Origin of the sequence: Microbacterium aerolatum (assembly GCF_007988825.1) — a bacterium.
GTDB classification, from domain to species: domain Bacteria; phylum Actinomycetota; class Actinomycetes; order Actinomycetales; family Microbacteriaceae; genus Microbacterium; species Microbacterium aerolatum.
Genome location: NZ_BJUW01000006.1, coordinates 1 through 57,202, shown reverse-complemented (window position 1 = coordinate 57,202; position 57,202 = coordinate 1). Strand labels below are relative to the sequence as shown.

General features: G+C 66.0%; 51 protein-coding genes and 2 pseudogenes (1 of these 53 cut by a window edge). 33 read left to right on the top strand and 20 right to left on the bottom strand.

Annotation, left to right across the window (positions count from 1 at the left end; all coding sequences use genetic code 11):
• On the top strand, nt 1-527 hold the 3' portion of the coding sequence (locus MAE01_RS07995; protein ID WP_147039037.1) for a MarR family winged helix-turn-helix transcriptional regulator. The gene continues 76 nt to the left of window position 1, outside the view; the window shows 527 of its 603 coding nt (coding positions 77-603); its start codon lies off the left edge, out of view; the stop codon is at nt 525-527.
• The gene (locus tag MAE01_RS07990) at nt 524-1,924 is read left to right on the top strand and encodes an MmgE/PrpD family protein (RefSeq protein ID WP_186806171.1); all 1,401 of its coding nucleotides are present in this window, start codon (nt 524-526) and stop codon (nt 1,922-1,924) included. The genes MAE01_RS07995 and MAE01_RS07990 overlap by 4 nt, the downstream gene beginning before the upstream one ends.
• A gap of 109 nt (nt 1,925-2,033) precedes the next feature.
• Here MAE01_RS07990 and MAE01_RS07985 read toward each other — a convergent pair whose 3' ends face one another.
• The 4 genes from MAE01_RS07985 to MAE01_RS07970 all read right to left on the bottom strand — a co-directional run bounded on the left by MAE01_RS07985 (nt 2,034) and on the right by MAE01_RS07970 (nt 6,622).
• Nucleotides 2,034-2,534, bottom strand: a complete 501-nt coding sequence (locus MAE01_RS07985) for a DUF3237 domain-containing protein (RefSeq protein WP_186806170.1) — start codon at nt 2,532-2,534, stop codon at nt 2,034-2,036.
• Between the two features lie 38 nt (nt 2,535-2,572).
• The gene (locus MAE01_RS07980; protein WP_147039034.1) at nt 2,573-4,054 is read right to left on the bottom strand and encodes an aldehyde dehydrogenase family protein; all 1,482 of its coding nucleotides are present in this window, start codon (nt 4,052-4,054) and stop codon (nt 2,573-2,575) included.
• Between the two features lie 42 nt (nt 4,055-4,096).
• Nucleotides 4,097-4,999, bottom strand: coding sequence for an NAD(P)-dependent oxidoreductase (locus tag MAE01_RS07975; protein WP_147039033.1), 903 nt, complete (start codon nt 4,997-4,999; stop codon nt 4,097-4,099).
• A 72-nt stretch (nt 5,000-5,071) separates the two neighbouring features.
• The gene (locus tag MAE01_RS07970; protein WP_147039032.1) at nt 5,072-6,622 is read right to left on the bottom strand and encodes an ABC transporter substrate-binding protein; all 1,551 of its coding nucleotides are present in this window, start codon (nt 6,620-6,622) and stop codon (nt 5,072-5,074) included.
• A gap of 145 nt (nt 6,623-6,767) precedes the next feature.
• On the opposite strand from MAE01_RS07970, the gene MAE01_RS07965 reads away from it, so the two are divergent.
• Entirely contained in the window at nt 6,768-8,228 is a 1,461-nt protein-coding gene (locus tag MAE01_RS07965; protein ID WP_147039031.1) for an MFS transporter, read from the top strand.
• Between the two features lie 15 nt (nt 8,229-8,243).
• On the opposite strand, the gene MAE01_RS07960 is transcribed toward MAE01_RS07965, so the two are convergent.
• Complete coding sequence (locus tag MAE01_RS07960) at nt 8,244-11,294, bottom strand: cytochrome P450 (protein WP_147039030.1); 3,051 nt, start codon at nt 11,292-11,294, stop codon at nt 8,244-8,246.
• Between the two features lie 107 nt (nt 11,295-11,401).
• Here MAE01_RS07960 and MAE01_RS07955 point away from each other — a divergent pair, with 107 nt between their 5' ends.
• Together MAE01_RS07955 and MAE01_RS07950 are read left to right on the top strand one after the other, a co-directional pair.
• Nucleotides 11,402-12,358, top strand: coding sequence for a LysR family transcriptional regulator (locus MAE01_RS07955; protein WP_147039029.1), 957 nt, complete (start codon nt 11,402-11,404; stop codon nt 12,356-12,358).
• Nucleotides 12,359-12,375: 17 nt separating this feature from the next.
• Nucleotides 12,376-12,867 (top strand): HtaA domain-containing protein, encoded by a 492-nt coding sequence (locus MAE01_RS07950; RefSeq protein WP_186806169.1) that lies wholly within the window; start codon nt 12,376-12,378, stop codon nt 12,865-12,867.
• Between the two features lie 7 nt (nt 12,868-12,874).
• Here the strand turns inward: MAE01_RS07950 and MAE01_RS07945 are convergent, their stop codons facing one another.
• The 7 genes from MAE01_RS07945 to dnaA all read right to left on the bottom strand — a co-directional run bounded on the left by MAE01_RS07945 (nt 12,875) and on the right by dnaA (nt 22,974).
• Nucleotides 12,875-13,279: a DUF3566 domain-containing protein gene (locus MAE01_RS07945; RefSeq protein ID WP_147039027.1), complete on the bottom strand. Its 405-nt coding sequence runs from the start codon at nt 13,277-13,279 to the stop codon at nt 12,875-12,877.
• On the bottom strand, nt 13,276-15,837 hold the full coding sequence (gene gyrA, locus MAE01_RS07940; protein ID WP_147039026.1) for a DNA gyrase subunit A: 2,562 nt from the start codon (nt 15,835-15,837) through the stop codon (nt 13,276-13,278). The genes MAE01_RS07945 and gyrA overlap by 4 nt, the downstream gene beginning before the upstream one ends.
• A gap of 54 nt (nt 15,838-15,891) precedes the next feature.
• Nucleotides 15,892-17,937, bottom strand: a complete 2,046-nt coding sequence (gene gyrB, locus MAE01_RS07935) for a DNA topoisomerase (ATP-hydrolyzing) subunit B (RefSeq protein ID WP_186806168.1) — start codon at nt 17,935-17,937, stop codon at nt 15,892-15,894.
• 119 nt (nt 17,938-18,056) lie between these two features.
• Nucleotides 18,057-18,542 (bottom strand): DciA family protein, encoded by a 486-nt coding sequence (locus MAE01_RS07930; protein WP_147039025.1) that lies wholly within the window; start codon nt 18,540-18,542, stop codon nt 18,057-18,059.
• A complete protein-coding gene (gene recF / locus MAE01_RS07925; protein WP_147039024.1) occupies nt 18,539-19,714 on the bottom strand; it encodes a DNA replication/repair protein RecF in 1,176 nt (391 codons plus the stop codon). The genes MAE01_RS07930 and recF overlap by 4 nt, the downstream gene beginning before the upstream one ends.
• Before the next feature lie 285 nt (nt 19,715-19,999).
• Nucleotides 20,000-21,142: a DNA polymerase III subunit beta gene (gene dnaN / locus MAE01_RS07920; RefSeq protein WP_147039023.1), complete on the bottom strand. Its 1,143-nt coding sequence runs from the start codon at nt 21,140-21,142 to the stop codon at nt 20,000-20,002.
• A gap of 440 nt (nt 21,143-21,582) precedes the next feature.
• The gene (gene dnaA, locus MAE01_RS07915; RefSeq protein ID WP_147039022.1) at nt 21,583-22,974 is read right to left on the bottom strand and encodes a chromosomal replication initiator protein DnaA; all 1,392 of its coding nucleotides are present in this window, start codon (nt 22,972-22,974) and stop codon (nt 21,583-21,585) included.
• A gap of 320 nt (nt 22,975-23,294) precedes the next feature.
• Between dnaA and rpmH the strand changes: the two genes are divergently transcribed.
• The 10 genes from rpmH (at nt 23,295) to MAE01_RS07865 (ending at nt 31,216) form a co-directional block, all read left to right on the top strand.
• Nucleotides 23,295-23,432, top strand: coding sequence for a 50S ribosomal protein L34 (gene rpmH / locus MAE01_RS07910; RefSeq protein WP_005054680.1), 138 nt, complete (start codon nt 23,295-23,297; stop codon nt 23,430-23,432).
• Between the two features lie 5 nt (nt 23,433-23,437).
• Entirely contained in the window at nt 23,438-23,788 is a 351-nt protein-coding gene (rnpA, locus tag MAE01_RS07905) for a ribonuclease P protein component (protein WP_147039021.1), read from the top strand.
• A complete protein-coding gene (gene yidD, locus MAE01_RS07900; RefSeq protein ID WP_147039020.1) occupies nt 23,785-24,135 on the top strand; it encodes a membrane protein insertion efficiency factor YidD in 351 nt (116 codons plus the stop codon). Before rnpA ends, yidD begins: the two co-directional genes overlap by 4 nt.
• A 3-nt stretch (nt 24,136-24,138) precedes the next feature.
• On the top strand, nt 24,139-25,206 hold the full coding sequence (gene yidC, locus MAE01_RS07895; RefSeq protein ID WP_147039019.1) for a membrane protein insertase YidC: 1,068 nt from the start codon (nt 24,139-24,141) through the stop codon (nt 25,204-25,206).
• Entirely contained in the window at nt 25,206-25,700 is a 495-nt protein-coding gene (locus MAE01_RS07890; RefSeq protein ID WP_147039018.1) for a Jag family protein, read from the top strand. The genes yidC and MAE01_RS07890 overlap by 1 nt, the downstream gene beginning before the upstream one ends.
• A gap of 37 nt (nt 25,701-25,737) precedes the next feature.
• The gene (rsmG, locus tag MAE01_RS07885; protein WP_147039017.1) at nt 25,738-26,355 is read left to right on the top strand and encodes a 16S rRNA (guanine(527)-N(7))-methyltransferase RsmG; all 618 of its coding nucleotides are present in this window, start codon (nt 25,738-25,740) and stop codon (nt 26,353-26,355) included.
• A gap of 1,097 nt (nt 26,356-27,452) precedes the next feature.
• On the top strand, nt 27,453-28,376 hold the full coding sequence (locus MAE01_RS07880; protein ID WP_147039016.1) for a ParA family protein: 924 nt from the start codon (nt 27,453-27,455) through the stop codon (nt 28,374-28,376).
• Nucleotides 28,376-29,359: a ParB/RepB/Spo0J family partition protein gene (locus tag MAE01_RS07875; RefSeq protein WP_147039015.1), complete on the top strand. Its 984-nt coding sequence runs from the start codon at nt 28,376-28,378 to the stop codon at nt 29,357-29,359. The genes MAE01_RS07880 and MAE01_RS07875 overlap by 1 nt, the downstream gene beginning before the upstream one ends.
• A gap of 69 nt (nt 29,360-29,428) precedes the next feature.
• Entirely contained in the window at nt 29,429-30,871 is a 1,443-nt protein-coding gene (locus MAE01_RS07870) for a sugar porter family MFS transporter (protein WP_147039014.1), read from the top strand.
• A gap of 9 nt (nt 30,872-30,880) precedes the next feature.
• A complete protein-coding gene (locus MAE01_RS07865; RefSeq protein ID WP_147039013.1) occupies nt 30,881-31,216 on the top strand; it encodes a tryptophan synthase subunit alpha in 336 nt (111 codons plus the stop codon).
• Between the two features lie 73 nt (nt 31,217-31,289).
• On the opposite strand, the pseudogene trxA reads toward MAE01_RS07865, so the two are convergent.
• The 3 genes and pseudogenes from trxA to MAE01_RS07850 form a co-directional block, all read right to left on the bottom strand.
• Nucleotides 31,290-31,616: pseudogene (gene trxA, locus MAE01_RS07860) on the bottom strand (thioredoxin); the annotation flags it as partial.
• 74 nt (nt 31,617-31,690) lie between these two features.
• Nucleotides 31,691-32,662 (bottom strand): thioredoxin-disulfide reductase, encoded by a 972-nt coding sequence (trxB, locus tag MAE01_RS07855; protein ID WP_147039011.1) that lies wholly within the window; start codon nt 32,660-32,662, stop codon nt 31,691-31,693.
• Between the two features lie 94 nt (nt 32,663-32,756).
• Nucleotides 32,757-34,853, bottom strand: a complete 2,097-nt coding sequence (locus tag MAE01_RS07850; protein ID WP_147039010.1) for a DUF6049 family protein — start codon at nt 34,851-34,853, stop codon at nt 32,757-32,759.
• A gap of 98 nt (nt 34,854-34,951) precedes the next feature.
• Here MAE01_RS07850 and MAE01_RS07845 point away from each other — a divergent pair, with 98 nt between their 5' ends.
• Together MAE01_RS07845 and MAE01_RS07840 are read left to right on the top strand one after the other, a co-directional pair.
• The gene (locus MAE01_RS07845; RefSeq protein WP_186806167.1) at nt 34,952-36,466 is read left to right on the top strand and encodes a DUF7059 domain-containing protein; all 1,515 of its coding nucleotides are present in this window, start codon (nt 34,952-34,954) and stop codon (nt 36,464-36,466) included.
• A gap of 30 nt (nt 36,467-36,496) precedes the next feature.
• Nucleotides 36,497-37,549 carry an LLM class flavin-dependent oxidoreductase gene (locus tag MAE01_RS07840; protein ID WP_147039008.1) on the top strand — a complete coding sequence of 351 codons (1,053 nt, stop codon included), beginning with the start codon at nt 36,497-36,499 and terminating at the stop codon, nt 37,547-37,549.
• Between the two features lie 5 nt (nt 37,550-37,554).
• Here the strand turns inward: MAE01_RS07840 and MAE01_RS07835 are convergent, their stop codons facing one another.
• Complete coding sequence (locus MAE01_RS07835) at nt 37,555-38,154, bottom strand: TetR family transcriptional regulator (protein WP_147039007.1); 600 nt, start codon at nt 38,152-38,154, stop codon at nt 37,555-37,557.
• Between the two features lie 67 nt (nt 38,155-38,221).
• Between MAE01_RS07835 and MAE01_RS07830 the strand changes: the two genes are divergently transcribed.
• Nucleotides 38,222-38,917 (top strand): GOLPH3/VPS74 family protein, encoded by a 696-nt coding sequence (locus MAE01_RS07830; protein ID WP_147039006.1) that lies wholly within the window; start codon nt 38,222-38,224, stop codon nt 38,915-38,917.
• Nucleotides 38,918-38,988: 71 nt separating this feature from the next.
• A complete protein-coding gene (locus MAE01_RS07825) occupies nt 38,989-39,543 on the top strand; it encodes a small multidrug efflux protein (RefSeq protein ID WP_147039005.1) in 555 nt (184 codons plus the stop codon).
• A 63-nt stretch (nt 39,544-39,606) separates the two neighbouring features.
• On the opposite strand, the gene MAE01_RS07820 is transcribed toward MAE01_RS07825, so the two are convergent.
• Complete coding sequence (locus tag MAE01_RS07820) at nt 39,607-40,821, bottom strand: FAD-dependent oxidoreductase (RefSeq protein WP_147039004.1); 1,215 nt, start codon at nt 40,819-40,821, stop codon at nt 39,607-39,609.
• 75 nt (nt 40,822-40,896) lie between these two features.
• Here MAE01_RS07820 and MAE01_RS07815 point away from each other — a divergent pair, with 75 nt between their 5' ends.
• From MAE01_RS07815 to MAE01_RS07800, 4 genes are all read left to right on the top strand, one after another.
• The gene (locus MAE01_RS07815) at nt 40,897-41,514 is read left to right on the top strand and encodes a TetR/AcrR family transcriptional regulator (RefSeq protein WP_147039003.1); all 618 of its coding nucleotides are present in this window, start codon (nt 40,897-40,899) and stop codon (nt 41,512-41,514) included.
• 177 nt (nt 41,515-41,691) lie between these two features.
• Nucleotides 41,692-43,149 (top strand): CCA tRNA nucleotidyltransferase, encoded by a 1,458-nt coding sequence (locus MAE01_RS07810; protein ID WP_147039002.1) that lies wholly within the window; start codon nt 41,692-41,694, stop codon nt 43,147-43,149.
• A gap of 183 nt (nt 43,150-43,332) precedes the next feature.
• Nucleotides 43,333-43,968, top strand: a complete 636-nt coding sequence (locus MAE01_RS07805; RefSeq protein WP_147039001.1) for an alpha/beta hydrolase — start codon at nt 43,333-43,335, stop codon at nt 43,966-43,968.
• On the top strand, nt 43,965-45,041 hold the full coding sequence (locus MAE01_RS07800) for an LLM class flavin-dependent oxidoreductase (RefSeq protein WP_147039000.1): 1,077 nt from the start codon (nt 43,965-43,967) through the stop codon (nt 45,039-45,041). Before MAE01_RS07805 ends, MAE01_RS07800 begins: the two co-directional genes overlap by 4 nt.
• Nucleotides 45,042-45,129: 88 nt before the next feature.
• Here MAE01_RS07800 and MAE01_RS07795 read toward each other — a convergent pair whose 3' ends face one another.
• Nucleotides 45,130-46,236 (bottom strand): hypothetical protein, encoded by a 1,107-nt coding sequence (locus MAE01_RS07795; protein WP_147038999.1) that lies wholly within the window; start codon nt 46,234-46,236, stop codon nt 45,130-45,132.
• A gap of 56 nt (nt 46,237-46,292) precedes the next feature.
• On the opposite strand from MAE01_RS07795, the gene MAE01_RS07790 reads away from it, so the two are divergent.
• From MAE01_RS07790 to MAE01_RS07770, 5 genes are all read left to right on the top strand, one after another.
• Nucleotides 46,293-47,273, top strand: coding sequence for a glycosyltransferase family 2 protein (locus MAE01_RS07790; RefSeq protein ID WP_147038998.1), 981 nt, complete (start codon nt 46,293-46,295; stop codon nt 47,271-47,273).
• Entirely contained in the window at nt 47,270-48,619 is a 1,350-nt protein-coding gene (locus tag MAE01_RS07785; protein WP_147038997.1) for a polysialyltransferase family glycosyltransferase, read from the top strand. The genes MAE01_RS07790 and MAE01_RS07785 overlap by 4 nt, the downstream gene beginning before the upstream one ends.
• Before the next feature lie 220 nt (nt 48,620-48,839).
• Nucleotides 48,840-50,027: an acylneuraminate cytidylyltransferase gene (locus MAE01_RS07780; RefSeq protein WP_229718113.1), complete on the top strand. Its 1,188-nt coding sequence runs from the start codon at nt 48,840-48,842 to the stop codon at nt 50,025-50,027.
• Between the two features lie 73 nt (nt 50,028-50,100).
• Nucleotides 50,101-50,973 (top strand): N-acetylneuraminate synthase family protein, encoded by an 873-nt coding sequence (locus tag MAE01_RS07775; RefSeq protein ID WP_147038995.1) that lies wholly within the window; start codon nt 50,101-50,103, stop codon nt 50,971-50,973.
• Nucleotides 50,974-50,977: 4 nt separating this feature from the next.
• The gene (locus MAE01_RS07770) at nt 50,978-52,354 is read left to right on the top strand and encodes a DUF6716 putative glycosyltransferase (protein WP_147038994.1); all 1,377 of its coding nucleotides are present in this window, start codon (nt 50,978-50,980) and stop codon (nt 52,352-52,354) included.
• A gap of 88 nt (nt 52,355-52,442) precedes the next feature.
• Here MAE01_RS07770 and MAE01_RS07765 read toward each other — a convergent pair whose 3' ends face one another.
• Complete coding sequence (locus tag MAE01_RS07765; RefSeq protein WP_147038993.1) at nt 52,443-53,411, bottom strand: hypothetical protein; 969 nt, start codon at nt 53,409-53,411, stop codon at nt 52,443-52,445.
• A gap of 146 nt (nt 53,412-53,557) precedes the next feature.
• On the opposite strand from MAE01_RS07765, the gene MAE01_RS07760 reads away from it, so the two are divergent.
• The 5 genes from MAE01_RS07760 (at nt 53,558) to rplI (ending at nt 56,264) form a co-directional block, all read left to right on the top strand.
• The gene (locus MAE01_RS07760; RefSeq protein ID WP_147038992.1) at nt 53,558-54,499 is read left to right on the top strand and encodes a cation diffusion facilitator family transporter; all 942 of its coding nucleotides are present in this window, start codon (nt 53,558-53,560) and stop codon (nt 54,497-54,499) included.
• 119 nt (nt 54,500-54,618) lie between these two features.
• Nucleotides 54,619-54,987, top strand: a complete 369-nt coding sequence (rpsF, locus tag MAE01_RS07755) for a 30S ribosomal protein S6 (protein ID WP_147038991.1) — start codon at nt 54,619-54,621, stop codon at nt 54,985-54,987.
• Nucleotides 54,988-54,992: 5 nt separating this feature from the next.
• Nucleotides 54,993-55,499, top strand: a complete 507-nt coding sequence (locus MAE01_RS07750; protein WP_147038990.1) for a single-stranded DNA-binding protein — start codon at nt 54,993-54,995, stop codon at nt 55,497-55,499.
• A 46-nt stretch (nt 55,500-55,545) separates the two neighbouring features.
• The gene (gene rpsR / locus MAE01_RS07745) at nt 55,546-55,800 is read left to right on the top strand and encodes a 30S ribosomal protein S18 (protein WP_071641238.1); all 255 of its coding nucleotides are present in this window, start codon (nt 55,546-55,548) and stop codon (nt 55,798-55,800) included.
• Nucleotides 55,801-55,811: 11 nt separating this feature from the next.
• The gene (rplI, locus tag MAE01_RS07740; RefSeq protein WP_147038989.1) at nt 55,812-56,264 is read left to right on the top strand and encodes a 50S ribosomal protein L9; all 453 of its coding nucleotides are present in this window, start codon (nt 55,812-55,814) and stop codon (nt 56,262-56,264) included.
• 111 nt (nt 56,265-56,375) lie between these two features.
• Here the strand turns inward: rplI and MAE01_RS15935 are convergent.
• Nucleotides 56,376-57,202: pseudogene (locus MAE01_RS15935) on the bottom strand (hypothetical protein); the annotation flags it as partial.

Below are 57,202 nucleotides of genomic sequence, written 5' to 3'. Positions count from 1 at the left end.
AAATGCAGCCGGATGCCGATCTTGAAGCGATGGAGTTCGGCCTCACCCTGGTGAGAGCCGGCAACCGCCTCCAACAGGATCTCGAGAATCACGTTCACCGCCCGGCCGGGATGACATGGGCGTCATTCCGCGTGCTTTTCGTGATCCGCTCCGCTGGCACGACGTCTCCTCGCCAAGTCGCTCGACTGTCGAGCATCTCTTCGGCGAGCGCATCCAGCGTGCTCAATACGCTGGAGCGCTACGGCATGATCCTTCGCACGCGCAATGAGAACGACGGCCGAGGCATCACGCTCTCGCTCACCCCAAAGGGCGAACAGGCAGTCGCCGAGCTCTTCATCCGCAACAATGAACGCGCTGCCGAATGGGCAACCCTGTTCACTCAAGAAGAAAAGAAGCATCTCGCCTCTCTCCTGCACCGCGTTCTCAACGCGGAAGCCCCGCAGGCGGAGCCGGCCCCCATCACGCCGATCATGCCCAAGGCACCGCGTGCGCGGCGAACACAACCGACGCCCGACGATGCGCAATGACAATCGGCTCCTCCGCCAGCCACACCCGGCGTCTCTCGTCACACGTCGCAGAGTTCCCCACTGCTGATACACCCGCGGCCGTCATCCATGCTGCGAAACGCAGCCTGCTCGATGGCATAGGTGTCTCACTCGCCGCCAGCAGCCTCGCACGGCAGGTGGAGCCCTTCATCGGGCTCGCTCGTGAAGGACACACGCGTGGAGGAACGCCCGTCATCGGCTGCGGATTCGATACCGCGCCGACGCTGGCCGCCACAGTGAACGGTGCGCTCGCGCACGCACTGGATTTCGAAGACACCCATGACGCGGCCATCGTACATCCCTATGCCGCAGCGATTCCTGCCGCGCTGTCCGCCATGAACCGTATTGATAAGATCGCCGGACGAGAGCTTCTCGCCAGTCTCGCCCATGGGGCCAATCTCGTGTGCCGGGTGTCTCTTGGCTTCACGAACAACTCCGAGACCGACGGATGGTTTCTGCACCCGATCCTGAACTCGCTGGCCGCAGCGGCCACCGCTTCACGCGTCTATGGCGCCACGAGCGCACAGGTCGAGCAGGCCCTGTCGTTCGCCTTCAGCCAGTCCACAAGCTCTGCCGCCGCCAAAGACCAGGCGGACAGCGACTACCGCACTATCCGAGAGGCGTTCAATGCGCACGCCGGTGTGGTCGGGGCATCCCTGGCAAGAGATGGACTCATTGGATTCTCCCGAGTCTTCGACGGCCCGTACGGCATCTATGGGCTGTACGGGGGCGGATCCGTTGATGCCGCGGCACTCACCGGTGATCTCGAGACACGCTGGGAGAACACCGCCGTCAGCTTCAAGCCGTGGCCATCATGTCGCGGAACCCATGCCTTCGTGGACTGTGCGCTGCAGATCATGCAGGACCCGCTGTTCTCTGCCGACGAGATCTCCGACATCGAGATTCGCGTCAGCCCGTTCTACCAGAGCCTGTGCGAACCGACCGCAGAGAAATCACGGCCGACAACGGCAAGCGCCGCGAAATTCTCGATCCCGTTCGTTTTGGCTGCGACGGTGCGTAGCGGCGAACTTACTCTCAAGCAGTTCGACGAGTGGGCACTGGCAGATGAGCAAACCATTCGGCTCGCCGAACGGATCCGCGTGGGTGTGGATCGCTCATTGGACATGCGCTCCGCGATGAACGGCGGCGTGAAAATCACGCTTGCGGATGGCACCGTGCTTCGCGCCGATGTCGAAGAACCTCGTGGCGGCTCGACCCGCCCTATGGATGACGCCGAGCTCATCGCCAAGTTCCGTGCCTGCGCAGAGCTTGCTCTGCATCCGCCGCGCGACATCGCCGCGTTTGTGGATCTCGTGATGAACTTCGAACAGGAACCGGATGCCCACTCTTTGCTGGTCGCACTCCGCGCCGACAGCTGACGCGTCGAAGAACGCCGACCGGTCACTGCTGGCGCGCTCGCTACCCTCCGTGATCGCCTGCGGGCCACGCGGCGCAGCGCCGCGGGGCCTCGCAGGTGAACGGGTTCTGTTACGCGTTCACCTTGAAATAGTGAATGCGGTTTCCGTTGCCATCGGGCAGCTTTCGTCCGACGCCGACGAACGTGCTGCGCGTCAGCCAGTCATGCTTGCCGGCAGGCGTATCGAACACCGGTGACGTGCGAAGATCGAACGCCTCGGTGTCGATGACCAGTGCCGGGTCGACTCCGGCCTTGACCTGGGGAGAACCGTCACGAATTCCAGGGTTGTACAGCGAGATCATCGTGCCGTCATCTTCCTGCAGGATGTAGCGCGCCCCCACCACGACAAGACCATCGGGGCGCGTCAACGATGGGTCGCCGCCTCCCGGAAGGACCTTGCCGCGAAGCAATGGCCCTTCGAAGCTGCCGCCGGTGACGCTGATCCAGCCGTGCTGGGCTCCACCCAACATCATCGGAGTCTTGAAGCGGTTGTCGAACTGGAGCGTGATCGTTAAGACGTGGTCGAGCGTGGGCGATGGCATATCTGCGGCCAATGAAGATACTTCGCTCATGATTTCCTTTGTGTTCGCGTTGACGTGAGAAAGCTCGATCAACCGAGCTTGATGTTGATCTGCTTCACCTGAGTGAACGCTTCGATAGTGCCCTCAAGCGAGTTCTCCCGGCCGATGCCGCTGTTCTTGTATCCGCCATAGGTCTGGCCGAGCATCTGGCCACCACCCTGATTGACCTGGATCCATCCCGCATCGATACGGTTGGCTGTCTGAACTGCGTCATCCAGGTTCTGCGTCCAAATGTAGGCGGCGAGTCCGTAGTGAGTTTCGTTGGCAAGTCTGATCGCATCCTCGCGGTCCTTCCACGGAATAGCCACCAGCACAGGGCCGAAGATCTCCTCCTGCGCGATGCGCCAAGAGTTGTCGACTGCGCCGAAGATCGTCGGGGAGAGGTAGAAGCCCTCCTGCCCTCCCGGCGAAACCGCCTCACCGCGCAGCGGCACTTGGATGCCCTTCTGCGCGTTGCCCTCATCCATATAGGAGAGAACGCGATCGAACTGCTTCTTATTGATGATCGCGCCCATGTCCGTCGCCTCATCGAGAGGATCGCCGACCTTCAGTGCGCTCACCCTGTCGACGAGTCCGTTCATTACATCGTCGTACACAGACTCGTGCACAAGGAGTCGCGAACCCGCAGTGCAGCTCTGGCCCTGACGGGTGAAGCGCATCGCTCCGAGGATGCCGTTGAGAGTCTCATCGTTCACGGCATCCGGGAAGACAATGTTCGGGCTCTTGCCGCCGAGCTCAAGCGAGTAGTGCGCCAGGCGACTTCCGGCCGCTTCCGCAATGTGCGTACCGACAGCCGAGGACCCTGTGAACGACACCTTCGCCACACCCGGGTGCTGCACGAGTGCCTCACCGATCTCGGCGCCGTAGCCGCTGACGACGTTGACCACTCCGGCAGGCAGGTGCTCAGCGACGATCTCACCAAGACGCAACACAGCAAGCGGTGCATCCTCGGCCGTCTTGAGCACGAGGGTGTTGCCCGCCACGATTGCCGAGACGATCTTGACGATCGCGATGATCAGCGGCGAGTTCCACGGAATGATCGCGGCCACCACACCGAGCGGCTCGCGCTGGGTGTAGCTGAGCTGACCGGCACCTGCAGGAAGGGTCAACCCCTTGAATTCACCGGCGACACCGGCGTAATAGCGGGTGATCGCCGCCAGCGCCATCGCTTCACCGCGAGACTGGGTGCGCAGTGCATTTCCGGTCTCCCACGACACGAGCACGGCCAGCTCCTCAGCCGCAGCCTGCAGTGCGTCCGCAATGGCCAGCAGCGGGCGGGAACGATCGTTGAAGTGACGACCGCTCCACTCGGGGAATGCCGCACGCGCGGCGGCAACCGCACGGTCAGCGTCAACGGCATTGCCTCGTGGAACACGCGCGAGCACAGTTCCCTTATGGCCAGGGCTGTGCACTTCGATCCACTCGTCCGAGTCACTGCCGGTACGCGAACCGCCGATCAGGAAGGGGATGTCAGGGACAGTGCCCTCAAAGGGCAAAGGTGCATGGCTCATAAGTGGATCTCCTTTTCAATAAGGGGGAAGTTGGGGAGTGGGTCACGCAGATTCGGCGTCAATGCTTCCTTCGACGACTTTGACGAGTGCAGAGCAGTCCAGATGCCCCATTCCGCGAGTGAGCAGTTCATTCAGCTGGGCAAGTGCGACTTCAGCCAATGGAACATCGAGCCCGACGGCGCTTGCCGCCGTCACACCGAGGCCGACGTCTTTCGCCATAAGGCTCGCGGCGAAACCCGGCTTGAAGTCGTTGTTCACGGCAGCGCCTTCAACGACACCGGCGATCGGATACGTCATCCGAAGTGCCCAGCTGTCGCCAGTGGAGACGGTGGCCAGATCGTGGAACGTTTTGGCGTTGATTCCCAGACGCTCGGCGAGCACCGCGCCCTCGCACATGGCGGCGAGATTCATGCCGGCGATGGTGTTGTTGACGATCTTCGCCGCCTGCCCCTGGCCCACGGGGCCGATGTGGAAGATGCGCCCTGCCAGCACTTCGATGATGGGGCGAATGCTCGCGATATCTTCCTCCGCTCCGCCGATCATGAAAGTCAGGCTTCCGGCGACCGCGCCGGGGACGCCGCCGGAGACAGGCGCGTCGACGAATCGCAAACCTCGATCCTTGCTCAGATCGCTGAGCCGGGTGGTGGTTTCGACATCGATTGTGGAGCTGTCGATGAAGATCGCATCCTTGCCAGCGTTGGCAAGCACACCCTCCGGACCATCGGCAACGTCGAGCACGAGCTTGCCGTTGGGCAGCATCGTGAAGATGATGTCGGCGTCGCGAACAGCATCCGCCACCGAAGCGGTGCGAGCCACACCTCTCTCCGCGGCAGCGCTCATCGCCGCCTCGCTGACGTCGAACCCGACGACCTCATGACCGGCGGCGGCCAAGTTGGCCGACATGGGGCTGCCCATGTTGCCGAGTCCGATCCACGCAATTCTCATTTCAATCCTCTTTCTCGTTCTGAACGGTGCAACCAGCGTGACCGCTGATTCGAATCTGTTCTCGGGCGGAGATTAATTGACCGGCCCGAGGCCGTAGATCATCGGGATGATGTGACCGACCGGAGTCTGCAATCCCTCGACCTCGTCGCCGTTGTAGAAGGTGTAGCTCGTGGCCTGGGCGATACCGACGAACCAGGCGTCATCAAGGACGATCTGAGCGATCTTGTGATATTCGCTCGCACGATCTTCCGGCGACATCGAGGCGGCTACGTCATAGAGACGCGTGATCTCGGGGTCCTCACTGCCGCGCGAGTTCTTTCCGCCATCGGGAAGCAGGAGGTTCTGGATATCGATCGACGCACTCTGCGAAACGTTCGGTGCGAGGATCGTCGGGTATGTCCCTGCGATCCCATCTGACACGAACTCAGCCACCGTTGGCTGCACGATGATCTCCAGCGTCACACCCACATCAGCCAGGTAGCCGGCAATGGCCTGCGCTACGGTTTGCATGAGCGGGTGGTTGTTCATCTTGAAGGTGAATCCATCTTCATACCCGGCCTCTTTCAACAGCCGCTTGGCCTCTTCGGGGTCATAGGGGTAATAGTCCTCCAGCGACGGATCGTACGCCTCACCCGCGGAGTGCCATACCTGCGGCGTCGCGCGTCCCGGCTGCAGGCTCTCGACGATCGCGTCGCGGTCAATCGCGTAGTTCAGGGCCTGGCGCACACGCACATCGCCGAGTGCCGGAACTTCGTCTCCGGCCATATCCACGATCTGGATGTTCACGAGCGTTCCCGGTGCCTCATCGATGCTGAGCCCGGTCCCAGTGGCCGCTTCGAGGTTCTCCGAGGTGCCGAAAGTCAGATCCACCTGACCGGACTGCAGAGCGTTGAAAGCCGCCTGACCGTCCGAGAAGATCTTGAACACCATCGTGTCGAACTCGATCGCGTCTGCATTCCAGTAGTGCGGGTTCTTGGTGAACGTGTACGTATCGTCTGTCACTGACCTTGCAGCATCGAGGATGTACGGGCCCGCTCCCACAGGTTCGGTGAGGAGCTGATCCGGAGATGCGATGGCAGCGGGACTGATCATCATCCCCATGTTCTGCGACAGAATGAGCGGCATATCCGGCTGCGGTTCAGCCAGGTGGATGGCGATCTCGTACTCGCCGACAACTTCGACGGATTCGATCGGCTGAAGCTGCGCCGCCGAACGACCCTGCGCCACCTTGTAATGCTCGAGGTTTGTCTTGACAGCCTCGGCGTCGAACACCTCGCCGTCGGTGAAGGTGGCACCCTCGCGCAGCGAAAGGGTGAACAGCTCAGGACTCTCCCATCCCCACTCGGTGGCGAGTGCGGGGTCGAAACCACCGTCGGTGTTCGCATGAAGGAGAGTTTCGTATGCGGCCTGTTCGATCGGAGCGTATGTGGTGTACGCCCAGTTACCCGGGTCGAAACCGCCGACGGGTGACTGCTGGAGACCGTAGATCAGCTCGGTGGGCGCGGTCTCGTCTCCCGGTGAACCCCCGGAACTCGGCGAGCAGCCCGAGATGACGAGGCTGACTACTGCAGCCGTGGCGACGGCGGCGACTTTTGCATACTTAGTCTTCACTGACTTCTCCATTCGCGCAGCTTCATCGCAGCTCTGCGTGATCGCTTAGACTTCTAACTAACTACGTTTCGGACCGCATGTCAAACACGAATCGAACACGTCGTCCGAACACTCGATTTGGACAACAGCTAGTTTTCTAACTATTAGAGTGTTGCACGTGCACAGCTCTCGAGATGGCCGACCAGATCGCCCGGATGATGGACGGTGGCGGATCTTCGCGGTGTGCGTCGCTGCCGCGATTCTGACAGTTCTCGATCTGTCGAAAGTGAACGTGGGGCTGCCTTCAATCGAGCATTCACTCGATGCCGATGCCGCCGCGCTGCAGCTGATCGTCGCCGCGTATGCACTCGCGTACGGTCTCGCTCTCGTACCGGCCGGGCGTCTGGGAGACATCCATTCCCGCAAGCTGATGTTCGTCATCGGACTTGCCGCGTTCACCGCAACCAGCATCTTCTGCGCCCTCGCCTCGGATGCGCAAATGCTCGTGCTCGCGCGGGTTCTACAGGGCTTCGCCGGGGGACTCCTTCCTCCACAGGTGCTCGGTATCATCCAGCACCAGTTCCAGGGCACCGAACGGGGTAAAGCGCTCGGCATTTTTGGCGCGATGACCGGTATCGCCACTGCGGCAGGCCCGGCGCTGGGCGGGCTTCTCGTCGAGGTTGGAACGCCCACCGATGGCTGGCGCCTACTGTTCTGGATGAACGTTCCTGTGGGAGCAGTTGCGATACTGCTGGCGCTGCGACTGCTGCCGCGCAGCGACCGACTGCAACGCCTTCCCGTCAGCCTCGACATCACCGGCATCACCCTGCTCGCCATCAGCACACTCGCCCTGATGCTGCCACTGGTCCAGACGACAGGTGCATCCAGCGACAATCCGTGGCGCTGGATGTGGCTCGGTCTCGCCGCTATCGCTGGCGTAGCCTTCGTGCTCTGGGAACGACATTACAAGAGCGCAGGACGATCACCCGCCGTCGATCTTGAACTGTTTCGAAGCACGGGATTTCGCAACGGCCTGCTCGTGGCGACCTCATATCTGGCCGTTCTGCCCGCCGTCTTCCTGCTGGCCATGCTCTATCTGCAGGATGGCTTGGGGCTGACGGCTCTTTGGGCAGGAATCGTGGCAGTACCTTTTGCCGCATCCGCTACCGTTACCGCCTGGGTGAGCGGGCGCCTGGTTGCCGCGTACGGCCGAGCAGTGGTGGTCTTCGGGCTCTGCGTCGTCGGCGTCGGATTCGTGTCATCGATTGTGGCTGTGAGTTTCCTTCCCACCGACACCATTCCCTGGGGATTAGGTGCCACACTCTTCATCTCGGGAATCGGCAGTGGATTGGTGATCGCGCCCAATCTCACTCTCACCCTCAGCGACGTTCCCATCAACCAGGCAGGCGTAGCTGGATCCGTAACCCAGGTCGGCCAGCGCATCGGAAACGCTGTCGGCGTCGCCCTGGCAACGTCAATCTACTTCGCAATCCTGCACGACGCGAGATCCTCGGATCGCGAACAGCGCTACGACGACGCATTCGTCGGCGCGCTCATGGTCGCCATCGCCGGATTGTGTACGGCGTTGTGCGTTGCGATCGTAGATCTGCGTCAGCGACGAGGAGACCCGCAAGAGTGAGCACGCGTGCTGCGACTAGCGGGTGAGAGCCTGGGTACGTGTGGCCAGCTCAGCCACGACCCCCTCGATCCATTCGGCAGCGGCCTCAACCGCATCGATCGCACCACCCGCATCATGACGCCCGTATTCACCGACGCGCATCGCTCCGAGATCTGACAGAGCCTCCGCCAACAACTCGCTGCCGCGCGAGTACGTCTTGGCGTAGCTGCGATCTCCCATGCCAAATACAGCGAAGGTGAGCGCATTCAGGTTCGGTCGCTCGGTGCGCAGTGCATCGAGCAGAGGCCGCACTCCGGTGGGCAACTCGCCGTCGCCATAGGTCGAGCACACAACGACCAGCATCCGCGAACTGTCGATGTCTTCAGGACCGATCTCCGCCAGATCCGCGATCTTGACATCCGCCCGCTCTCCGAAACGGCGACCCAGGTCTTCGGCGACGAGCTCGGCACCTCCCGACTCGGTGCCGTAGGCGATCGTGATGGGCACGGCCAACACCGACGACGTGAGATCGATGTCGGATACAGAATCGTTGAGCACGAGGGTGAGGTCTGCGGCTGTCACCAGAAGCTCCGAGTGCGTGCGCAACTTGGCACGCACTCGCCCCGGTGCCGCTCCCATCGTCTCGCGCAGATCAATGCGGCGCCAGCCGTCGAAATCGACAACACCGGGCACGCTCGGCAAAGCGTCGCGTCCTGGTCGGTTCATGGTCACGGCACCGCTGGTGATGTCGTCCAGCAGCAGCCGGGCAAGCTCGCGTGCGTCGTTGCGCTGATCAGGAATCGTTCCCCGTGGTCCTCTGCGCAACCAACCCGCGGCGTAAAGGCCCGGCATGATCCGACCATCGTCGTGTGCACCTGCCGCCACCGGAGTGTCATCGCCTGCCGTGAAACCCACCGCGGTGATTACGCTGTCCGCTCGAAGTGTCACGCTCTGACCTGACCGGTTGGAGAACTGCACCGACTGCACAGACCCGCCCTCCTCCCGCACGGCAGCCGGAGTCAACCCGAACCACCACCGCACCCGGACCCGCGGTTCAGGTTCCGCACGCGCTCCGAGGTCACGAATCGCGTCTACGCGGGCATCCTTGCCCGCGGGGGTCTCTAGATCTTCGAGCCCATGCACGACGTGCTCAACGCCCGAAAGGGCCGCGAGCTCTCGGACCATCACCGGGTCGAACTTCGCCGACGCGGGCGACGACCTGCCCACAATATGCACGACACGCAGATCCTTCACCATCCGCTCGCGCACAGCATCGTCGATGTCGCTGCCGTCGAACGCGTTGTGGTCGGCAACGAGGAGGCGAACCACATCGACTGCGACGTTGCCGTGGCCAACGACGACCACATCTGCACCCAACGATCGCACCTCATCAGTCTCATCCGGATGTCCGTTGAGGACACGCGTAACTCGTCCCGCTCCCATCAGCCCCGCAGCCGCCGCGCCCGGAATGCTCAACTCCGCATCTTCGCGAAGTCCCGTCGACAGGACCACCGCATCATGCGTTTCGCGAAGCACGTCCAGTTCAAGGTCTGTGCCGATAGTGACATTCCCATGGAATCGCACATTCTCACGGGTGAACAGTCGATCGAACTGCCGAGTGACCGACTTCGTGCCCTGATGGTCAGCAGCAACACCGAATCGCACAAGGCCGTAGGGCACCGGCAACCTGTCGAAGACATCGATCTGCGCATCGGGCATGAGTCGGCGCACTGCCTGAGCGGTGAAGCAACCGGCCGGCCCCGCACCGACGATCGCTACTGTCGGTGCGGGGCTCGTCGATTCCCCGGCCCCCGACAAGACGGTAGCCGCGCCTGAAACTCTCGACAAGACCTCGGATCCGTCGTGGGCTGTCTCTGCCTCCGACCAGGTGATCGGCATGCTCAGCATTCCGCGGAACACCCATCCGCCGATCTCTGCCGGTCGCTGCGGTATCAGATCAAGACCACGCAAGCGGCTGAACAGTGCGGGAAGACCCACGGTGGCGACTTCCGCCTTGGCCACCCAGGCACCCAGACACACGTGCACGCCCTTACTGAAGGAAAGATGCGGCTTCACTTCACGACGTAGGTCGAACGCTGCCGCATCCGCCCAAACATTCTCATCGCGGTTGGCCGAAAGAATACAGATCCCCAGCTTCGCGCCGGCAGGCAACTCGCGACCGGCAAGCACGGTGTCTCTGGTCACCTGTCGTGAATATAGACCGATGGGAGCGATCCAACGGATGGCCTCATCGAAGACCGTTGGCCACAACGATGGGTCCTGCTCCACGGAACGACGCTGTTCAGGGTGTTCCAGCAGGGCCCAGGCGGCAACGCCAAGCGCATCCCTGGGCTCATTCAGCCCTCCGCCGATGGTCATCTTGATGTTCGCTCGAATCTTCTCGATCGGCATCTGGTAATCCGGGATACGCAGCAGGGTTGAGATGAGCGAATGGTCAGGATGGGCGAGATGCCACTTGAGCATCTCATCGAGCGCGGTGTCGACTTCGTCGAATGATCTTTTTCCCTCTGCCCAGACATCGGGGTCGTCAGCATAATTACCCGTCGCCGAGATCATCGTCTGCGACCAGCGCTGCAGATCCTGTTGTGTGGCGTTGTGAAAACCGAGGATCTCGCGGAGGTTCTCCGCGGCGTACGGGGCGGCGAAGTCCCAGATGAGATCGGCGCCCGGTCCCTTCTCGATGAGCTCATCGAGATAGCGATTCGCGTTGCGTTGAAAAACTGAGGTCCAGGTCCGCTTGACCACGCCGGGGCGCAGAACCGGTTGCCACGCCTTTCGCTCGGCGTAGTGTTCCGGATCATCGCGGCGCAGCATCGAATGACCCATCGCCCGGATCTGCAGAGAGCCCTCTTCATTGGCAGAGAAGGTCTCCTGGTCGAACTCCGTCGTGTGCACCGCGTCGTAAGAGGTGATCAAGTAGCGCCCCACCGCGGGCACCCAGTGCACGCCGCCTTCGGCGCGTAGTCGGTCGTAGATCGGAAACGGATCCCGATAGAGATCAGCGATTGTGACCCAGTCCGCGACCGGGGCGGGAGTACCGGCGCTCTCAACGCGTGCATCGATCATGATTCGACTCCTTTGTGCGAACAGCCCCATGACGTAAGGGCCTTGCTCCACTCTGCGCCAGATCCTAAGCTGGCAAAAGTTCACAAGTTAGTGGAAGGACAACGGTTATTCCGAATTTTCACGAGGACGTCGTACCGGAGTTCACGCTGCGCCAACTGTCTTATCTGATCGCCGCTGCCGACGCGGGAACGATCGCATCGGCATCCCGACATCTGCACGTGTCCTCTTCTGCGCTCTCAGATGCGATCACCGAATTGGAACGCAGCCTTGACGTCAAGCTCGCCGTGCGGCGCAAGGCCCACGGTCTCACACTCACCTCTGCCGGGGAACGCATCGTCGCCGACGCTCGCCATCTGCTGCGCAGCGCTCGTGAACTGCGGATGGCGATAAAGGCGGAACCGGGCGAATTGGTCGGCCCGATCACGATCGGCTGCTATCCGACCCTGGTGCCGACTGTCTTGCCCCACCTGCTGCGCGGATTTGAGGAGCGCCATCCCAAGATCGACCTGGTGATTCTCGAGATCACCCACGAACGACTCGACGAGCGTCTCGCGGCAGGGGAGATCGATGCCGCCTTCATCTACGACGCGCTTGTTCCCGGGCATCCGTTTCGCGAGCATCTGTACGCGCTACCGCAACACATTCTTCTGGCTGCCGATCACCCACTTGCCCATCGTGAATCGATCCGACTGGAGGAGATGATCAATGACGATCTGATCCTGCTCGACATCCCGCCCTCAAGTGAGAACACCCTAAATCTGTTCACCTCACGCGGAATAGCGCCACGAGTACGTCACCGCACCGCAAGCTACGAAGCAGTGCGCACACTCGTCGGCCGTGGGCTCGGATACGGCATACTCATGCACCGCCCGGTGAACCCCGCAAGCTATGAAGGGCTGCCCGTAATCATGAAGAACATCTCCCCTCCCGTGGAACCGGTCGCCGTTGATGTGATCTGGTCCGTCGAGCTCGAACCGCCACAACGCGTGCGTGCGCTGATCGACTTCGCCAAGCGTGTCGCGTGGCCGACTCTTGCTGATGCTTCGACGTTGGAGAGCGAATGATGACGCACGGGTCGCGAATGCAGGCGCCCGCGTTTCACCTGCGCTGGGGGATCAAAAAATCGCTCATCGACTATGTCACTGCGTTGCGCGACGGCACACGGAAGCTCTCCGACAGCGCAGACGAATCGACCACCGGCGAGTTCCAGTTCTCACTTGCTGACATCAGCCGGTTTGACCTGGCGAGTCACACAGGCGTGGTTCAGTTTCGCGGGCGGGTCGAGTTTGGCGGACACATGGGAATGCTCTACGTCTGCATCAGCGATCCGTGGTTGCATATGAGCGCCGGTAGCGTCGAGTTGACGGTCGCCGACGGAGATTTCGGCGACCGCTTGTCACTCATAGTCCAACACGATGGCGTTGAAGTTTCTCGCAACAGCACGTATCAGCAGCTCGTGATCCGACAGCCGAAGCTGACCGAATCCGGCACCGCGGTTTTCGGCGAGGTCTATGAAACGAACGACGTCTTCGACGAGATGCGCGTCACACTCCCGCTACCGGAAACTCGCTGACAGTTCGCTAGTTCGACATGAAGCCGACGAGCAGACCGCCGGTCACCTTCACGGCGAGGTTGTAGATGCCGGCCACGACGGCGCCGAGCACGGTGACCACGATGAGGTTCAGGATCGACACCACCGCCGCGAAGGCCATCACCTGGGGCAGGCCCAGCAGGGCCTGCAGGTCCACGGCGTTGTCAGTGATCTGTCCGACGAAGTCGGCGGCGCCCGCGATCAGGCCGGTGGCCTGCAGCACGAGGTAGACCAGGAAGAACGACACCATGGTCACGATCGCGAGTGCGACGGCACCAAGGAAGGAGAGCTTCACGGCCGACCAGAAGTCGACATAGACCAGGCGCAGACGGACCTGCTTGCCGCCGGTCTTGCGCGTGGACTTCTTCGCCAGCTTGTCGGCTACTGTGCTCATGCGTCTGTTTCCTCAGCTTCAGGGTTCGAATCAGGGGCCGTGGCTGCCTCGGGGGCGCTGGATTCCGCCGCCGCCTCGTCTTCTTCGAGGCCCCGCTCTTCGTTGCGGGCGATCGCGAGGATCCGGTCCTTCTCGGACGTCCGGGCGAACACCACTCCCATGGTGTCTCGGCCCTTCGCGGGCACCTCGGCCACGGCAGAGCGTACCACTTTGCCGCTGGAGAGAACCACCAAGACCTCGTCGTCCTCGCTCACGATCAGACCGCCCGCGAGGACGCCCCGATCGTCGTTGAGCTTGGCGACCTTGATGCCGAATCCACCGCGGTTCTGCACGCGGTATTCCTCGACCGCAGTGCGCTTCGCGTACCCTCCGTCGGTGACGGTGAACACGAACTCGCCGGGTGCGGCGACGGATGCCGACAGCAGGCGGTCTTCGCCCTTGAACTTCATTCCGGTGACGCCGGCGGTTGCGCGGCCCATCGGGCGCAGTGCCTCGTCGGTGGCCTGGAAGCGCACCGACATTCCCTTGCGGGAGACGAGCAGGATGTCGTCGCTGGCGTTGACGATCATCGCGCTGACGAGCTCGTCGTCCTCGCGGAGGCGGATGGCGATGACGCCGCCCTGGCGGTTGGTGTCGTACTCGGTCAGGCGGGTCTTCTTCACCAGGCCGTCACGCGTGGCGAGCACGAGGTAGTCGGCGACGTCGTAGTCGCGCATCGCGAGGATCTGGGCGATGCCCTCGTCCGGCTGCAGTGCGAGCAGGTTCGCGACGTGCGTGCCCTTCGCGTCGCGACCGGCCTCCGGCACCTCGTACGTCTTGGTCCGGTACACCCGGCCCTTGTCGGTGAAGACGAGCAGCCAGTGGTGGGTGGTCGTGACGAAGAAGTGCTCGACGATGTCATCAGCGCGCAGCTGCGCGCCCTTGATGCCCTTCCCACCGCGGTGCTGCGACCGGTAGTTGTCGCTGCGGGTGCGCTTGATGTAACCGTCGCGGGTGACGGTGACGACCATGTCCTCCTGCGCGATGAGGTCTTCCATCGACACGTCGCCGTCGAAGCCGTGCAGGATGTGCGTGCGGCGATCGTCGCCGAAGCGCTCGACGATCTCGGTGAGCTCTTCGCGGATGAGGTCGCGCTGGCGCGACTCCTTCGCCAGGATGTCCTTGAAGTCGGCGATCTTCGCCTCGAGCTCGGTGGCCTCGTCGACGATCTTCTGACGTTCCAGCGCTGCCAGGCGGCGCAGCTGCATCTGCAGGATCGCGTCCGCCTGCACCTCGTCGATGTCGAGCAGTCGCTGCAGACCCTCGTTCGCCTCCTGAGGAGTAGGCGAGCGGCGGATCAGCGCGATGACCTCGTCCAGCGCATCCAGTGCCTTGAGGTACGCGCGCAGGATGTGCATGCGCTCCTCGGCCTTGCGCAGCCGGAAGATCGTCCGGCGCACGATCACGTCGATCTGGTGCGTGATCCAGTTGCTGATGAATCCGTCCAGGGCCAGCGTGCGCGGCACGCCGTCGACGATCGCGAGCATGTTCGCGCCGAAGTTGTCCTGCAGCTGGGTGTGCTTGTACAGGTTGTTCAGCACGACCTTGGCGACGGCATCCCGCTTGAGGACGACGACGATCCGCTGACCGGTGCGGTCGCTGGTCTCGTCGCGGATGTCGGCGATGCCGGTGATCTTGCCGTCGCGGGCCAGGTCGCCGATCTTCACCGCGAGGTTGTCGGGGTTGACCTGGTACGGCAGCTCGGTGATCACCAGGCAGTTGCGTCCCTGGATCTCCTCGACGTTGACGACCGCGCGCATCGTGATCGATCCGCGACCGGTGCGGTACGCCTCCTGGATGCCCTTGGTGCCCAGGACCTGTGCCCCGGTCGGGAAGTCGGGGCCGGGAATCCGCTTGATGAGGCCGTCGAGGAGCTGTTCACGCGGAAGCTCGGGGTTGTCGAGCGCCCAGAGCGCGGCATCCGCCACCTCACGCAGGTTGTGCGGCGGGATGTTGGTCGCCATGCCGACCGCGATGCCGACAGAACCGTTGACGAGCAGGTTCGGGAAGCGGGCGGGGAGGACCACCGGCTCCTGGGTCTGCCCGTCGTAGTTGTCCTGGAAGTCGACGGTCTCCTCTTCGATGTCGCGCACCATCTCGAGCGCGAGCGGAGCCATTTTGGTCTCGGTGTACCTCGGGGCGGCGGCACCCATGTTGCCGGGGGAGCCGAAGTTGCCCTGCCCGAGAGCGAGCGGGTAGCGCAGCGACCACGGCTGCACGAGACGGACGAGGGCGTCGTAGATCGCCGAGTCGCCGTGCGGGTGGTACTGACCCATGACCTCGCCGACGACGCGCGCGCACTTCGAGAACGACTTGTCGGGGCGGAAGCCGCCGTCGTACATGCCGTAGATGACACGGCGGTGCACGGGCTTGAGGCCGTCCCGGACGTCGGGCAGCGCACGGCCGACGATGACGGCCATGGCGTAGTCGAGATAGCTGCGCTGCATCTCCGACTGCAGGTCGACCTGGTCGATCTTGCCGTGTTCGTGAACCGGCTCGGGGCGTTCTTCGTCAGTCATGTGTTTCTTTCAGTGTCTGCGTGTCGTCTCGGCGCGCTCGTCGATGTCGAGGCGTCAGATGTCGAGGAAGCGGACATCCTTCGCGTTGCGCTGGATGAAACCGCGGCGGGACTCGACGTCCTCGCCCATCAGGACGCTGAAGATCTCGTCCGCGCTGGCGGCGTCCTCGATGGTGACCTGACGCAGGGTGCGCGTGGTGTGGTCCATCGTGGTCTCCCACAGCTCCTTGGCGTTCATCTCGCCGAGACCCTTGTAGCGCTGCACGCCGGAGTCCTTCGGGAGGCGCTTGCCGTTGGCGAGGCCGTGCGCCATCAGTGCGTCGCGCTCGGCGTCCGAGTACACGTACTCGTGGGGCTGGTTCGACCACTTCAGGCGGTACAGCGGCGGCATGGCGAGGTAGACGAATCCGGCCTCGATCAGCCCGCGCATGTAGCGGAACAGCAGCGTCAGCAGCAGCGTGGTGATGTGCTGGCCGTCGACGTCGGCATCCGCCATCAGAACGATCTTGTGGTAGCGGGCCTTCTCGATGTCGAAGTCCTCGCCGATGCCGGTGCCGAAGGCCTGGATCATCGCCTGGACCTCTTTGTTGGCCAGTGCCTTGTCGAGGCGTGCACGCTCGACGTTGAGGATCTTGCCGCGCAGCGCGAGGATCGCCTGGGTGTGCGGGTCGCGACCCTGCACCGCCGAGCCGCCGGCCGAGTCACCCTCGACGAGGAAGATCTCGCTGATCGACGGGTCCTTGCTGGTGCAGTCCTTGAGCTTGTCGGGCATCGCCGCCGACTCGAAGACGCTCTTGCGGCGGGCGGTCTCGCGGGCCTTGCGGGCTGCGAGCCGCGCGGTGGCCGCGTCGATTGCCTTGCGGATGACGTTCTTCGCCTGCGTGGGGTTGCGCTCGAACCAGTCGCCGAGCTGATCGCCGACGACCTTCTGCACGAACGCCTTCGCCTCGGTGTTGCCGAGCTTGGTCTTCGTCTGACCCTCGAACTGCGGTTCGCCCAGCTTGATGGAGATGACGGCCGTGAGTCCCTCGCGGACGTCGTCGCCGGAGAGGTTGTCGTCCTTCTCCTTGAGGAGGTTGTTCGCGCGGGCGTACTTGTTGACGAGTGTCGTCAGCGCCGCGCGGAAGCCCTCTTCGTGCGTGCCACCCTCGTGGGTGTTGATCGTGTTCGCGTAGGTGTAGACGTTCTCGGAGTAGCCGGTCGTCCACTGCATCGCGATCTCGAGCGAGATCTTGCGCTCGACGTCTTCAGCCTCGAAGTCGATGATCTCCTCGGTGACGACCTCGGCGTGACGCACCTTGTTGAGGTACTCGACGTAGTCGACGAGACCGCGCTCGTAGAGGAACACGTCGGCACGCTGCTTCGTGACGGTCGTGCCCTCTTCTTCGATCTCGTAGGTCGCGCCCTCGCGCTCGTCGCGCAGCTCGATGCGCAGACCCTTGTTGAGGAAGGCCATCTGCTGGAACCGGGTGCGGAGAACGTCGTACTCGAACTCGACGGACTCGGTGAAGATCTCGGGGTCCGGCCAGAAGGTGATGTCGGTGCCGGTCTCGTCGGTCGGCTCGCCCTTCTCGAGCTTCTGCTGCGGCGTGCCGCCGTTCGCGAAGCTGTGGTGCCAGGCGAAGCCCTTCTGCTTGACCGTGACGTCGAAGCGGGTGGACAGCGCGTTCACGACGGACGAACCCACGCCGTGCAGACCGCCGGAGACCGCATAGGCGCCGCCGCCGAACTTTCCGCCGGCGTGCAGGATCGTCAGCACGACCTCGACCGTCGACTTGTTGGGGTCGGACGAGTGCGGGTCGGTCGGGATGCCGCGGCCGTTGTCGACGACGCGCACGCCGCCGTCGGCGAGCAGCGTCACGACGATGGTGTCTGCGTGGCCCGCGAGCGCCTCGTCGACCGAGTTGTCGACGATCTCGTAGACCAGGTGGTGGAGGCCGCGGGGTCCGGTGGAACCGATGTACATACCCGGGCGCTTGCGCACTGCCTCGAGGCCTTCGAGGATCTGGATCTGGTCGGCGCCGTAGTCGCCGGACTGCTTCTTCGCGGGAGTGATCCCGGGCGTGGATTCAGGCTCGTCAGCAGGATTTTCAGGCGTCATCAGAGGGCATTCTCCACATCGATATCTCGAATACCCAGTCTACCCTCATCGAGGCCCCTTTACCTCGCTGAACGGCCGTGTGTGGCCCTGAAATCGATCCGGACCCCCTCGATGGTGTCCTACCCGTAGGTATCGCGCGGACCCCGCCCTGGGACGGCTCTGGGCCCCCATTTCCAAGAAGGGACGTCCGGGCCGATGAAGCGGAGGTTGTCCACACCCGCCTGCGGATAGCGTCTGCCGATCTCGGTGAGGATGGTCGCGCGCATGAACTGCAGGTTCTTCGCCCATGCCGTCGAATCGCATTTCACGGTCAGCATCCCGTTCTCCAGCGAGACCGGTTCGGAGTGCTTCGCGGTGTCGTGCCCGGCGAGATCCGCCCACTGCCGCACGAGATCTTCACGGGCGAGGGTGATCTCCCAGCCGGATTCGCGGCTGAGCTTGTCGAGGACGGCGCCGAGGGCCCCGGGGTCGCGCCCAGGAGTGAACGGTGCGTTGTCGTCATCGTCCTGGATGCGGCGCTTGCGCTTCCAGCTCTTGGAACTGGGCTTCAGACCGCGCAGGCGCAGGTAGGTGGCGACGGTCTCGGGGGTGTCGGCGTCTGTCATTCGGCGGCCTTCCCCTCGTCGTCGGTGTCGCGCTCGTCGCTGATCGTACCCGCGTGGATCCTGACGACGTGCCGGTGGAGGGGCTCGGGGATGTCCTCTTCGACAGCGGCCGTGACGATGACCTGCTCGTACCCGGAGGTCAGGGTTGCCAGTCGCTGACGGCGATCGGCATCGAGTTCGGCGAAAACGTCGTCGAGGATCAGTACCGGGTCGCCGGCTGGGGACTCCGCGCGCAGCAGTTCAGCGGAAGCCAGACGCAGGGCGAGTGCGACCGACCAGGATTCGCCGTGGGAGGCGTACCCCTTCACCGGGAGATCGCGCACGCGCAGCAGCAGATCGTCGCGGTGCGGACCGACGAGCGTGAGTCCGCGGTCGAGCTCCTGGGTGCGCTTGGCCTGCAGTGCGGCGCGGAACATGTCGGCAAGGCCCCCGCGACTGTCATCGGCGCCGACCTCGCCCTCTTCGGGATCTCCGCCCTTGACCGACAGCGCCCATTCGAGCTCAGGACTGTGATCGGCGCCGGCGATCGCCGTGTAGGCGGATGCCAGCGGATGCTGCAACGCGGATGCCAGGCGGAGGCGGGCGTCGATGATCTCGGAGCCGAGTGCCACGAGCTTGTCGTCCCAGACCTCGAGGGTCGTCAGCGCTTCTCCGCGGATGCCGCGGGCACGGGCCGATTTCAGCAGAGCTGTGCGCTGCTTCAGCACGCGGTCGTAGTCGCCGAGGACCGCCGCCATTCGCGGTGTGCGCTGAATCAGCAGCTGATCTGCGAATCTTCTACGCGAAGACGGGTCGCCGCGCACGATCTGGAGGTCTTCGGGGGCGAAGAGCACGACGTGCGCGTACCGGGGGAGCTCGCTCGTCTTGGACGGGGAGCCGTTGATGCGCGCCTTGTTCGAACCCTGCCGGTTGATCTGCACCTCGGTGAGCACGCGTCGCTCGCCGACCGAGAGTCTGGCGCGGATGACGGCGAACTCCTTGCCGTCGCGGACCATCGGCGCATCCGACGACACCCGGTGCGATCCGAGCGTCGCGAGGAAGACGACGGCTTCGGCGAGGTTCGTCTTTCCCTGACCGTTGCGCCCGACGAGCACGTTCGGGCCGGGAAGGAGACTGAGATCGGCGGTCGCGTAGTTGCGGAAGTCGACCAGGTTCAGGTGCTCCACAATCACGACTTCAGCCTACTTCGGGGTGGGGACAGTGACGGCGACGGTATCGCTACGCGATGGATGCCGTCGTCGGGACATGCCCTCGCTCGGCCTTCGGCCGTGCTCCCGCCAGACCCGGTGCCAGCCCGTCGACGGCATCCATCGCTTCGCTTGGAAACTCGCGCGGTGTTTGGCGTCGAGCGGGGCGTTGATAGCTCGCGGGTCGTTGAGCGAAGGCGCGCAGCGCCGAAGACGAAACGGGGTGAGCGAGCGAAGCGAGTCGAAGCCTTGTGCAGGTCGAGGTCGGTCTCAGCGGAGGAGCAGGTTCGGCTGGAGCAGGTACTTGAACGAATCCGAACCCGCCTGGTCGACCGAGGTCTGGCTCGTGATGAGCACCGGGCTCAGCTTGTTCGCGTTGTCGCTCGACGTGAACGTCACTCGGACGAACTCGCTCTTGACCGCGCTCAGTGCCTCGGTCAGATACTGCGGGTTCAGGCCGAGGGTCACATCCGCGCCACCGGTGAGGTGCGCGTCGACGGACTCCGATGCGCGAGCCTGCTCGCTGCCCGAAGCATCCATCGTCACGCTGTCCGAGGTGAACGTGAATCGCAGCGGAGCTGCGCGATCGAGGACGAGGGCGACACGGCGGACGGCCTCGATGAGGTCAGCGGTGTTGACGACCGCGTAGTGGTCGGTCTGCTCGGGGAACAGGCGGCGCACGGGCGGGAAATTGCCCTTGATCAGCAACGACGTCACGGTCTTGTTGCCGGCGGTGAAGGCGATGATCTCGCGATCGCCGCTGCCGGAGAACGCGACCTGGATGGTGCCGGCGTGCCCGAAAGTCTTGCCGACCTCGGTGAGGGTGCGGGCGGGGACCAGCGCGGTCTGCTCGGACGCTTCGCCATCCCACGGAACATCGCGCAGCGAGACGCGGTAGCGGTCGGTGGCGACGAGACTGAGATTCTGGCCGGACACCTCGAGCTGCACACCGGTCAGCACCGGGGTCACATCGTCGCGGGAAGCGGCGAAACCGACCTGCGCGATCGCGGTGCCGAAGTCATCGGCCGGGACGACGCCGGATGAGCCGGACACCTCGGGGATCGACGGGTACTCCTCGACAGGCATCGCGGCCAGGGTGAATCGCGCCGAACCACAGGTGACGGCGATGCCGCCGTCTTCCTCGACGGCGATCTCGATGGGGGCGTTCGGCAGCCGGCTGGCGATGTCCGAGAGCAGCCGACCGTGCACCAGGATCGTGCCGGCGGTCTCGACGGTTGCGTCGATGGTCGTTCGAGCAGATGCCTCGTAGTCGAACGCGGAGAGTGTCAGTCCGTCATCCCCGGCTTCGATGAGCACGCCGGCCAGGATCGGCTGGGGGTTGCGCTGCGGCAGCAGTTTGACGACGAAGGACACTGCTTCGCTGAAGACATCGCGATTGACCTGGAACCTCACTGGCGCTCCCTCGTCGTGAATTACAAGACCTGCGAGGCATGGAGCCACCTCAGGGGTTCCCATCGTATCCCCACAGCGACAATGCGCCATACGCCGGCTTCCCACACCTTCGAGGTGATCGGATGCCGTCTTCAGAGGATTAACTTCTTAACGGTGTTAACAGCTGTGGATACTGTGGATAACTCGGTGGATATCAGGCGCGAGTAGGGAACTACAGTCGTGTGAGATGTGGAATCCCTGCGGAAACCGCGTGAACATGCGGAAGTCTCAACGGCACCTCTTCGAGGAGTTATCCACAGTATGCCGCGATTCGCACACATTCGTCCCGAACCCGAGTCGCATTCATCCACAAGTTATCCACATGTGCAAAGCGGCATTCAAAGGGATGCCGAGGACACCTGTCAAGCTCGGATCCGACGCGGGCGCGTCGCGTTTCGGGGTCAGCGACGGCCGAGCTGCGTGGTGATCTCGGTGACCTGGTTGTAGATGGAGCGACGCTCCTTCATGAGGTCGCTGATCTTCTTGTACGCGTACATCACGGTGGTGTGGTCGCGATTGCCGAAGAGCTGCCCGATCTTGGGAAGCGACAGGTTGGTCCGCTCACGGCACAGGTACATGGCGATCTGACGTGCGGTCGCGATCTGCTGTGACCGACTGGACCCGTATAGGTCGTCCACCGTGAGCTTGAAGTACTGAGCTGTCGCGGTGATGATGTCGGTCGGCGAGATGATGTTGTCCTCCGCTGTGTCGACGATGTCGCGGAGCACGGTCTGTGCGAGCGAGATGTCGAGGGAGGATCGGTTCAGGCTCGCGAACGCCGACACCCGGATGAGGGCGCCTTCGAGTTCACGGATGTTCGAGGAGACGATCGTGGCGATGTATTCGAGCACCTCGTCGGGGATGTGCAGCGCCTCGCTCTGCGCCTTCTTCCGGAGGATGGCGATGCGGGTCTCGAGGTCGGGCGCCTGGACGTCGGTGATCAGACCCCACTCGAAGCGGCTGCGCATACGGTCTTCGAAACCGGTCAGATGCTTTGGGGCCACGTCGCTGGTGATCACGATCTGCTTGTTGTGATCGTGCAGCGTGTTGAAGGTGTGGAAGAACGTTTCCTGCGTCTCGGCCCGGCCCTGCAGGAACTGGATGTCGTCGATGAGGAGGATGTCGACGTCGCGGTAGCGCGCCTGGAACGCTGACCCGCGGTTGTTCGCGATCGAGTTGATGAAGTCGTTGGTGAACTCTTCGCTCGATACGTAGCGAACCTTCACGCCCGTGTAGAGCGACTGGGCGTAGTCGCCGATCGCGTGGAGCAGGTGCGTCTTGCCGAGTCCGGAGTCGCCGTAGATGAACAGCGGGTTGTATGCCTTAGCCGGAGCTTCGGCCACGGCGACCGCCGCAGCGTGTGCGAAGCGGTTGGACTGACCGATGACGAAGTTGTCGAACGTGTACTTCGGGTTCAGTCGCGACTCGTGTCGCATCGGGGTGGGCTGCTCGATGGGAAGGTCTGTGCGCGGCGACTCGGGGCGGCCGAAGTCCGCGACGGCGATCGGGGCGGTCGGCTGCTCGGCGAGCTCGTGATTGACCACGACGCGGAACGATGTGACCTCGTCGCCCAAGCGTGCGAGGCCTTCCATGAGCGGCACCCGCAGACGCTTGTTGATCTGCGCCGCGGTGAGGTCGTTCGGGACGTCGAGGTACAGAGTGGCACCCATGACACCGGCGGGAACGGCGAGGCTCAGGAAACCCTGCAGCTGCGGGGTGACGCGGTCGTCCTGATCGAGCAGGTCCAGAACCTGTGCCCAGATAGGAACGTCGGGCTGGGCAGGAGAGGACATGGTGCTCCGGGCAAGGGGTCGCGGAGGACGGGCCGTTGCCGCGTTCTCCCTGTGGATAACTTCGGATGCCACGCTAGTCATCGTTGCTGTCCGGGGCAACCTGCCTGTGGAAAACCAGGGGTGTGTCCTGCTCGCCGCGTGTGTCGTGCTTGTGGATAATTGGTGTTCGAAGCGGCGGACGAACCGAGGACAGCGCGCGAGCAATTTGCTCTCCGCGCCGCCAAGACGTACCCTTAGTCGGTTGACTTATGCCCGATTCCGGGCAGTTCCCCATGTCTCCGGTCGTACTCATCCGGTGACACCATTTCCGGAGTGATTCCATGAGCAAGCGTACGTTCCAGCCCAACAACCGTCGTCGCGCCAAGAAGCACGGCTTCCGCGCCCGCATGCGCACGCGCGCCGGCCGCAGCATCCTGTCGGCTCGCCGCGCGAAGGGCCGCACCGAGCTCTCGGCGTAAGCCTCGTGCTCGCCCGTCCGTTCCGACTGACGCGAGGCACTGACTACAGGTCGGTCGTCCGTCGCGGTGTCCGGTGCGGGGGCGCCCGAGTCGTCACCTCCATGATGACGACCGGGGAAGCGCGTGAACCGCGGTTCGGGTTCATCATCAGTAAGCAGGTGGGTACCGCTGTGATCCGCAACACCGTGCGCCGTCGGCTCAAAGCCGTGTGCGCGGAAGCGATCTCAGATGTTCCTCAGGGCACGGATGTCGTCATCCGTGCCCTTCCTGCGTCTGCCACGGCGACCTTCGCAGAGCTCAAAGCCGATGTCACGCGCTGTCTGGCAAGGCTCGACCGCACCAAGGCGCGAACATGAGTGCGCTGCCGTCCTATGCCATGGGCACCGGACACCTGCATGCCGGCGACCTGGCGCGCAGCATCCCTCTGATCCCTCGGAATCTCGCACTGGGATTCCTCACCGCGTACCGCGCCGTGATCTCTCCGGTGTACGGGGACGTGTGTGCGTACTACCCGTCCTGCTCCGCTTACGCTGTAGGTGCGGTGCAGCAGCACGGTGCGCTCAAGGGAGCAGCTCTCTCGGCCTGGCGCATCCTGCGATGCAATCCCTGGAGCAAAGGCGGCGTCGATGATGTCCGCCCTCATGACCATTTCCGACACGACCTGACCGCGCGAGGTTTCGTCGTACCTTCCCGAAAGGACTGATCAGTGGGTCTTGACCTTCTGCTCGCCTCTGCGACGCCCACCCCGGACTCCGGCGGTGGTGGATTCGATCTCCTCGGCACGATCCTGTGGCCGCTGAAGTGGGCTGTCGAGCTCATCCTCGTCGCCTGGCACTGGCTGTTCACGACCGTCGGCCTCCCCGCGGCATCCGGTATCACCTGGATCCTCTCCATCATCGGCCTCGTCATCGTGGTCCGGGCCTCGGTATTTCCCCTGTTTGTGCGGCAAATCAAGAGCCAGCGCAAGATGATGGAAATCGCTCCTCAGATGAAGAAGATCCAGGAGAAGTACCGCGGCAAGAAGGATCAGCTCTCGCGCGAAGCCATGAGTCGCGAGACCATGGCGCTGTACAAGAACCACGGCACCTCGCCGATGTCGAGCTGTCTGCCGCTCATCGTGCAGATGCCGATCTTCTTCGCGCTGTTCAGCGTGCTCAACGACGTCACCAAGCATGCGGACGCTGGCATCGGCGGCGTGGGACTGTTGAGCGCAGAGCTGACCAAGGAGTTCTACGACGCCACGATCTTCGGCACTGTCTCACTGCACGGCACCCTTGGTAGCGCAGTCGAGACGCAGAACACCGTCGCGATCGTGCTGCTCGTGATCCTCGTCGTGCTGATGATCGCATCGCAGTTCTTCACGCAGCTGCAGATCATCTCGAAGAACCTCTCGCCGGAGGCCAAGACCGGCCAGGCGTACCAGATGCAGAAGATCATGCTCTACGTGCTGCCGCTGGGATTCATCTTCTCGGGTGTGTTCTTCCCGCTCGGTGTCGTCGTTTACTGGTTCATCTCGAACCTGTGGACCATGGCTCAGCAGTTCCTCGTGATCCGCGAGATGCCTACGCCCGGTTCTGAAGCCGCGAAGGCGCGTGAAGAGCGCCTCGCCCGTAAGGGCAAAGCGATCGACTCGTCCGGCAAGGTCGTCCCGATGGCCACCTACGAGGCTGAGCAGCAGCGTCTGCTGGATGAGGCAGAAAAGGCCAAGGAGCAGGCTCCCAAGCGCCAGCAGCCGGTGAGCAAGAAGCGCGCCAAGAAGAAGGGCACGAACTGATGACGACCGAGAACATCGCAGAGCGCTCGGAGCCCACGGTGGAGCAGCTCGAGCAGGAGGGCGACGTCGCCGCGGACTTCATCGAAGGCCTGCTCGACATCGCCGACATCGACGGTGACCTGAACCTCGACGTCCGTCAGGGACGCGCGTACGTCTCGGTGGAGTCGGAGGATGAGAGCCTCTCTGTCCTCTCCGAGCCCGACACTGTGCAGGCACTCCAGGAGATCACGCGCCTGGCGGTGCAGAGCACGACCGGTTCGTTCTCGCGGCTGATCCTCGACATCGGGGGATCGCGGGACGCGCGCCGTCGTCAGCTCGAGAAGCTCGTGGATGCCGCGGTCGTCAAGCTTGACGAGGGCGCATCGCAGGCATCGCTGCCGTCCATGTCCAGCTACGAGCGCAAGCTTGTGCACGACATCGTCGCTGATCGGGAGCTTGTCTCCGAGTCGTACGGCGAGGGTGCCGATCGCCACACCGTCATTCGCCGGCGCTGATGTTTCACGTGAAACATCGCGTGGAACTCGTGCAGTCATGACTGTCGAGGTCGAGCCTGATGTCGCGCCGTCACTGTTCGGCGATCGCATCGATCTCGCACGCGCATTCACCGCGAACCTTGCCGCAGAGGGGGAGGAGCGCGGCCTGATCGGTCCGCTCGAGCTTCCGCGCCTGTGGACTCGGCACGTGCTCAACAGTGCGATCGCCGCTCCTCTCTTCCATGGCTCGACTGCTGACATCGGCTCCGGGGCCGGGCTGCCCGGAATCGTACTGGCTATCGCACGGCCTGACGTCGGCTTCACACTTGTGGAACCGATGGAGCGTCGCGTCGCATGGCTTACTGAACAGGTCGAGGAACTTGGGCTCGGCAATGTGACCGTCCTGCGTGCGCGTGCCGAGGATGTCGAGCCGAAGCAGTTCGACGTCGTCACAGCTCGAGCAGTCAGTGCTCTGCGCACGCTGCTACCGTTCACCGCGCCGCTGGTGCGCGACGGGGGCGAGCTGGCACTGCTCAAGGGCAAGAACGCCGAAGCGGAGATCGACGCCGCAGCGAAGCAGTTGAAGAAGTACCGACTCAGTGATGTTCGGGTCGAGGTGCTCGGCGAGGGATTGATCGCCGAGACGACCCGGGTGGTTCGAGCCACCGTTCGCTGACTTCCGTTCACGTGAAACATCCCCCGGGAGCCCTAGCCGACGGTCGTTGAATGGAGGGCGGAGCCTGGAGTCGAAAGGCACTGAGTGAGCGAATCGAATCGAAGTGGCCTGCACGGAAGTACGTTACGGTTCGCCTTCGGCTCACTCAACGCGTTTCGTCTCGCTGCGCTCGCTCAGCGACCCGCGGGGAGAGTGCCCTGCACTGTCCGGACGGGATGTTTCACGTGAAACATTGCCATGCAATCCCGGTGGTGGGTCGTTGAGCGGAGGGCGGAGTCCGCAGACGAAACGCACTGAGTGAGCGGAGCGATTCGAAGTGGCCTGCGCGAGAGTTCGTTTCGAGTCGCCTACGGCTCACTCAACTCGTTTCGTCTTGCTACGCTCGCTCAACGCCTCGCAAGGAGAGTGCCTTGAATCGTAGGTCCGGGCGGACGTTTCACGTGAAACATCGCCCAGAATCCCGAGTTGCGGGTCGTTGAGTGGAGGGCGCAGCCCGGAGTCGAAACGCACTGAGCGAGCGGAGCGAATCGAAGTGGTCTGCACGGAAGTTCGTTTCGGGTCGCCTTCGGCTCACTCAACGCGTTTCGTCTCGCTGCGCTCGCTCAACGACCCGCGGGGAGTGGGTCAACCTTCGGGCGGGGTCCCTCGAGATTGTCGCGCTGGATCACGTTTCACGTGAAACATCGCTCATGACCCCAGCGCCGGCGTTGTTGAACCGAGTGCGGAGCCCGCAGACGAAACGCACTGAGTGAGCGGAGCGAGTCGAAGTGGTCTGCACGGAAGTTCATCTCGATTCGCCTGCGGCTCACTCAACGCGTTTCGTCTCGCTACGCTCGCTCAACGACCCGCGGGGAGCGTGCCCTGGATTGTGCGAGTCCCGGGACGTTTCACGTGAAACATCCCATATGGCAGCCAGCTGCGGATCGTTGAGTGGAGGACGGAGCCCGCAGACGAAACGCACTGAGTGAGCGGAGCGATCCGAAATGTTTCTCTAGATGAGATACGTCGGCTCGCGCAACGACCCGCAGGGGGCCGGGGGAGTGCAAGCAAGGTCCGCGGTAGCGATTAGAGTGGAACGCGGCCATCGAGAGGAGTGGATGTTTCACGTGAAACAGTCCGAGCAGACTACGCCGAACGAGGCTTTCGGGGTCGACACACCCCTGGCGCGAGAGATCGCTGATCTGAGCGCACGACGGCGCAACCTCGAGGACGTCGAACTCCACTTCACAGGTACTACCCGCGTCCTCACGGTGTCGAACCAGAAGGGCGGCGTCGGCAAGACGACGACAGCCGTCAACGTGGCATCCGCGCTGGCATCCTTCGGCGCCAAGGTCTTGGTCATCGACCTGGATCCGCAGGGGAACGCCTCCACCGCACTCGGCGTCCCGCACAACGCGGAGACCGCGAGCATCTATGACGTGCTGATCGACGACGTGCCGCTCGCCGAGGTCGTCCAGCAGAGCCCCGAGTCGGGGAACCTCCTCTGCGCTCCGAGCACGATCCATCTCGCCGGCGCAGAGATCGAGCTCGTCTCGCAGGTCGCGCGCGAGCACCGTCTCCGCCGCGCCCTGGACCAGTACATCGAGGACAACGCCGTCGACTTCGTCATCATCGACTGCCCGCCGTCGCTCGGACTGCTCACGATCAACGCGTTCACCGCGGCATCCGAGGTGTTCATCCCGATCCAGTGCGAGTACTACGCGCTCGAGGGCCTGAGCCAGTTGCTGGGCAGTATCCAGATGATCCAGAAGCACCTCAATCCTGAGCTTCACCTCTCCACGATCCTGCTCACGATGTACGACGCACGCACCCGTCTCGCCCAGCAGGTCGCAGATGAGGTGCGCACCCACTTCCCCGCACAGGTGCTGAACACGGTGATCCCGCGTTCGGTCCGAGTGTCGGAGGCCCCAAGCTTCGGCCAGACGGTGATCGCCTACGACGGAACCTCCGCCGGCGCGATCGCCTATCGCGAGGCTGCTGTCGAGATCGCGTCCCAGAAGGCGCGGAGCAAGGAGAACTGATGGCGAAGCGCACTGGATTGGGCCGTGGAATCGGCGCCCTCATCCCCGTTGCAGACCAGGCGGCACGCCCGGTCGACGTGTTCTTCCCCGGGGGATCGATCCGTCCGGCAGCAGAGGAACCGGCTGATCAGACCGTGGATGCCGCCGAGGCCGAGGCCGAAGCCGAACTCGAATCGGTTCCCGGCATCCACCTGACGCAGGTCGATCCCAACAAGATCGTCCCCAACCCGCGCCAGCCGCGCACGCATTTCGACTCCGAGGATCTCGCCGAGCTCGTCCACAGCGTCCGTGAGTTCGGCGTGCTGCAGCCCGTCGTCGTTCGCAAGAACGAGGACGGCGACTACGAGCTGATCATGGGGGAGCGGCGCACCAGAGCCGCCCGTGAAGCCGGCCTCGATGCGATCCCCGCGATCGTGCGCGACACCGCTGATGAGAACCTCCTCCGCGACGCCCTCCTCGAGAACCTGCACCGATCCGAGCTGAACCCGCTGGAAGAGGCATCCGCCTACCAGCAGCTGCTCGAGGACTTCGGCATCACGCAGGAGGAACTCGCGACCCGCATCGGCCGCTCCCGACCGCAGATCAGCAACACGATCCGGCTCCTCAAGCTGCCCGTTCCCGTGCAGCAGCGCGTCGCTGCCGGTGTGCTCTCCGCCGGTCACGCTCGTGCGCTCCTCTCCCTTGAGAGCCCGGAGCAGATCCAGAAGCTCGCCGACAAGGTCGTCAACGAAGACCTCTCGGTTCGCGCCACCGAGCAGGCGGCAAAGACGCTTCCGGCATCCGGCACCAAGAGCGTGAAGCCGCAGCCAGGCGCCCGTCGCGCCTACCTCGACGAGGTCTCCGGCAAGCTCGGCGACCGCCTCAACACGCGCGTGAAGATCACACTCGGCGCACGAAAAGGCCAGGTCGCCATTGAATTCGCGTCGATTCAGGACCTCAATCGCATCCTCGCCGAACTCGGCGAAGAGCAGTACGGATCCTGACCCGCACCGCCGGTCTCTCGCCGCGACAAACGTCCGGCTCCTAGAGTGAACACCAACGGGGGAGGGCACATGTCCCAGGACAAGAGCAAAGCCGGGCGCTTCAGCGCCCGAGTCATCGGCATCAGCATCGCCGCCGCACTCGGCGGATTCCTGTTCGGATTCGACACCGCGGTCATCAACGGTGCGGTGGATGCCCTGGCCGGAGCGTTCGAGCTCGGACCAGGTCTGCAGGGCTTCGCCGTGTCGTCGGCGCTCCTCGGCTGTGCGGCGGGCGCGTGGTTCGCCGGCAGCCTGGCCAACAAGCTCGGCCGCATCCCGGTCATGGTGATCGCGGCGATCCTGTTCCTCATGTCGGCGATCGGCTCCGGTCTGGCGTTCGGCGTGATCGACCTCATCGTCTGGCGTGTGATCGGCGGACTGGGCGTGGGCGCGGCATCCGTCATCGCCCCGGCCTACATCGCGGAGGTCTCACCGGCCAAGGTGCGCGGCCGGCTCGGCTCCCTCCAGCAGCTCGCCATCGTCACCGGTATCTTCACGGCGCTGCTGTCCAACGCCCTCCTTGCGAACATCGCCGGGTCTGCGGCGAACGTCCTCTGGTTCGGGATCGACGCCTGGCGCTGGATGTTCATGGTCGAGGCGATCCCCGCCGTCGTCTACGGCCTCATGGCGCTGCGTCTGCCGGAGTCCCCCCGCTTCCTCGTCGCCCGCGGCAAGGTCGACAAGGCGTCTCAGGTGCTGCTCGACTTCACCGGCGAGACCGACGTGAACCTCAAGATCGAGGAGATCCGCAAGACCCTGAACGTCGAGCAGAAGGAGTCGCTGAAGGACCTGCGCGGCGACAAGTTCGGCCTGAAGCCCATCGTGTGGGTCGGCATCCTGCTCAGCGTCTTCCAGCAGTTCGTCGGCATCAACGTGATCTTCTACTACTCGACGACGCTGTGGCTCTCGGTCGGCTTCGAGGAGTCGCAGGCCCTGCTCACCTCGGTCATCACATCGATCACGAACATCGTCGTCACGATCGTCGCGATCCTGCTCGTCGACAAGGTCGGGCGCCGCCCGATGCTCCTGACCGGATCAATCGGCATGGCCGTGACGCTGGGCATGATGGCCGTCGCTTTCTCGTTCGGCACCCTGCAGGACGGCGCTGTCGTGCTGCCGCAGCCGTGGTCGCTGATCGCCCTGATCTGCGCCAACGGGTTCGTGGTCTTCTTCGGAGCGACCTGGGGGCCGCTGGTCTGGGTGCTGCTGGGAGAGATGTTCCCGAACAGCATCCGCGCAGGCGCCCTCGCCGTGGCCGCCGCTGCGCAGTGGATCGCGAACTTCATCATCTCCACGACCTTCCCGGCGTTCGCTGAGATCGGCCTCACCTTCGCTTACGGGTTCTACGCGTTCTTCGCGATCGTGTCGTTCTTCTTCGTGTACTTCCAGGTTCCCGAGACGAAGGGCCGGGAGCTCGAGACGATGACGGATGTCGTGAACCTCCCGCGCCGCGGAGGCAGGAAGCGCGCGTAGGCTGGAAGCATGTCGGAAGCCGTTCCACGCCGCGCCAGCCTCGAAGTGCTGCGCGCCGAGGCCTCAGACGAACTGGCCGTGCTCATCCAGGAACGGCTGCTGAGCGGCGAGGATCCGTGGGACTTCATGGAGGACCTCCCCAGCGTCGACGAGCTCGTCGTCTACCTGCTGCGCGCCGACAACATCACCGCGAACGACGGTGTGCGTCCGAACGCCGCGCGCAACTACCGGGTCATGCGCCAGATCGCACTGGAGTATCCCGAGCTCACGACGGCCGTCTGGGGCCTTCTGGACGAGGGGTCCCGTCACCGCAAGTGGGATGCCACGATCGCCGACGCCTCGTAGCATCCCGAATCGAATCCGGACACGAAAGAGCCCGCCCCTCCGGAAGGAGAGACGGGCTCTGAAGCTTTTCGGATCAGCCGATGAAAGCGGCCAGATCCTGCTCGAGCGCGGGCTTCGGCTTGGCGCCGATGATGGTCGTCTTGACCTCGCCGCCCTGGAAGACCTTCATCGCCGGGATCGACGTGATCTGGTACTTCATCGCCAGCTCGGGGTTCTCGTCGACGTTGAGCTTCATGATGGTGATCTTGTCGGGGTGCTCGGCCTGGATCTGGTCCAGGACCGGCGCGACCATGCGACACGGTCCACACCACTCGGCCCAGAAGTCCACGAGGACGGGTCCATCAGCCTGCAGCACGTCCTGTTCGAACGTCGCCTGGCTCGTTACCTTGGCAGTCATCTGCTTCTCCTGGTTCCTTGTTGATCGAACTGATCGAAGTTCACCGTCTGCAACAGCAGAGGTGCGAAAAGTGTTCCCTACGCGATGACCTCGGCCGCCTCAGCCGCCGGGACCTCGACCGATGAATCCTCAAGATCCGCGAGGAAGTGCTCGGCGTCGAGGGCTGCGACCGTTCCGGAACCGGCAGCCGTGATGGCCTGGCGGTAGGTCGGGTCGATCACGTCGCCGGCGGCGAAGACGCCAGGAACCGACGTCTTGGACGAACGGCCGTCGACCCAGATCGTCCCGGCGTCGGTGAGCTCGAGCTTGTCGTGCACCAGGTGCGTGCGCGGGTCGTTGCCGATCGCGACGAACAGGCCGGTCAGCGGCAGCTCGCTGGTGGAGCCGTCCACCGTCGAACGCAGGGCGACACCGGTGACGGCATCCCCGCCCTGGATCTCGGTGACCTCGCTGTTCCAGATGAACTCGATCTTCTCGTTCGCGAACGCGCGCTCCTGCATGATCTTCGATGCACGCAGGGTGTCCTTGCGGTGGATCACGTAGACCTTGTCGGCGAAGCGGGTGAGGAACGTGGCCTCCTCCATCGCGGAGTCGCCGCCGCCGACCACGGCGATGGTCTTCTCGCGGAAGAAGAAGCCGTCGCAGGTCGCGCACCACGAGACGCCGTAGCCGGAAAGGCGCTCTTCGCCCTCGATGTGGAGCTTGCGGTACGCCGAGCCCGTCGCGTAGATGATCGACTGCGCCTCGTGCTCTGCGCCGCTGCCGAGGGTGACCTTCTTGACGGTGCCGTCGAGGTCGAGCGAGGTGACGTCGTCGTAGACGACCTCGGTGCCGAACTTCTCGGCCTGCGCCTGGAACTTCGCCATCAGGTCGGGGCCCTGGATGCCGTCCGGGAAGCCGGGGTAGTTCTCGACCTCGGTGGTGTTCATCAGCTCACCGCCGACCTCGACCGAGCTCGCGATGAGAAGCGGCTCGAGGTTCGCACGGGCCGCGTAGATGGCGGCGGTGAATCCGGCCGGACCGGAGCCGATGATGATGACCTTGCGCATGTGCTCTCTCTTCTCGCGTGCCCGCAGCGTGCCTGCGTGCACCCACTGCTAGGAACCAATCGTAACCGCGCGGCATTCCCCGGCAGGGTTCGTGTCAGGGCGTCGGCTCGGATTCGCCGGACGGAGCGGGCACAGCATCCGATTCGTCGGCCTGATCGTCCTTGCGGCGCCGGACGATGGTGCGGATGATGCCCAGGATGAGCAGCAGCCCGATGACGCCGCCGAGGATGCCGAGACCGATGCCCTCCCATTCGGCGCGTACGGTCACCGTCGCCGTCTGGTCCGGTCCGATGGCCACGCCGGTGGGGGAGAGGAGACCGAACCGCACCGAGAGCTCGCCGCTTCCCACGCGCGCCTCGACCGGGACCTTCACTCGGGTGTTGCTGGCGGGTTGCGCCTCGACCGGCGTGCGCGGCTGGATGCCAAGGCGTGCGTCCGAGGGCTCGGAGGTGAGAGTGACCGTGACCGGCCAGGGAAGATCGTTGTGCACCCAGACCGGCAGGGGCGCTGCGGCGGTGAACAGCTGGATGGGACTCGGCTGCTGCACGCCCACGGAGTTCAGCGTCCCCGTGGTGTCGGCGCGGTGTGTGGCGGAGTCCACCGCGAACGTCTCGGCTTTGCCGACCCCGATCAGCCGCATGATCGCGAGCCGCTCGGGGGCGAGGAGCACGAGGGGGTCCGCCAGGATCGACGAGAACGACGTCAGCCGGCCCTCGTCCGCGAGGAGGTTCTTCAGCGCGGTCGCGCGGTCTTCCGAGCTTTCGCTGTCGAGCGTGGCGGATGCCGGCGCTGACGCCCGCAGATCCTCGAAGCTCGTCGGTTGACCGATCGAGGAGACTGACAGGATCGCCTCGCGCAGCGCATCGGCGGAGCGAGTCTCGTCGCGGTCGAGGCCGATCAGGAGCGACGCCTGATCGGCGAAGCTGAGCTGTGCCATCGCCTCGGCGATCTCGCGCTCGCGTGCCAGGTCGTCGGTCGTGGCTGCGGCGGTCGACAGGCTCGCAGATGCGTCGGCATCCGTCACGAGCACGCGGTGGCCGTCGACCTCGACGACCGCGTCCGGAGTCGCGGCGAGCGAGCTGGACGGCAGGATCGTGGTGGCATCGGTGCCGAGATACGCGTCGAACGTCGCCAGATCCGCGCCCCGGGCGTCGCCGAGAGGCCAAAGGATGCCGGGCTGCGCGCCGGATACCGCCGTGAGCTCTTCCGTGGTGGGAAGTGTGGGCTCGGCAGGCGAGCCGGACGGCGAGGGCGAGGGCGTCGGTGAAGGAGTCGGCGTCGTTTCCGTCGCCACGAAGTTCTCGGGAGTGAGCACGGAGGTCAGCGGCAGGGGCGTGAGCAGCTCCGTGAGACCCGCGCGTGCCTGCACCGTGGCATCCGCATCGCCGGCCTGCAGGGCGAAACGCTCGTTCGAGAGCGCCTCCAACCGGGTCAGCCAGGTGACCGCGCTGACCGGTGCGGCAGTGCCGAGGGCGCGGATCGATGCGGGGATGAGGGGGTCGATCGCGAGAACGGCGGAGGTCCCCGTGACGCCGTCCAACTGCGCAGTGAGCGCGCCGTCGGGATCGGTGAGCTCGGTGAGCTCCTCGGCGGTGAGCAGGGCGCCGTCCGCCGGGGTCGCCGTGATCGGCACGAGCACTGCGACCTGCGGGGCGCTCCCGGCGTCGAGGACGAGGACGCTGGTCGCGGTGAGCGGTGCATCGTCGCCGGTCAGGCTCGCGCGGATCGGGTACACGCCGGCGTCGAGATCGTCCAGGGCGCTCGAGCTCGCGCTGACGAATGCCGTCGAGGTCTCGGATGCCGGGACGGCAAGCGACTCCTCGGAGCCGAGAGCGGAGAACGTGCCCTCCGCCTCCTCGGCGTCGAGCCAGGCGGCCAGCGCCGAGGCGTCGTCGAGCGGCGTCTTGTTGATCTCGATGCTGATGACGCCCGGGGTGAGCGCCTCGTCGCTGCCGTTGTCGATGATCACCGAGGTGGTGAGCGGGGTGTCGGGCTGTACGACGCCATGCACGCCGGCCGACAGCGACAGGCGTGCCGTGCCCTCATCCTCGGGCTCAGGTGTCGCGGTTGCGGACGCGGTCGTCGCAGTGAGGTGGGGCGCGGCGATCAGCCCGAACGCGAGCGCGAACACCGCGGCGACGCGTGCGAAGCGGTGCGCGCGGGCACCGCTTCCGACTCGGGAGCTGATCAACGTCTCTGGTCTTCCTCGGGCGCCGCTGCGGCGAACCCGTGAGTTGGGACGCCGTAATTCTAGGCGGGCGCGTTCAGGGATGCCTGAAGGCGCGTAGAGTGACGGCCGTGTCAGACGCCCTTCCGCCCGTCCCCGATCCCGCTCATGTCGCCGCGCTCGCCGCCGATCTGGACGCGGCCGATTACCGCTCCGAACCGCTGCGGCGGCTGTGGGGAGAAGAGGCGGATGACGCCCTGGGGCGCGGCGTACGCGAGCCCCTGCTGCGTGCGATCGCAGGCGATGACGGTGTGCTCGCGACGCTCGGCCGCCTTCTCATGCTCGGGATGCCCCAGCGCGCCGACGCGGTCGCGGACGCCTTGCCGCGCCTCGGTGCCGACGGTCTCGTCGCGTTGGGTCTCGCGCGTGTCGACGGTGCGGATGCCGTGCCCACGGCGCTGCTGCGTCCGCAGTCGTTCGTCGATGCCGACGGGGTCGGCGAGTGGTGGATCGCCAGCGATCTCGACGAGCTGGCGCTGGGAACCGAGCTGCCCGCCGATCACGTGCTCGGAGTGGGCGGAGCATCCCGCACGCTGGCCGAGCTGATCGTGCCCGTTCCCGTTTCGCGGGCCCTCGATCTCGGCACCGGGTGCGGGATTCAGGCGCTGCTGGTCTCTCGCCACGCCGGGGAGGTCGTTGCCACGGATGTTTCGACCCGCGCACTCGCCTTCGCCGCGCTGAACGCTCGGCTCAACGGCGTGAGCAACATCACGTTCCGTCAGGGGAGCATGTTCGAGCCCGTCGTCGGCGAGGCGTTCGATCTCATCGTCTCGAACCCGCCGTTCGTCATCACACCGCGGGTGGACGGGGTCACGGCGTACGAGTACCGCGACGGCGGCCTCATCGGCGATGCGCTCGTCGAGCAGTTCGTGCGTGAGGCGCCGGCGCACCTCACACCGGGTGGCATCGCGCAGTTGCTCGGCAACTGGGAGTCGCTCGATTCGGTCGGGGGCCTTGAGCGCCTGGAGTCATGGATCGGGGCCGGGCTCGACGCGTGGGTCATCCAGCGGGAAGAGCTCACGCCGCTGGCATACGCCGAGCTGTGGATCCGCGACGGCGGTACGACGCCGCGCGAGGCGGCGTTCGGGCGGATGCTGGAAGCCTGGCTGGATGACTTCTCTGCACGAGGCGTCACGGCGATCGGTTTCGGGTACGTGCTGCTGCGCCGCGCGGCGGACGGCCTCGATCCGCTGCGCAGGTTCGAGACGCTGTCCCAGCCGTTATCGGCTCCGGGGCGCGCATTGCGTGACGGGCTGGCCGCGCATGACGTGCTCGGTGCCGGCATCCCGCAGACGCTGGTGACGGCATCCGATGTCACAGAGGCGCGGCATTACATGCCGGGCAATGACGATCCGAGCGTGATCGAACTGCGGCAGGGCGGCGGATTCGGGCGCATTGTCGCAGCGGATTCTGCGCTTGCCGGGTTCGTCGGAGCCTGCGACGGAGAGCTCACCGTGGCGCAGATCGCCGCGGCGCTCGCCGACCTGTTCGAGGTGCCGCTGGCAGAGCTGTGGAACGAGCTGGAGCCCCGCATCCGCGAGCTGGTGCGGGACGGGTTCCTCGTCGCGGGGGAATAGTCACCGGCATCCATTCGGTTGCATAAGAGCATGAAGGCTTTCGGATTTCTCTCGTTCGGGCACTACGCGCCCGTGCCCGGGTCGGGCACCCGCACCGCCGGCGACATGCTGCACCAGACCATCGACCTCACCGTCGGGGCAGATGAGATCGGAGTGAACGGCGCCTACGTGCGCGTGCACCACTTCGCGCGCCAGGCCGCGTCTCCCATGCCGCTCCTGGCGGCGATGGCGGCGAAGACCGAGCGGATCGAGGTCGGCACCGGTGTGATCGACATGCGGTACGAGAATCCGCTGCAGTTCGCTGAGGAGGCCGCCGCTCTCGACCTGATCGCCCGCGGCCGCATCGCGCTCGGCGTGAGCCGAGGTTCACCCGAGACGGCGCTGCGCGGCTACGAGGCGTTCGGATATGTCGGGTCGGAGGACCCGCGCGGAGGCGACCTCGCCCGTGACAAGTTCGAGCTGTTCCTCGAGGCGATCGATGGGGCGGGTGTCGTGCAGGGCGACCCGCAGCAGGTCGGCGAGGGCCGGTACCTGGCGATCGAACCACGATCCGAGACGCTGCGCGACCACATCTGGTGGGGCTCCGGGTCGCGGGCGACCGCAGAGGAGACCGGACGCAAGGGCCTCAACCTCATGAGCTCGACCCTGCTGACCGAGGCGACCGGGGTGCCGTTCCACGAACTGCAGCGCGAGCAGATCGACCAGTACCGCGCCGCATACAAGGCGGCGGGCCACACCGGTACCCCGCGAGTGTCGGTGAGCCGCAGCGTCTTCCCGCTCGTGTCCGACATGGATCGCGCCTACTTCGGTCTGCGCAGCGCCGAGAACGGCGACCAGATCGGCATCATCGACGGCTTCCGCTCGACATTCGGCAAGACGTACGCGGCTGAGCCGGATGTCCTGATCTCACAGCTGAAGCAGGACGAGGCAGTGATGGCCGCCGACACCCTCATGCTGACGATCCCGAACCAGCTGGGAGTCGACTACAACCTGCACGTGCTGCAGGCGTTCGCCGAACACGTCGCGCCCGCGCTCGGGTGGAAGCCGAACACCGAGGGGCCGGTGCAGGGCGACCCGGTCTGAGCGCCCTACTGCGGCGGTCGCGCGCGGGACACGACATCGAAGACCGCGTCCACCGCGAAGGCCAGAGACCTGGTCTCGTCCTCAAGGCGCTGATCGCTGGGCGGCAGTGCGCGCGCGATCGACAGTCCGTCGATGAAAGTGAGCAGGAAATCAGACCGCGTGGCGTTGTCGCCGGGCGGCAGTGCCCCTTCCTCCTCGAGAATCGCGAGCCAGGCACTGATCCGACGCTCGGCCTCGCCCACCAGCACCTGGTAGCCGGCACGAGTCTTCGGGTCGGCTTCGGCTTCCGCGAACATGCGAAGCAGATTCGTCCACACCTCGCGCGCCTCAGCCGGCTCAGCGAACGGGTCCAGCAGCCGACGGAGGCATTCCCGAAGCCGCTCGCGCGCAGGCATCGACGTGTCGCGGATGCGCTCGTCAGGCATGGCTGCGTCGTACGTGGCGGTGAGCGCGGCATTGATCAGATCGCGCTGCGTGGGGAAGTGGTGACGGAGTGTGCTCGCACCGACGCCGGCGCGTGCTGCGACGGCCCGGACGCTCAGTCGGGGCGCGCCCTCCTGCATCATCTCCGTCGCTGCAGCGATGATCCGATCCCGTGTGCTCATCGATCCTCCTGTCGTCGATCCTAGACGACTAGCACACTGTACCGGCACAGTGTGCTAGTATCGACTCATGACCGACGACAGCATCCGCTCCCAGCGCACTCGCACGCTGATCACCGAGGATCTTCTCCTCGTGCTGTTTCAACCCGACTCGGGCACGATCGCGGGCGAGAACACGCTCTTCTACGTACTCGGCGCGGGTGCGTTGACCGATCTCGCTCAGCGCGGTCACGTCAGGATCGAGGATGCCGGAATCCGCGGCACCCGGATCCATGCAGACGGTGAACCGCCCGAAGACGAACTGCTCCGTCCGATGTGGGACTACATCAGCCAGAAGCCGCGGGACGTTCAGACTGTTCTCGCGGCGAGCGGGCCGACGTTGCGCACGCCAGTGCTCGAACGCCTCATGGAGCGTGGTCACCTCTGTAGGCAGAAGCGGCGCGCGCTCGGACTGTTCCCGACGACGGCCATCGTCGAGGGGAACAGCGGCCGACGCGCGGAGTTCGTCGCAGACATGCGCTCCGTGCTCGTCGACGGCGCACAGCCCAGCGACCACATCGCTGCTCTCACAGCTCTCGTCTCCGCCAGCGGGTCTCTTCCGGTTCTGCATCGAGAGATCCCGTGGTCCGGAGCGACTGCCACGAGGGCGAAGAGCCTGGAGCAGGGCGACTGGGCGGCAGGAGCAGCCGCAGCCGCCGTCACCCGCACAATGGTCGCCATTGTCGCGAACTCTCTCATCGTCAGCGCGGTCGTAGCGAACCGCTGACACACCCCATCTTCCGTTCCCGCCGTACCCGGCGGTGTTCGGAGTGTTCACAGACCCCAAAAGGAAAGAACATGAACATCATCGAATTCCTGCAGAACCTGATGTCGCAGGTGCCGTTCTTCGTGCAGCCGCTCATCGTCGCCGTCGCAGCAGCGATCCCGTTCCTCGAGGCCGAGCTGGCTTCGGTGCTCGGAGTCTGGGCGGGCCTGAACCCGTTCGTCTCAGCGGGCGCTGCCATGGCGGGCAACTTCGCCTCCGTTTTCGTCGTCGTCGTCTTCGGCGCTCGCATCCGCGCGCTGATCGTCGCGCGACGTGCGCAGCGAGCCGAGCTCGTCGCCGTCGGTGCCTCCGCGTCGGGCGGCGCGAATTCGTCGGGTTACCTCGCCGAGCCCAAGCCCGAGTCGAAGGGCGTGCGTCGCTTCAAGAAGTTCCTCGTGCGCTTCGGCGTGCCAGGGGCCAGCATCCTGGGCCCGCTCGCCATCCCGACCCAGTTCACCTCTGCCCTGCTGGTATCCACCGGGGTGTCCAAGAGCTGGGTGCTGCTGTGGCAGGGAATCGCGATCTTCCTCTGGACGACCATGACCACCCTCATCGCGACCGGAGTGCTCGCGCTCATCACGGGCTGAGATCTGAAGCACGATGCGCCGCCCCGGCCGAGTCCAGGGCGGCGCATCGTCGTTCGGGCGATCTCACCGACCGCTGAGCACTCGCTTCGCCACCTCGTCCGGGTCGGGCTGATCTGCGACGAGCCGGACGATCGGACCCAGCACCGACCGCACCGTCATCAACCGCATCGCGGTCTCCCGCAGCCACGCGATGACCCGTCCGCGACGGAACATCAGTTTCGCCAGCATCCGCGAGTTCGACTGCGCCGATTCCACCCGCGGCTTCTGCACCCGCTCCCATTCGGTCAGCAATGCGGCGAGGTTCGTGCGGTCGGCGTGTGCGAGCATCCTCCCCAGCATCCATGCCGATTCCATCGCCATCCCGGCGCCGATTCCTGCGGTGGGGAGGAATCCGGATGCGGCGTCGCCGAGAAGCACGGTGTGCCTGTCTGTGTCGACCCATCGCTCGGCTCGGACGTCGGTGAGTGGCCACAGGTACGGCTCGGGGTCGGCGGTGACGGCATCCAATGCCGATCGCAGGCGGGGGCCGATCTCGGGAGCCGCGTCGCGCACGCGCGCGGCGAACGCGGCCGGCCCGATGTCCAGTTCGTCGACCGGTCCGCCCAGGAAGATGCCGAGCCGGTCCTTCACGGGGTACGCGCCGAGGAAGAAGCCGTCGCCCCACAGCTCCTCGCCGAGCGCCGGATCGTCTCCGAGCGCGTCCGACCACGTGACCCAGCCCGCCCAGCCGGTGTCGAGCGTTGCGACCTCCCCGACGTCGAGCAGATCGCGCGTGCGGGAGTGGATGCCGTCGGCGGCGACGACCAGGTCGAAGGACGCCCGCTCTCCGGAGCTGAACCAGACTTCGTGGTCGATAGCGGTGACCGTCGTGTCGAACGACACCGGGCACCCACCGCTGGTGAGCACCTCGCTGAGCGCCCCGCGGTCGATGCCCTGATAGTCGCCGTGGATCTGGAGCATCGCGCCGAGGTCGTCGGTGCGCAGCGTCCTGCCGCGGTGGGAGCGGAACGAGTAGCGGGCGAGGGGCGCGCTGCGCGCGAGATACTCGTCGTGCACACCGAGATCGTTCAAGGCCGGATCGACCGTCGGCATGAGTGCCAGCATGTAACCGGGATGCTCCATGCGTGGCATCCGCTCGATGAGCACAGGATGCAGACCCTGCTTCCGCAGGAGCGCCGCCAGCGTGAGTCCCGCGACGCCGGCTCCGGCGATCAGCGCTCGCAGGCGATCCTCCCGCTGCGCGTCGAGCTGATCCTGCAGCTTGGTGGCGATGAGCATGGCAAACCTCCTGACTGGACCGGGTGGTCCACAGTCTAGACCCGCGTGGACCGGGTGGTCCAGTATGATCGCGACATGGACGAATCCACCCGGCTGACGCCCGAGCGTCGCAGCGCGCTCGCCGAGGCGACCGTGACGGAGTTCGCGCGCGCCGGGTACGAAGGCGCGTCCCTGAACCGCATCATCCGCGCCGCCGGCATGAGCAAGAGCTCGTTCTATCACTTCGTCGGGTCCAAGGACGAGCTGTTCGACACGGTCGTGCGGATGCTGATCGCCGACGTCGCCGCGCTCTGGACGGCACCGGCGCCGGCCGAGTTCGCCGAGTTCGGTGCGCGGGCGTTCTGGAGGCACGTCGATGAACTTCTCGAGCAGTTCGCGGCACTGTCCGCGACACCCGCGCTCCAGCACCTGGGACGGATCTTCTATCTGCCGGGGACTGCCGTTTCCGCATCTGGGGCGCGCGCCGAGCTGCTGGGGACCGTGCGCGCCTGGGTGGAAGGGATGCTGAGGACAGGACGTACCTCGCGCGCGGTGCGCGACGACCTCCCGCTCGACCTGCAGGCGGACATCGTCTTCGCGGCACTGCGCGCGATCGACGAGTGGGCGCTCGCCGACGGTGCCATCACCGCCGAGCGGGCCGCGGTCGCGGCATCCGCCCCCGGCCTTGTGCTGCGCCGGCTGCTCGCGACGTGATCGGGCCTTCCGCCTGGCACAACTTCGGATCTTGGGGCGGACACGCCGAAAGCCGGGCGGGATGCCGCGGCGCGTCGCCACTGGGATCCGAATCTGTGCCCGGCGAATGTGTGCGCGGGGTGCTGTGCCGGCAGGCGCGACCGTGACCGCGACCGCACGCCCGGTAACCTGGAACCCATGCTGAACATGGCCGAGGGGCTCGCACGCCTGCGCGCGCTCGCCGAAGGACCGGTCGTCTCTGCGGTCGCCGACGCATTCCAGACGGCAGGGTTCGAACTCGCTGTCGTCGGCGGCCCGGTGCGCGATGCGCTGCTCGGCCGCGACGTGCACGATCTCGACTTCACGACGAACGCGTCACCCGACGAGATCCTGAAGATCGTCACTCCGATCTCGACCGCGCAGTGGGACATCGGCCGCGCGTTCGGCACGATCGGTGCCAGGGTGCGCGGCGAGCAGGTCGAGATCACGACCTACCGCGCCGACAGCTATGACGGCGTCACCCGCAAGCCCACCGTCGAGTTCGGCGACACGATCGACGGCGACCTCGTGCGCCGTGACTTCCGGGTGAATGCCATGGCGCTGCAGGTCGCGTCACCGGCGCAGCAACCGGAACAGGAACGGACCTTCAAGCTCGTCGACCCGACCGGCGGCGTGGAGGATCTCGTCGCCGGCATCCTGCGCACCCCGACCGACCCGAACGTGAGTTTCGGCGACGACCCGCTCCGGATGCTGCGCGCCGCCCGCTTCAGCGCGCAGCTCGGCTTCGAGATCGCCGATGACACCCGCGACGCCATCACGCGTCTGCGCGAGACCCTGAAGATCGTCAGCCCGGAGCGCATCCAGGGCGAGCTCGTGCGGCTCATGCAGACCGACGACCCGGTCCGCGGCATCCGCGTCCTCGTCGACACCGGACTCATCGACGAGTTCATGCCCGAGGTCAGCGCGCTGCGCCTCGAGGTCGACGAGCACCACCACCACAAGGACGTCTACGAACACTCGCTGACCGTGCTGCAGCAGGCGATCGAGCTGGAGCACTCCCGTCACCCCGGCGAGGCGCCCGATGTGCCGCTGCGCATCGCCGCCCTGCTGCACGACATCGGCAAGCCCCGCACCCGCAAGCTCGAGGACGGGGGAGCGGTGACGTTCCATCACCACGATGTGGTCGGCTCGCGCATGGCGCGCAAGCGCCTGCAGGCCCTGCGCTTCGACGGCGAGACGACGGATGCCGTCGCCACTCTCATCGAGTTGCACCTGCGCTTCTTCGGCTACGCCGAGGGTGCGTGGACGGATGCCGCGGTTCGTCGCTACGTGCGCGATGCCGGCGACCTGCTCGAGCGCCTGCACATCCTCACCCGTGCGGACGTGACAACGCGCAACCGGCGCAAGGCCTCGCGTCTGTCATCCGCCTACGACGACATCGAGAAGCGCATCGCCGATCTGCGTGAGCAGGAGGAGCTCGACTCCATGCGCCCCGAGCTCGACGGCAACCGCATCCAGGAGGTGCTGGGCATCAAGCCCGGACGCGAGGTGGGCGAGGCGTACAAGTTCTTGCTCGACCTGCGCCTGGACGAGGGCGTGATCGGGCCGGATGCCGCCGAGCAGCGCCTGCGCGACTGGTGGGCCGCCCGGGGCTGAGCGCTCGGCTGTTCGACTGTTCGGCGCCGGATGGGTCGCGGATGGTCGCTACTCCGCGTCGATGGCGACCACTTGCGACCCCTCCCCGGTTGGGAATGGTTTCCGGCGACGGTTGGTTGCATCTGCAAGTAAATACTTCGGAGGAGCCAGCATGACCACGACCCACACCCAGGTGCAGACGAGATGACGCTGCACGCGATCGTCTCCGAGAACTGGGCGGAGCAGGCCGACATCGTCGCCGTCTTCCTGCACGGCTACGGCTCGAACGAGCAGGATCTCACCGCGCTGACATCCGCGCTTCCGGAGGGGATGCCGTGGGCTTCGCTGCGCGCACCGATCGAAGTCATGCCGGGCGGGTACGCCTGGTTCCGGATCGTGACGCCGGGGCATCCGGATCAGCAGGCACTGGATGCTGCGACCGACGCTGTCTTGGCGTGGGCGGATGCCGCGCTGCCGACCGGCGCCCGCATCGTCCCCATCGGCTTCTCGCAGGGCGGGCTCATGGCGACGCAGTTGCTGCGCACCGTGCCCGATCGCGTTCTTGCCCCTGTCGTGCTCGGCGGGTTCGTCGCCGCTGGCGAGCAGAAGGCGGATGCCGTGCTGCGGGAGACCCGGCCGGCGATGTTCCTCGGCCGCGGAACAGAGGACCGCGTCATCCACCCGGATGCGATCGCTCGCACCGACGTGTGGGCGCCGGCGCACACCACTCTCACCGACCGGCGCTACCCCGGACTCGGGCATGGGATCAGTGCAGAGGAGCTGGCAGACGTCCGCGAGTTCCTAGCTTTGCAGCTTCGCGAGACGGGGATTCTGGCATGAGACCAGTGTCAGGCACCCCCGTTTCGCGCAGCAATCCCCGTCTCGCCGGCGGCACGCCGTTCGAGATCGGCATCTTCACGTTCGGCGAACTGAACCGCACCCCCGATGGCGCGTTCACCGACCCGGCAGCGCGCCTCAAGCAGATCCTGGAGTGGGCGCGGGCCGCCGATCAGGCTGGCCTCGACGTCTTCGGGGTCGGCGAGCACCACCGCCCGGACTTCGCCGTCTCCTCCCCGCAGATGGTGCTGGCCGCCGCGGCGCGTGAGACCGAGCGCATCCGCCTCACGAGCACCGTCTCCGTGCTCTCGAGCGCAGACCCGGTCCGGCTGCACGAGGAGTTCGCGACGCTCGACCTGCTCAGCGGCGGGCGGGCGGAGATCACCGCCGGGCGCGGCGCGTACATCGAGTCGTTCCCGCTGTTCGGTCAGGACCTCGGCCGGTACGACGAATACTTCGAGGACCGGCTCGGCCTGCTGCTCGCCGCCCGCGAGAGCGGCGAGGTCACCTGGTCCGGGTCGACCCGTGCGCCGCTTCGGGATGCCGGCATCTATCCGCGCCCGCAGCAGGAGAAGCTGCCCGTCTGGGTCGCCGTCGGTGGCACCCCGACATCCGCCGCGCGCGCCGGCGCACTCGGCCTGCCGATGTACCTGGCGATCCTCGGCGCTCCGACCAGGTTCCGCGCGCTCGCGGCTCTCCACCGGGAGTCCGCGACGGCCGCTGGACACGCAGCGCCGCAGCTGGGCGTCACCTCCCACTTCCACGCGGCCGAGACCACGCAGGCCGCGCGCGACGCGTTCTTCCCGCACTACGCCGCCTACTTCGCCGAGAACATGCCGCGGGGCGGGCAGCTCGACCGTGACACGCTCGACACATGGGCGAACCCCGGGGGAGCGCTGTTCGCGGGAAGCTCGGCCGAGATCGTCGACAAGATCCTGTGGGAGCACGAGATGCTCGGACACACCCGCTTCCTCGCCCAGGTCGGTCTCGGCGGGATCAGCCAGCGGGACACGCTGCGCTCGATCGAGCTGCTCGCGACCGAGGTGCTGCCGGAGGTGCGCAGGGCACTCGCCTGAACGCGCCTCCCGTGAGACGGGGTTTCTGGCACGAGACGGGCGTCCACAACCGCGGTTTCGTGCGGGAAACTCCGTCTCGCAGGCCAACTCAGCGGATCGCCTGCAGCACCATCCAGCCGACGGCGAACACCACCACGATGGCGACCGTGATCCAGGAGCCGCCGCGCTTCAGCCGCCGACCCTGCTTCGCGACGCCGGGCGGCGGCTGAAGCATCCCGGCCGGCGGGGCGAACGGAAGCGCATGCGATCCCGGTGCGGCATCGGTGAACGAACGTGCGGGTGATGCGGCTGCCAGCCGGTCATCGCGCCACCGCGCCCACTGGTCGAGCTTCGTGATCAGCGCGCCGACGGCGCCGAACAGCCACGCCCAGGTCGACGGGTCCAGCGTCGACGCCTCGCGCTTGGTGTACAGGAACAGCCAGTCGTCCACGATCTCGACGTCGAGCTCAGCGGCGTTGTCCACGAAGCGCGCCATGATGTCGGGCGTGAACAGATAGAGGGCGTGCTGCTCGTAGCCCTCGGGGCAGTACAGGGTGAAGTACTTGTCGAAGTCGCCCTCGAGAGAGAGGCGCTGGTCCCGGCGGAACGAGGCCGGCAGGTTCGAGCCGAACCCGTTGTTGCCGAGCGCGTCCAGCACGATGTTCGGCAGCGGAACGTCGAGCTTCACGGCGACGTATCCCCACCGATACGTCGTGGAGTTCTTGCCGGACTTCACCGTGTACTGGTAGTTGCCGAACTCGACGAACCGCGGCGAGTGACCGCGGACCAGTTGCTTCGCGTGACGCGACCGGCCGATGCTGAAGATCATGCCGGGCAGCGGCGGGTCGTCGACCCGATCCTCGTAGGTCATGCCGTTGGCGGACGCGAACCGGTTCAGTCGATAGCGGGTCACGCGGCTGCGCCGGTACCCGAAGAACAGCACGACACCGACGATGACGATCACGACGAGGATCAGCAGGAATGGCAGGCCGACGACGGGCGCCCCGCTGCGGACGCCGGCGATGATCCCGAGCGCCACCATCGGCACCGCGATGACGAGCATGAGCGAGATCACGATGATCGCGATCACCGTGCCCGCCGAGACGCCGCCGCCCTTGCGTGCTCGCATCTCGCGCGCGAACGCCGTGACGTCTTTCGGATCGACGGGTTCGGTGAGCGGACGGGCGTCGAACGAGAGGGGAGTGGGCGTCGTCACGCCTCCACGCTAACCGGTCACCTGGCGTTAACGTCCGGATGCCAGCATCGGGGCCCATGCACGCCGCCAGAGTCACCGCGATCCTTCCCGCGAAGGATGCCGCGCCGTACATCGGCACGACGCTCGAGACCCTGCTGCGCCAGTTCGACGACCGCTCGGCCCTCAAGCTCGTGGCGATCGACGACGGTTCGAGTGACGGCACGGGCGACATCATGCGGGAGTACGCCGAACGGTTCGCGCACGTCGAGGTGCTCGTCAACCCGCGGGCCCGCGGACTCGCCACGGCCCGCAACCAGGGACTCGCGCACGTCGACGGCGATGCGTTCTGCTTCATCGACGGCGACGACTGGATGCAGCCGCACCGGCTGCAGGTTCTCACCGAGCGGCTGGGGCAGCTGGAGTGCGACTTCCTGCGCACCGACCACGTCCGGGTGAGCGACCAGGACCGCAGGCTCATCCGCGCCCCGCACCCGTGGCGCGGCATCCCCACAGCTCCGCGCGACGCGATCCTCCCCGCTGACGACAAGACCATGGTCGACTACCCGTTCGCGTGGGCGGGCATTTTCCACCGCCGCGTCATCGACGAGGGTCTCGCGGCGTTTCCGGACGGGCTGTTCACCGCCGAGGACCGACCGTGGATCTGGCGGCTGCATCTGCAGGCTCGCCGGTTCGCCGTCGTGGACGCGCCTGCTCTGCTGTACCGGCGCGGCGTCACGACCTCGCTCACTCAGGCCCGGGACCGTCGGCAGCTGGACTTCACGGCGGCCATGTCGCAGGCGCTGGATCTCGTACAACAGGATGCCGAGGCGGAGCGCTTCCTCCCCAAGGTGGTGCAGACGGTGTTGGCGTTGAGCTCGCACCACATTGTGCGCTCGCGGCAGATGGACGGCGGGCTGCGCCGTGAGATGCGGGACGGCATCCGCCTGCTCCTCGCCCGTCTTCCCTCCGACGAGGCCGGCCGAGCGCTGCAGCGACTCGACGGCCCGCGACGGCGCGTGCTCGCGCGGTCGCTGCGGAAGGCGGGTCGCACGACATGACCACACTGTTCGCGCTGCACAGCGGCTATGGACTGACGACCGCCGCGGCCGGGATCGACGAAGGCCTGTTCGACGGACGAGGCGAGCGAGTGCTCGTCCCGTTCAACTCCGCTCGGGTTCCTGAGACGACGGTCGGCATCGATGCGCACGCGCAGCTGGCGCCGCTGAGGGCCCGGTTCGACCGGATCGAATCGCTCGACGCGCTGCTGCAGCCGCGGCATCCGAGTTCCTGGGATCCGGACGAGGAGGAGCTCCCGGTGCTGCGCCGCCTCATCGAACGGGCTTGGCGGCTCGACGACGACCTCGAACTCTGCATCCAGAGCCCTCAGGTCGCGCCCGCTCGAACGCTGATGTCGCTCTTCCCGAACGCCCGCCTCACGGTCATCGGCGACGGCCTCATGACCTATTCGCCGATCCGCGTCGCACTGCCGCGCGGAGTCGTCGCCCGCATCGGCCGCGTCGTGTACGCCGACGTCGTGCCCGGCGTCGAACCGCTCGTGTTCCGCGAGTCTGGTGCGACGCGGATGCCGGTGCCCACCGATCGTTTCGCCGCCGCACTGGCCGAGACGGGAGGAGACGACCCCGCGCTCGCCGCCCTCGCGGACGGCACCCCGACCGCGCTCGTCCTCGGTCAGTACCTCGCCGCCCTCGGACTCGTCGAGCCGGACGAGGAGATCCGGATGCAGCAGCAGATGATCGACCGCGCCCTGGACTGGAGCCCCGCCCGCGTCGTGTTCAAGCCGCATCCCTCGGCGCCGCCCGCGCTCACCGACGCGGTGCGCGAACGGGCGGAGCGCAGGGGCGTCGAGTTCGTCGTCTACCGCGGACCGGTGCCGGCAGAGATCGTGGCCGAGCGCGTGGATGCCGTCGGCGTCGTCGCCGGGTTCTCCACCGCGCTGCCGACGATCCGCGCACTGTACGGGCGGCCGATCGCGGCGGTCGGCACCCGCACGATGATGCGGCGACTGACCCCGTTCGAGAACAGCAACCGGGTGCCGGTCACGATCGTGGATGCTCTCACCCGAGCCGATTCGCCGTACGCCGAACCTGAACGGCTGCAGCTGCTGATCGACGCCGTCGGCTACGCGATGCAGCCGAAGATCGCGGAGTCGTTGCGTCCGCGCGCCGAGGAGCTGCTGCGGTCGATGCCAGCCGCCGAGCGCGACAGGTACTTCGACCCCGCGCGGTCGGCGCGACTGCAGCTGCCGGGCGCGCCTTCGGAGAGCCTGCCGCGACGCGTGCTGCGGTCGGCCGGGGGAGTGGGTCGAGTCGAGGAATTGCGGCTGACGCTGCACGGCGCGCGCCGACGCGCTGCACGAGCGTGGAAGGTGGTGCGGGGACTATGAGCCGATGTGACGACACGTCGCGCTTCGGGCTCGGAAGGTGGCGCAAATCGTCGCTTCCCGGCGGTTGGGGCGACAACTCGCGACCCCTCCCCGGACTGGACCGGTGCGCTGCGGTGCGGAGGTGTCGCAAATGGTCGCTTCCCGGCGGTTCGGGCGACAACATGCGACCCCTCCCGCCGAAGACCACGCCGAAATACACGCGACCCCTGAGGAGAACGACGTGACCCGCGACCACGACTCCCGCGCCGACGGCCTGACCGTCGCGATCATTCCGGCACGCGGGGGGTCGAAGGGCGTCCCGCGCAAGAACCTCCGTCGCGTCGGCGGCGTCCCGCTCATCGAGCGCGCCGTGAGGTCGGCGGCCGCGGCATCCGCGATCGATCTCGTCGTCGTCACGACCGATGACGACGAGATCGCCGAGCTCAGCGAGGCATCCGGAGCACGCGTCATCCGCCGCCCTGCCGAGCTCTCCGGCGACGCCGCGTCGTCCGAGAGCGCACTGCTGCACGCCATGGACGAACTCGAGGCGAACGGAGACACCGTCGGCACAGTCGTGTTCATGCAGGCGACGTCTCCGTTCATCGCCGGTCAGAGGATCGACGAGGCCGTCGCGCACATCACGCACGACCGCTTCGACAGCGTGTTCTCCGCGCACGAGACCTACGGGTTCCTCTGGCGCCGCGCCGAGGACGATCACGCTGAAGCGATCAACCACGCCGCCGACCACCGCCCGCGCCGCCAGGACCGCGAGCCGCACTACCTCGAGACCGGCGCGTTCTACGCGTTCTCCGCTGGCGGATTCCGTGCGGCTCGGCACCGGTTCTTCGGCCGCATCGGGATCGTCGAGGTCCCGGAGCAGACTGCCATGGAGATCGACGACGAGCAGCAGCTCGCCGTGGCATCCGCCGTCGCGACCCTCCTCGACCGGCCGAGCGCGATCGACGTCGTGGCCGTCGTCACGGACTTCGACGGGGTGCACACCGACGACACCGTGCTCATCGACAGTGATGGCCACGAGCACGTGCGCGTCAGCCGGGAGGACGGCATGGGCGTCTCGCGCCTGCGCCGCGCCGGCATCCCGATGCTGATCCTCTCCACCGAGACGAACACGGTCGTCGGCGCGCGTGGCAGGAAGCTGCAGGTGCCGGTGCTGCAGGCGATCGATGACAAGGCGCAGGCGCTCGCCGAGTGGGCTGCGGAGCAGGGCATCGCGCTCAGCGACATCGCCTATCTCGGCAACGACGTCAACGACCTCGGTGCGATGCGCGCGGTCGGATGGCCGATCGCCGTCGCGGACGCGCACCCGCTCGTGCGCGCACAGGCGCGCGTCGTGCTCACGCGAGGCGGCGGAGACGGTGCCGTGCGCGAGCTCATCGAACGCGTTCTGTCAGCCGACCGACGCCGGTAACCTCCGCGATGCGCCATGTTCACTGTCGCGGCGTACCCAGGAAGGAGGGGACGCGCCACGACAGGAGGACGACATGACCGTCAGCATCGGATCGCATGTGGTCGGCGGTGGATCGTCCGCGTACGTGATCGCGGAGATCGGCCTGAACCACAACGGCGATGTCGAGATCGCCAAGCGCCTGATCGACGTCGCGGCGCGCGCGGGCGCGAACGCGGTGAAGTTCCAGAAGCGCACCCCCGAGATCTCCACGCCGGAGCACATGCGCGACGTCCCACGCGAGACGCCGTGGGGCACGATGACCTATCTCGACTACCGCCGTCGGGTGGAGTTCGACCGGGGCCAGTACATCGAGGTCGGCGACTATGCGACGCTGCACGGGCTCGATTGGTTCGCGTCGCCGTGGGATGTGCCGAGCGTCGACTTCCTCGAAGACCTGAACGTGGTCGCGCACAAGGTCGCCTCGGCGAGCCTCACCGACACCGAGCTGCTCGAGGCGATCCGTGAGACCGGCAAGCCCGTCATCCTCTCCACGGGCATGTCCACGATGGAGCAGATCGACCGCGCGATGGGTGTGCTGAACACCGACCGCGTCATCCTGCTGCACGCCACCTCCACCTATCCGATGGAGCCGGAGGAGGCCAACCTCCGCATGATCTCCACGCTCCGCGATCGCTACGCGGGCGTGCCGGTCGGCTACTCGGGTCACGAACGCGGTCTCCAGATCTCTCTCGCCGCTGTCGCGCTCGGCGCGGTTGCCGTCGAGAGGCACATCACACTGGACCGCACGATGTGGGGCTCCGACCATGCCGCGTCCCTTGAGCCCGCCGGACTCGAGCACCTCGTGCGCGATATCCGCGTCATCGAAGCGGCACTCGGCGACGGCGTGAAGCGCGTCTTCCCGGGCGAACAGGCTCCGATGGCGAAGCTGCGTCGGGTGGGCGCCTGACCCCATGAGCAGCGAACTGCGCGTCGTCGCGATCGCGGATGCCGACTCCTTCGTGAAGTGGTCGGCGGCGCTGCTCGACGCGGTACCGGGTATCCGTCGGCACATGCTGCTCGTGCGCACACCCCTGACGGTGAGCCGCGAGCAGGAGAATATGGCGCTCGCCGGCACGATCATCGGAGACGGAGCCGTCACCCGTGTCGGCTTCGACGAAGTCGCCGGATGGCTGCAGGGGCACCTGCCCGACGTCGTGGTGCTCGCCGGCCGAGGGCATTTCGTGCGCCTGATCGCCCGCGTGATCGATCGGTTGAAGCAGCGACCGGTCGTCGTCAGCGGCCTGCCCGGGATGTCGATCCCCGCTCTGCGAGGAACACTGGAGTACCGGCGCGAATCCGACCTGCTCGTGCTGCACTCGCACCGCGAGATCCGCGCATACGAGGCGCTCGGCGACCGACTCGGGATCGCCGTGCCGATGGCGCTCGCGACCCTGCCGTATGCGCGCCGGGCTTCCCAGGTCGTCACCGCCTCTCGCATGCGTGCGGGGGCGGCGGATGCCGTCGGCGCCGCAGATGCGCAGGGCGGAGGGGTCGCCGTGGTCGAGCGGGAACGCCGCGGCACCGATCTCGTCTTCGCCGCGCAGGCTCTCGTCCCTGCCGAACGGGATGAGCGCGAGACTCTCGTCGACATCCTCCGCCGCGCCGCCGCCGCGCGACCGAACCGCCGCGTCGTGGTGAAGCTGCGATCGCGCCCCGGCGAGGCCGAGACGCATCTCGAGCGCGACGCATACACTGAGCTGCTCGCGAACCGGCCGGCGAACCTCATGATCTCGTACGAGCCGATGGCGCTCGCGCTGTCGCGTGCGGAGGGGCTCGTCACGGTCAGCTCGACCGCGGCGGTCGAGGCCATCGCACGCGGCGTCCCGGTGATCGCGCTCGACACGTTCGGCGTGCGAAAGCCGCTGCTGAACACGGTGTTCGCCGGAAGCGGTCTGCTCGGAGACGCCGGTGACGTCGTCGCGCGGCGGTTCCGGCATCCGGACGCCGACTGGATGCACGACAACTACTTCCACCCGGCATCCGAATCGGACTGGTGGGATCGCGTGCAGGAACTCGTGATGCTGCGCCGCGGGGGCGTGCTGCCGGCGAAGACAGTGCCTGCGGGGCGCGGTGGCACGCTGCATGCCGCCTGGCACCGCAAGAGCGTGCTGGGATCCGAGGATCGCTCGTTCACCGGTCAGGTCGCGCTCGGCATCGGCGCTCCGCTGGTGCAGGGGATCCTCGGGATGCGCCGCGCGCGCGGACGCGCCGGTGAGGACACCTGGGCGGATGCCACGACCGACTACACCCTCGAGCCGAGGCCGCAGAAGGATCCCGTGCGGCGCTGAGCTCGTTCATTGCCGCCGCGAGAATTGTTTTGCGCGGCGAGAATCGTGTTGGCACTGCAATCCTCATGCGGGAAAGCAATTCTCGAGGTCAGCGGTTGATGTCGTCTGCATCCCAGTGCAGCGATGAACCCTCGCGGATCGGTAGAGCTTCAATCGGGGGATCTGCGCAGATCGCTCGGATCAGCTCGTTCGAACCGGCGACGATCGTCGAGTCGAAGTCGATCTCGCTCACCATCACCCAGGCACGATCGGCCGGCCAGAGGATGCTGGGATGCTGCGCTGACGGATCGAAGCCGTGTCCCTCCGCCTCACGATCGCGCCAGGGCGCATCGAGGATCCAGTCCGGGTCGGCGAATGCCGCTGGCGCGGCGGCGAAGAGCACGTGGTTCCGGTCGGGAAGTTCGAGACGCGGACCCTTCGAGATCTCATCGGAGAGGATGCCGGGCTGCCACTTCGGCTTTCGGAAGGGGTTGTTGAAGCGATCACGGAAGCTCTGACCCAACACCTGAGCGTGTGCGAGGTCATCCGTGAACTCATAGAAGCCACGGCTCGGTCCTTCACCGAAGAACCCGAGCAGGCCGCCGCGTCCTTCCCACAGGGCCGCGTAGCCGGCATCCGGGGTCGAGGTGTGTGCCACGAGGTGTCGCGCGATCGCGGCCAGCAGCTCGGGCGACATCTCGCCTTCGCTCGGCGAGGAGAACTCGCGGCCGTCCGGCGCGATGCGCGAGCGCCAGTCACCATCCGTCGGCGTACGGACGAGATGCTGCCACTGCGCGAGCGCGTGAACGGTCGTGCCGAAGGCGGCTGCGGCGTCCGCCCACGATGCCGGCTCATCGACGAACTGCTCCATGAGGCGCTGCTGCTCGGCGTCCGGCATCCGCACCCATTCGTCCATGGTCGGAACCGCTCGATCCGGTAGCGATCGGACCTCGGCGGGGTGGAAGATGCGTGCGTACGCCTCGAACCCGTGCGGCACGAAGTGGTGCATCGACCAGTCATCGTCCAGGCGCTCGCGCAGCCAGCCGCCGGCATCCATCGGGTCCGCGATCCACTCCATGTCGACCACGCTACCCGGGCGCTCCCGCCCGTCACCTGCTCGCGAGAATTGCATTGCGCGGCGAGAATTGCGTTGGCAGCGCGATTCTCATGCGGCAAGGCAATTCTCGCGACACCGGGCGGCGAAGGCAGGCGTAGCCTGGGCGCGTGACGGTGCTCATCGCGTTCCTCGCCAACATCCTCGTCGCGATCGCGAAGACGATCGCCGCCTTCCTCACCTCCTCTGCGTCGATGGTCGCCGAAGCGGCGCACTCGTGGGCGGATGCCGGCAACGAGATCTTCCTGCTCATCGCCGATCGTCAGGGCGGACGCAAGAAGGATGAGCGGCATCCGCTCGGATACGGGCGCAGCGCATTCGTCTGGTCGCTGATCGCCGCATTCGGCATCTTCACCGCTGGCGCGATCGTGTCGATCATGCACGGCATCCAGGAGCTTGCCTCCGACGAGCCCGTCGAAGACCCGATGATCGCGTACATCGTGCTCGGAATCGCGTTCGTGCTGGAGGGCGCGTCGTTCACGCAGGCGCTCATCCGCTCGCGCCGGCTCGCACGCGAGCGCCGCACATCCACCTGGGACTTCGTACTCCAGACGAGCGACACGACGCTGCGGGCGGTGTTCTTCGAGGATGCCGCGGCGCTCATCGGCCTCATCCTCGCGGGCGGGTCCATCGCGCTGCATCAGATCACGGGAGAGGCGGTGTGGGATGCCGTGGGGTCGATCCTCGTCGGCATCCTCCTGGCGATCGTCGCCGTCGTCCTCATCGGACGCAACCTCGCCTTCATCGTCGGCACGAGCCCCGCGCCGGAGCTGCGCTCGCGCGTTGGCAGGGCGCTTCTCGAGGCGTCCGCGATCGAGCGGGTCACCTACCTGCACATCGAGTACGTCGGCCCGAACCGTCTGTTCATCGTCGCCGAGATCGACCTAGCCGGCGATGAGCGCGAGCACGACGTCGCCCGCCGACTCCGGGAGGTCGAGCGGCAGATCGAGGCGCATCCAGTCGTCGAGACCGTCGTCCTCTCGCTCTCCGTGGACGATGAGCCGTCCCTCGAGTTCGCCGCCTCGTTCGCGACACGCCCGGAACTGAAGTAGACTGCTGTGGTTGTCTGCTCATCGGCCCGCATTCTGCGGTCCAGGAGCGGGCACGTGCACACACCCTCCTGTTTCCGGGAAAGTCCCGGAAACCGTTCAAGTCCGAAGGAGGTGGGTAAGTGACGCACCAGTACGAACTCATGGTCATTCTGAACCCTGAGATCGACGAGCGCCAGGTTGCTCCCACGCTCGACAAGTTCCTGAAGGTCATCACCAACGATGGCGGTTCTGTGGACAACGTCGATGTCTGGGGCAAGCGCCGGCTCGCATACGAGATCCAGAAGAAGAACGAGGGCATCTACGCCGTCGTCAACTTCACCGCTACCAGCGAGGCCACGCAGGAGCTCGACCGTCAGCTCAAGCTGAACGAGCAGATCATGCGCACCAAGGTTCTGCGTGCCGAAGAGGCACAGGCCATGATCGCGTCTGAGGCGAAGCGCTCCGAAGAGAAGGCTGCCCGCAAGGCCGCCAAGGCTGCGAAGGCCTGAGTCTCATGGCCGGCGAAACCGTCATCACCGTGGTGGGAAACCTCACGGCCGACCCCGAGCTGCGTTACACGCAGAACGGGCTGCCGGTGGCGAACTTCACCATCGCATCGACGCCGCGGACCTTCGACCGTCAGGCGAACGAGTGGAAGGACGGCGAAGCGCTGTTCCTCCGCGCGTCCGTGTGGCGCGAGTTCGCCGAGCACGTGGCGGGTTCGCTGACCAAGGGCATGCGCGTCATCGCGCAGGGCCGTCTGCGTCAGCGCTCCTACCAGGACCGTGAGGGCAACAACCGCACGGCCATCGAGCTCGAGGTCGACGAGATCGGCCCGTCGCTGCGTTACGCGACGGCGCAGGTCACGCGTGCAGCCTCCGGCGGCGCCGGTGGCGGCGGCGGACAGCGTCCGGCGCAGCAGCAGCAGGTGTCGGAGGAGCCGTGGTCCACGCCCGGTTCGTCGACCAGCGCTGATGCCTGGAGCACTCCGGGCAGCTTCGGCGACGACACGCCTTTCTAAACAACTTCTGGATGCCTCGGCATCCGCTCATCAATAAGGAATAACCATGGCTGGAAAGTCGAGCGGCGACCGCCGCAAGCCGCGGAAGGGTGGCAAGCCCACCGCTCCCGCGAAGTCGATCCGGGTCGGCGTCATTGACTACAAGGACGTCGCGACCCTTCGCAAGTTCATCTCGGAGCGTGGGAAGATCCGCGCCCGTCGTATCACCGGAGTCTCGGTGCAGGAGCAGCGTCTGATCGCCAAGGCGATCAAGAACGCACGCGAAATGGCTCTCCTGCCCTACGCCGGCGCTGGCCGCTAAGGGGTACGGACATGGCAAAGCTGATTCTCACGAACGAAGTTGCCGGGCTCGGAAGCGCCGGTGACGTTGTCGAGGTCAAGAACGGGTACGCCCGCAACTACCTCATCCCCCAGGGCTTCGCTACGGCGTGGACCCGTGGCGGCGCCAAGCAGGTCGAGTCGATCCAGGCCGCCCGCAAGGCACGCGCGATCCACGACCGCGAAGAGGCCGTGGCGCTCAAGGACAAGATCGAGGGCCAGAAGGTCCGCCTGACGGTCAAGGCCGGCAACGGCGGACGTCTGTTCGGCTCGGTCAAGACCGAGCACGTCGCCGACGCCGTCGAGGCTTCGGGCCTGGGCACCATCGACAAGCGCAAGGTGACCATCACCTCGCCGATCAAGTCGACCGGTGACCACGAGGCGACCGTGCGTCTGCACGAGGACGTCGTCGCCGTCATCACCCTTCAGGTCGTCGCCGCCAAGTAAGGCTGCACGGCTGGGCGGATGCCCCGGGATCTTCGGATCTCGGGGCATCCGCCTTTTCTGTGCGCGACGTCCGTCCGCTGGGGTCGGACCGTCGTCAGCCGGTGATGGGGATCAGCCGGCGACGCGACGTCGCAGCAGTCCGGTGCCGATCAGCAGCATCATCGTGGCGAGCAGTGCCGGGGCGAACGGGGTGTCCGCGCCGGTCTGGGCGAGCATGACCCCGCCTGCTGCTGCGATGTTGCCGCCCTGCCCGCTGGGGACGGGGGTGGCGCCGGAGTCGGTTCCCGGAGTGGTTCCGGGATCGGTGTCCGTTCCCGGGTTGGTACCGGGGTCTGTTCCGGGGTTGGTGCCCGGGACTGTGCCCGGGTCAGTGCCGGGGTCAGTGCCCGGGACGGATGCCGGTGTGTCCACCGTCGCGTCGCCGATCAGTCCCACGGCGTTTCCGCCGACGGTGATCGGAGCCGAGATCGGCAGCGCCAACTGCGTACCGCCGAGGACCGAGTCGCTGCCGCCGGTGAGGATTCCATCACCGGCCGCCGGGGTGGTGGTGCCGGTGGCCGTGGTGGCGTCGCCGCTGGTGACGGCGCTGTCCCCGAGGAGGCCGATGGCGTTGCCGGTGGCGTTCACCGGTGCGGCGACGGGGGCAGCGACCTGGGTGCCGCTGGCCGTGCCGTCGGCGCCATCGGTGACCGGGGCAGTGCCTGCCGCCGGGGCGGTGGTTTCGGTGGCCGTGGTGGCGTCGCCGCTGGTGACGGCGCTGTCCCCGAGGAGACCGATGGCGTTGCCGCCGACGGTCACCGGTGCAGCGATCGGTGCCACCACCTGGGATCCGCTGGCGGTGCCGTCGGTTCCGTCGGTGGTGGGCGTGGTGCCGTCCGCCGGGCTGGTGGTGCCGGTGGAGGTGGAGTCACCGCTGGTGACGGCACTGTCTCCGAGAA

Excerpts from the sequence above, each read along its gene's own strand:
- MAE01_RS07880 (WP_147039016.1), top strand. The coding sequence starts at position 27,453 with ATGTTTCACGTGAAACAGTCCGAGCAGACTACGCCGAACGAGGCTTTC.
- MAE01_RS07835 (WP_147039007.1), bottom strand. The coding sequence starts at position 38,154 with ATGAGCACACGGGATCGGATCATCGCTGCAGCGACGGAGATGATGCAG.
- MAE01_RS07950 (WP_186806169.1), top strand. The coding sequence starts at position 12,376 with ATGCAGGCGCCCGCGTTTCACCTGCGCTGGGGGATCAAAAAATCGCTC.
- MAE01_RS07825 (WP_147039005.1), top strand. The coding sequence starts at position 38,989 with ATGAACATCATCGAATTCCTGCAGAACCTGATGTCGCAGGTGCCGTTC.
- MAE01_RS07865 (WP_147039013.1), top strand. The coding sequence starts at position 30,881 with ATGTCGGAAGCCGTTCCACGCCGCGCCAGCCTCGAAGTGCTGCGCGCC.
- MAE01_RS07870 (WP_147039014.1), top strand. The coding sequence starts at position 29,429 with ATGTCCCAGGACAAGAGCAAAGCCGGGCGCTTCAGCGCCCGAGTCATC.
- rplI (WP_147038989.1), top strand. The coding sequence starts at position 55,812 with ATGGCAAAGCTGATTCTCACGAACGAAGTTGCCGGGCTCGGAAGCGCC.
- MAE01_RS07875 (WP_147039015.1), top strand. The coding sequence starts at position 28,376 with ATGGCGAAGCGCACTGGATTGGGCCGTGGAATCGGCGCCCTCATCCCC.
- rsmG (WP_147039017.1), top strand. The coding sequence starts at position 25,738 with ATGACTGTCGAGGTCGAGCCTGATGTCGCGCCGTCACTGTTCGGCGAT.
- MAE01_RS07810 (WP_147039002.1), top strand. The coding sequence starts at position 41,692 with ATGCTGAACATGGCCGAGGGGCTCGCACGCCTGCGCGCGCTCGCCGAA.
- MAE01_RS07820 (WP_147039004.1), bottom strand. The coding sequence starts at position 40,821 with ATGCTCATCGCCACCAAGCTGCAGGATCAGCTCGACGCGCAGCGGGAG.
- gyrB (WP_186806168.1), bottom strand. The coding sequence starts at position 17,937 with ATGACGCCTGAAAATCCTGCTGACGAGCCTGAATCCACGCCCGGGATC.
- MAE01_RS07805 (WP_147039001.1), top strand. The coding sequence starts at position 43,333 with ATGACGCTGCACGCGATCGTCTCCGAGAACTGGGCGGAGCAGGCCGAC.
- MAE01_RS07750 (WP_147038990.1), top strand. The coding sequence starts at position 54,993 with ATGGCCGGCGAAACCGTCATCACCGTGGTGGGAAACCTCACGGCCGAC.
- MAE01_RS07790 (WP_147038998.1), top strand. The coding sequence starts at position 46,293 with ATGCACGCCGCCAGAGTCACCGCGATCCTTCCCGCGAAGGATGCCGCG.
- rpmH (WP_005054680.1), top strand. The coding sequence starts at position 23,295 with ATGAGCAAGCGTACGTTCCAGCCCAACAACCGTCGTCGCGCCAAGAAG.
- MAE01_RS07970 (WP_147039032.1), bottom strand. The coding sequence starts at position 6,622 with ATGGAGAAGTCAGTGAAGACTAAGTATGCAAAAGTCGCCGCCGTCGCC.
- MAE01_RS07765 (WP_147038993.1), bottom strand. The coding sequence starts at position 53,411 with ATGGAGTGGATCGCGGACCCGATGGATGCCGGCGGCTGGCTGCGCGAG.
- MAE01_RS07785 (WP_147038997.1), top strand. The coding sequence starts at position 47,270 with ATGACCACACTGTTCGCGCTGCACAGCGGCTATGGACTGACGACCGCC.
- MAE01_RS07770 (WP_147038994.1), top strand. The coding sequence starts at position 50,978 with ATGAGCAGCGAACTGCGCGTCGTCGCGATCGCGGATGCCGACTCCTTC.
- rpsR (WP_071641238.1), top strand. The coding sequence starts at position 55,546 with ATGGCTGGAAAGTCGAGCGGCGACCGCCGCAAGCCGCGGAAGGGTGGC.
- MAE01_RS07985 (WP_186806170.1), bottom strand. The coding sequence starts at position 2,534 with ATGAGCGAAGTATCTTCATTGGCCGCAGATATGCCATCGCCCACGCTC.
- MAE01_RS07815 (WP_147039003.1), top strand. The coding sequence starts at position 40,897 with ATGGACGAATCCACCCGGCTGACGCCCGAGCGTCGCAGCGCGCTCGCC.
- MAE01_RS07960 (WP_147039030.1), bottom strand. The coding sequence starts at position 11,294 with ATGATCGATGCACGCGTTGAGAGCGCCGGTACTCCCGCCCCGGTCGCG.
- MAE01_RS07980 (WP_147039034.1), bottom strand. The coding sequence starts at position 4,054 with ATGAGCCATGCACCTTTGCCCTTTGAGGGCACTGTCCCTGACATCCCC.
- MAE01_RS07945 (WP_147039027.1), bottom strand. The coding sequence starts at position 13,279 with ATGAGCACAGTAGCCGACAAGCTGGCGAAGAAGTCCACGCGCAAGACC.
- MAE01_RS07975 (WP_147039033.1), bottom strand. The coding sequence starts at position 4,999 with ATGAGAATTGCGTGGATCGGACTCGGCAACATGGGCAGCCCCATGTCG.
- MAE01_RS07930 (WP_147039025.1), bottom strand. The coding sequence starts at position 18,542 with ATGACAGACGCCGACACCCCCGAGACCGTCGCCACCTACCTGCGCCTG.
- dnaA (WP_147039022.1), bottom strand. The coding sequence starts at position 22,974 with ATGTCCTCTCCTGCCCAGCCCGACGTTCCTATCTGGGCACAGGTTCTG.
- MAE01_RS07890 (WP_147039018.1), top strand. The coding sequence starts at position 25,206 with ATGACGACCGAGAACATCGCAGAGCGCTCGGAGCCCACGGTGGAGCAG.
- MAE01_RS07840 (WP_147039008.1), top strand. The coding sequence starts at position 36,497 with ATGAAGGCTTTCGGATTTCTCTCGTTCGGGCACTACGCGCCCGTGCCC.
- trxB (WP_147039011.1), bottom strand. The coding sequence starts at position 32,662 with ATGCGCAAGGTCATCATCATCGGCTCCGGTCCGGCCGGATTCACCGCC.
- MAE01_RS07775 (WP_147038995.1), top strand. The coding sequence starts at position 50,101 with ATGACCGTCAGCATCGGATCGCATGTGGTCGGCGGTGGATCGTCCGCG.
- gyrA (WP_147039026.1), bottom strand. The coding sequence starts at position 15,837 with ATGACTGACGAAGAACGCCCCGAGCCGGTTCACGAACACGGCAAGATC.
- MAE01_RS07830 (WP_147039006.1), top strand. The coding sequence starts at position 38,222 with ATGACCGACGACAGCATCCGCTCCCAGCGCACTCGCACGCTGATCACC.
- MAE01_RS07800 (WP_147039000.1), top strand. The coding sequence starts at position 43,965 with ATGAGACCAGTGTCAGGCACCCCCGTTTCGCGCAGCAATCCCCGTCTC.
- MAE01_RS07990 (WP_186806171.1), top strand. The coding sequence starts at position 524 with ATGACAATCGGCTCCTCCGCCAGCCACACCCGGCGTCTCTCGTCACAC.
- yidD (WP_147039020.1), top strand. The coding sequence starts at position 23,785 with ATGAGTGCGCTGCCGTCCTATGCCATGGGCACCGGACACCTGCATGCC.